The sequence below is a fragment of the Actinomadura kijaniata genome, assembly GCF_014138665.1.
GTDB classification, from domain to species: Bacteria; Actinomycetota; Actinomycetes; order Streptosporangiales; family Streptosporangiaceae; genus Spirillospora; species Spirillospora kijaniata.
Map to the genome: position 1 here is coordinate 1,350,537 of NZ_JACJIA010000001.1, position 56,171 is coordinate 1,406,707.

General features: G+C 73.4%; 56 protein-coding genes (2 of these 56 cut by a window edge). 35 read left to right on the plus strand and 21 right to left on the minus strand.

What is annotated here, in order from left to right; all coding sequences use genetic code 11:
• Positions 1-302, plus strand: the 3' portion of a protein-coding gene (locus tag HNR61_RS06415; RefSeq protein ID WP_182842079.1) for a hypothetical protein. Its footprint begins 241 nt before the window's first position; the window shows 302 of its 543 coding nt (coding positions 242-543); its start codon lies off the left edge, out of view; its stop codon occupies positions 300-302.
• On the opposite strand, the gene HNR61_RS06420 is transcribed toward HNR61_RS06415, so the two are convergent.
• Together HNR61_RS06420 and rpsT are read right to left on the minus strand one after the other, a co-directional pair.
• Positions 247-786 (minus strand): RNA 2'-phosphotransferase, encoded by a 540-nt coding sequence (locus HNR61_RS06420; protein WP_182842080.1) that lies wholly within the window; start codon positions 784-786, stop codon positions 247-249. The two genes, HNR61_RS06415 and HNR61_RS06420, sit on opposite strands and share 56 nt — an antisense overlap.
• A gap of 117 nt (positions 787-903) precedes the next feature.
• Positions 904-1,173 (minus strand): 30S ribosomal protein S20, encoded by a 270-nt coding sequence (rpsT, locus tag HNR61_RS06425; RefSeq protein ID WP_067831335.1) that lies wholly within the window; start codon positions 1,171-1,173, stop codon positions 904-906.
• A 255-nt stretch (positions 1,174-1,428) separates the two neighbouring features.
• On the opposite strand from rpsT, the gene lepA reads away from it, so the two are divergent.
• Together lepA and HNR61_RS06435 are read left to right on the plus strand one after the other, a co-directional pair.
• Positions 1,429-3,267, plus strand: coding sequence for a translation elongation factor 4 (gene lepA / locus HNR61_RS06430; protein WP_182842081.1), 1,839 nt, complete (start codon positions 1,429-1,431; stop codon positions 3,265-3,267).
• Positions 3,268-3,496: 229 nt separating this feature from the next.
• Positions 3,497-4,246, plus strand: a complete 750-nt coding sequence (locus HNR61_RS06435) for a Uma2 family endonuclease (RefSeq protein ID WP_182842082.1) — start codon at positions 3,497-3,499, stop codon at positions 4,244-4,246.
• Positions 4,247-4,296: 50 nt separating this feature from the next.
• Here the strand turns inward: HNR61_RS06435 and HNR61_RS06440 are convergent, their stop codons facing one another.
• Together HNR61_RS06440 and HNR61_RS06445 are read right to left on the minus strand one after the other, a co-directional pair.
• The gene (locus HNR61_RS06440) at positions 4,297-4,788 is read right to left on the minus strand and encodes a DUF4870 domain-containing protein (protein ID WP_182842083.1); all 492 of its coding nucleotides are present in this window, start codon (positions 4,786-4,788) and stop codon (positions 4,297-4,299) included.
• Between the two features lie 109 nt (positions 4,789-4,897).
• The gene (locus tag HNR61_RS06445) at positions 4,898-5,767 is read right to left on the minus strand and encodes a hypothetical protein (RefSeq protein WP_182842084.1); all 870 of its coding nucleotides are present in this window, start codon (positions 5,765-5,767) and stop codon (positions 4,898-4,900) included.
• 200 nt (positions 5,768-5,967) lie between these two features.
• On the opposite strand from HNR61_RS06445, the gene HNR61_RS06450 reads away from it, so the two are divergent.
• From HNR61_RS06450 to HNR61_RS06465, 4 genes are all read left to right on the plus strand, one after another.
• On the plus strand, positions 5,968-6,435 hold the full coding sequence (locus HNR61_RS06450) for a hypothetical protein (RefSeq protein ID WP_182842085.1): 468 nt from the start codon (positions 5,968-5,970) through the stop codon (positions 6,433-6,435).
• A gap of 3 nt (positions 6,436-6,438) precedes the next feature.
• Positions 6,439-7,650, plus strand: coding sequence for a radical SAM family heme chaperone HemW (hemW, locus tag HNR61_RS06455; RefSeq protein WP_182842086.1), 1,212 nt, complete (start codon positions 6,439-6,441; stop codon positions 7,648-7,650).
• Between the two features lie 178 nt (positions 7,651-7,828).
• Entirely contained in the window at positions 7,829-8,518 is a 690-nt protein-coding gene (locus tag HNR61_RS06460) for a hypothetical protein (RefSeq protein ID WP_182842087.1), read from the plus strand.
• A complete protein-coding gene (locus tag HNR61_RS06465; RefSeq protein ID WP_182842088.1) occupies positions 8,515-9,201 on the plus strand; it encodes a hypothetical protein in 687 nt (228 codons plus the stop codon). The genes HNR61_RS06460 and HNR61_RS06465 overlap by 4 nt, the downstream gene beginning before the upstream one ends.
• Positions 9,202-9,226: 25 nt before the next feature.
• Here the strand turns inward: HNR61_RS06465 and HNR61_RS06470 are convergent, their stop codons facing one another.
• Both HNR61_RS06470 and HNR61_RS06475 read right to left on the minus strand, forming a co-directional pair.
• On the minus strand, positions 9,227-9,928 hold the full coding sequence (locus HNR61_RS06470) for a DUF4870 domain-containing protein (protein WP_182842089.1): 702 nt from the start codon (positions 9,926-9,928) through the stop codon (positions 9,227-9,229).
• 30 nt (positions 9,929-9,958) lie between these two features.
• Entirely contained in the window at positions 9,959-10,774 is an 816-nt protein-coding gene (locus HNR61_RS06475; protein ID WP_312897786.1) for a DUF3097 domain-containing protein, read from the minus strand.
• Between the two features lie 163 nt (positions 10,775-10,937).
• Here HNR61_RS06475 and hrcA point away from each other — a divergent pair, with 163 nt between their 5' ends.
• The 3 genes from hrcA to HNR61_RS06490 all read left to right on the plus strand — a co-directional run bounded on the left by hrcA (position 10,938) and on the right by HNR61_RS06490 (position 13,921).
• Positions 10,938-11,951, plus strand: a complete 1,014-nt coding sequence (hrcA, locus tag HNR61_RS06480; RefSeq protein WP_067831309.1) for a heat-inducible transcriptional repressor HrcA — start codon at positions 10,938-10,940, stop codon at positions 11,949-11,951.
• Entirely contained in the window at positions 11,952-13,088 is a 1,137-nt protein-coding gene (gene dnaJ / locus HNR61_RS06485) for a molecular chaperone DnaJ (protein WP_182842091.1), read from the plus strand.
• Between the two features lie 101 nt (positions 13,089-13,189).
• Complete coding sequence (locus tag HNR61_RS06490; RefSeq protein WP_182842092.1) at positions 13,190-13,921, plus strand: 16S rRNA (uracil(1498)-N(3))-methyltransferase; 732 nt, start codon at positions 13,190-13,192, stop codon at positions 13,919-13,921.
• 60 nt (positions 13,922-13,981) lie between these two features.
• Here HNR61_RS06490 and HNR61_RS06495 read toward each other — a convergent pair whose 3' ends face one another.
• Both HNR61_RS06495 and HNR61_RS06500 read right to left on the minus strand, forming a co-directional pair.
• Positions 13,982-14,653 carry a hypothetical protein gene (locus HNR61_RS06495; protein WP_182842093.1) on the minus strand — a complete coding sequence of 224 codons (672 nt, stop codon included), beginning with the start codon at positions 14,651-14,653 and terminating at the stop codon, positions 13,982-13,984.
• A complete protein-coding gene (locus tag HNR61_RS06500) occupies positions 14,650-15,237 on the minus strand; it encodes a SigE family RNA polymerase sigma factor (RefSeq protein ID WP_067831302.1) in 588 nt (195 codons plus the stop codon). The genes HNR61_RS06495 and HNR61_RS06500 overlap by 4 nt, the downstream gene beginning before the upstream one ends.
• Positions 15,238-15,586: 349 nt before the next feature.
• Between HNR61_RS06500 and HNR61_RS06505 the strand changes: the two genes are divergently transcribed.
• The 5 genes from HNR61_RS06505 (at position 15,587) to HNR61_RS06525 (ending at position 19,743) form a co-directional block, all read left to right on the plus strand.
• Positions 15,587-15,943: a histidine triad nucleotide-binding protein gene (locus HNR61_RS06505; RefSeq protein WP_182842094.1), complete on the plus strand. Its 357-nt coding sequence runs from the start codon at positions 15,587-15,589 to the stop codon at positions 15,941-15,943.
• 152 nt (positions 15,944-16,095) lie between these two features.
• On the plus strand, positions 16,096-17,154 hold the full coding sequence (locus HNR61_RS06510; protein WP_182842095.1) for a PhoH family protein: 1,059 nt from the start codon (positions 16,096-16,098) through the stop codon (positions 17,152-17,154).
• Positions 17,155-17,160: 6 nt separating this feature from the next.
• Positions 17,161-17,640 carry an rRNA maturation RNase YbeY gene (gene ybeY / locus HNR61_RS06515; RefSeq protein WP_182842096.1) on the plus strand — a complete coding sequence of 160 codons (480 nt, stop codon included), beginning with the start codon at positions 17,161-17,163 and terminating at the stop codon, positions 17,638-17,640.
• Complete coding sequence (locus HNR61_RS06520; protein WP_182842097.1) at positions 17,637-18,944, plus strand: hemolysin family protein; 1,308 nt, start codon at positions 17,637-17,639, stop codon at positions 18,942-18,944. Before ybeY ends, HNR61_RS06520 begins: the two co-directional genes overlap by 4 nt.
• 85 nt (positions 18,945-19,029) lie before the next feature.
• Positions 19,030-19,743: a hypothetical protein gene (locus tag HNR61_RS06525; RefSeq protein WP_182842098.1), complete on the plus strand. Its 714-nt coding sequence runs from the start codon at positions 19,030-19,032 to the stop codon at positions 19,741-19,743.
• Here the strand turns inward: HNR61_RS06525 and HNR61_RS06530 are convergent, their stop codons facing one another.
• Positions 19,744-20,079 (minus strand): cytidine deaminase-like protein, encoded by a 336-nt coding sequence (locus HNR61_RS06530; protein WP_182842327.1) that lies wholly within the window; start codon positions 20,077-20,079, stop codon positions 19,744-19,746.
• Between the two features lie 108 nt (positions 20,080-20,187).
• Here HNR61_RS06530 and HNR61_RS06535 point away from each other — a divergent pair, with 108 nt between their 5' ends.
• The 3 genes from HNR61_RS06535 to era are packed head-to-tail and all read left to right on the plus strand — an operon-like array spanning position 20,188 to position 26,699.
• Positions 20,188-22,305 carry an MMPL family transporter gene (locus HNR61_RS06535; protein ID WP_182842099.1) on the plus strand — a complete coding sequence of 706 codons (2,118 nt, stop codon included), beginning with the start codon at positions 20,188-20,190 and terminating at the stop codon, positions 22,303-22,305.
• Between the two features lie 48 nt (positions 22,306-22,353).
• Positions 22,354-25,728, plus strand: coding sequence for an ATP-binding protein (locus HNR61_RS06540; protein WP_182842100.1), 3,375 nt, complete (start codon positions 22,354-22,356; stop codon positions 25,726-25,728).
• Positions 25,729-25,775: 47 nt separating this feature from the next.
• On the plus strand, positions 25,776-26,699 hold the full coding sequence (gene era, locus HNR61_RS06545; RefSeq protein WP_182842101.1) for a GTPase Era: 924 nt from the start codon (positions 25,776-25,778) through the stop codon (positions 26,697-26,699).
• On the opposite strand, the gene HNR61_RS06550 is transcribed toward era, so the two are convergent.
• Complete coding sequence (locus tag HNR61_RS06550; RefSeq protein ID WP_182842102.1) at positions 26,644-27,336, minus strand: hypothetical protein; 693 nt, start codon at positions 27,334-27,336, stop codon at positions 26,644-26,646. The genes era and HNR61_RS06550 overlap by 56 nt on opposite strands.
• A 145-nt stretch (positions 27,337-27,481) precedes the next feature.
• Here HNR61_RS06550 and ddaH point away from each other — a divergent pair, with 145 nt between their 5' ends.
• The 7 genes from ddaH (at position 27,482) to HNR61_RS06585 (ending at position 36,601) form a co-directional block, all read left to right on the plus strand.
• Entirely contained in the window at positions 27,482-28,261 is a 780-nt protein-coding gene (ddaH, locus tag HNR61_RS06555; RefSeq protein WP_182842103.1) for a dimethylargininase, read from the plus strand.
• Between the two features lie 332 nt (positions 28,262-28,593).
• Complete coding sequence (gene leuA, locus HNR61_RS06560; protein WP_182842104.1) at positions 28,594-30,306, plus strand: 2-isopropylmalate synthase; 1,713 nt, start codon at positions 28,594-28,596, stop codon at positions 30,304-30,306.
• Positions 30,307-30,478: 172 nt separating this feature from the next.
• Positions 30,479-31,504 carry a LacI family DNA-binding transcriptional regulator gene (locus HNR61_RS06565; RefSeq protein ID WP_182842105.1) on the plus strand — a complete coding sequence of 342 codons (1,026 nt, stop codon included), beginning with the start codon at positions 30,479-30,481 and terminating at the stop codon, positions 31,502-31,504.
• A 196-nt stretch (positions 31,505-31,700) separates the two neighbouring features.
• Entirely contained in the window at positions 31,701-33,065 is a 1,365-nt protein-coding gene (locus HNR61_RS06570) for an ABC transporter substrate-binding protein (RefSeq protein ID WP_182842106.1), read from the plus strand.
• Positions 33,066-33,206: 141 nt separating this feature from the next.
• The gene (locus HNR61_RS06575) at positions 33,207-34,076 is read left to right on the plus strand and encodes a carbohydrate ABC transporter permease (protein WP_182842107.1); all 870 of its coding nucleotides are present in this window, start codon (positions 33,207-33,209) and stop codon (positions 34,074-34,076) included.
• Positions 34,077-34,082: 6 nt separating this feature from the next.
• On the plus strand, positions 34,083-35,000 hold the full coding sequence (locus HNR61_RS06580) for a carbohydrate ABC transporter permease (RefSeq protein ID WP_182842108.1): 918 nt from the start codon (positions 34,083-34,085) through the stop codon (positions 34,998-35,000).
• 41 nt (positions 35,001-35,041) lie between these two features.
• A complete protein-coding gene (locus tag HNR61_RS06585; protein ID WP_182842109.1) occupies positions 35,042-36,601 on the plus strand; it encodes a glycoside hydrolase family 13 protein in 1,560 nt (519 codons plus the stop codon).
• 51 nt (positions 36,602-36,652) lie between these two features.
• Here the strand turns inward: HNR61_RS06585 and HNR61_RS06590 are convergent, their stop codons facing one another.
• Together HNR61_RS06590 and HNR61_RS06595 are read right to left on the minus strand one after the other, a co-directional pair.
• Positions 36,653-36,907 (minus strand): protealysin inhibitor emfourin, encoded by a 255-nt coding sequence (locus tag HNR61_RS06590; protein ID WP_220508915.1) that lies wholly within the window; start codon positions 36,905-36,907, stop codon positions 36,653-36,655.
• Positions 36,908-36,930: 23 nt separating this feature from the next.
• A complete protein-coding gene (locus tag HNR61_RS06595; RefSeq protein WP_182842110.1) occupies positions 36,931-37,956 on the minus strand; it encodes a M4 family metallopeptidase in 1,026 nt (341 codons plus the stop codon).
• 138 nt (positions 37,957-38,094) lie between these two features.
• On the opposite strand from HNR61_RS06595, the gene recO reads away from it, so the two are divergent.
• From recO to HNR61_RS06610, 3 genes are all read left to right on the plus strand, one after another.
• Entirely contained in the window at positions 38,095-38,862 is a 768-nt protein-coding gene (gene recO, locus HNR61_RS06600) for a DNA repair protein RecO (protein ID WP_067817097.1), read from the plus strand.
• Entirely contained in the window at positions 38,859-39,656 is a 798-nt protein-coding gene (locus tag HNR61_RS06605) for an isoprenyl transferase (RefSeq protein ID WP_182842111.1), read from the plus strand. The genes recO and HNR61_RS06605 overlap by 4 nt, the downstream gene beginning before the upstream one ends.
• Positions 39,657-39,787: 131 nt before the next feature.
• Positions 39,788-40,588: a TauD/TfdA dioxygenase family protein gene (locus tag HNR61_RS06610; protein ID WP_182842112.1), complete on the plus strand. Its 801-nt coding sequence runs from the start codon at positions 39,788-39,790 to the stop codon at positions 40,586-40,588.
• 43 nt (positions 40,589-40,631) lie between these two features.
• On the opposite strand, the gene HNR61_RS06615 is transcribed toward HNR61_RS06610, so the two are convergent.
• From HNR61_RS06615 to HNR61_RS06635, 5 genes are all read right to left on the minus strand, one after another.
• Positions 40,632-41,057 (minus strand): OsmC family protein, encoded by a 426-nt coding sequence (locus HNR61_RS06615; RefSeq protein ID WP_067817106.1) that lies wholly within the window; start codon positions 41,055-41,057, stop codon positions 40,632-40,634.
• Positions 41,058-41,124: 67 nt separating this feature from the next.
• On the minus strand, positions 41,125-41,511 hold the full coding sequence (locus HNR61_RS06620; protein ID WP_067817109.1) for a Fur family transcriptional regulator: 387 nt from the start codon (positions 41,509-41,511) through the stop codon (positions 41,125-41,127).
• A gap of 13 nt (positions 41,512-41,524) precedes the next feature.
• Positions 41,525-42,418, minus strand: coding sequence for a metal ABC transporter permease (locus HNR61_RS06625; RefSeq protein ID WP_182842113.1), 894 nt, complete (start codon positions 42,416-42,418; stop codon positions 41,525-41,527).
• A complete protein-coding gene (locus HNR61_RS06630) occupies positions 42,415-43,089 on the minus strand; it encodes a metal ABC transporter ATP-binding protein (RefSeq protein ID WP_182842329.1) in 675 nt (224 codons plus the stop codon). Before HNR61_RS06630 ends, HNR61_RS06625 begins: the two co-directional genes overlap by 4 nt.
• A 20-nt stretch (positions 43,090-43,109) precedes the next feature.
• Complete coding sequence (locus HNR61_RS06635) at positions 43,110-44,093, minus strand: metal ABC transporter substrate-binding protein (RefSeq protein WP_312897787.1); 984 nt, start codon at positions 44,091-44,093, stop codon at positions 43,110-43,112.
• 95 nt (positions 44,094-44,188) lie between these two features.
• On the opposite strand from HNR61_RS06635, the gene HNR61_RS06640 reads away from it, so the two are divergent.
• From HNR61_RS06640 to HNR61_RS06650, 3 genes are all read left to right on the plus strand, one after another.
• On the plus strand, positions 44,189-44,473 hold the full coding sequence (locus tag HNR61_RS06640; RefSeq protein WP_067817121.1) for an antibiotic biosynthesis monooxygenase family protein: 285 nt from the start codon (positions 44,189-44,191) through the stop codon (positions 44,471-44,473).
• A 116-nt stretch (positions 44,474-44,589) separates the two neighbouring features.
• Positions 44,590-45,852 carry a DUF1906 domain-containing protein gene (locus HNR61_RS06645; protein ID WP_182842114.1) on the plus strand — a complete coding sequence of 421 codons (1,263 nt, stop codon included), beginning with the start codon at positions 44,590-44,592 and terminating at the stop codon, positions 45,850-45,852.
• A 226-nt stretch (positions 45,853-46,078) separates the two neighbouring features.
• Complete coding sequence (locus tag HNR61_RS06650; RefSeq protein WP_182842115.1) at positions 46,079-47,467, plus strand: glycine--tRNA ligase; 1,389 nt, start codon at positions 46,079-46,081, stop codon at positions 47,465-47,467.
• A gap of 336 nt (positions 47,468-47,803) precedes the next feature.
• On the opposite strand, the gene HNR61_RS06655 is transcribed toward HNR61_RS06650, so the two are convergent.
• Complete coding sequence (locus tag HNR61_RS06655) at positions 47,804-48,481, minus strand: hypothetical protein (RefSeq protein WP_182842116.1); 678 nt, start codon at positions 48,479-48,481, stop codon at positions 47,804-47,806.
• 234 nt (positions 48,482-48,715) lie between these two features.
• Here HNR61_RS06655 and HNR61_RS06660 point away from each other — a divergent pair, with 234 nt between their 5' ends.
• Positions 48,716-49,162, plus strand: a complete 447-nt coding sequence (locus HNR61_RS06660; RefSeq protein WP_182842117.1) for a hypothetical protein — start codon at positions 48,716-48,718, stop codon at positions 49,160-49,162.
• Positions 49,163-49,237: 75 nt separating this feature from the next.
• Positions 49,238-51,511: a protein translocase subunit SecD gene (gene secD, locus HNR61_RS06665; protein WP_182842118.1), complete on the plus strand. Its 2,274-nt coding sequence runs from the start codon at positions 49,238-49,240 to the stop codon at positions 51,509-51,511.
• Here the strand turns inward: secD and HNR61_RS06670 are convergent.
• Entirely contained in the window at positions 51,429-52,634 is a 1,206-nt protein-coding gene (locus HNR61_RS06670) for a sensor histidine kinase (RefSeq protein ID WP_312897788.1), read from the minus strand. The genes secD and HNR61_RS06670 overlap by 83 nt on opposite strands.
• Positions 52,631-53,296, minus strand: coding sequence for a response regulator transcription factor (locus HNR61_RS06675; RefSeq protein ID WP_067817147.1), 666 nt, complete (start codon positions 53,294-53,296; stop codon positions 52,631-52,633). Before HNR61_RS06675 ends, HNR61_RS06670 begins: the two co-directional genes overlap by 4 nt.
• A gap of 139 nt (positions 53,297-53,435) precedes the next feature.
• On the opposite strand from HNR61_RS06675, the gene HNR61_RS06680 reads away from it, so the two are divergent.
• Complete coding sequence (locus HNR61_RS06680) at positions 53,436-53,954, plus strand: M15 family metallopeptidase (RefSeq protein WP_246441971.1); 519 nt, start codon at positions 53,436-53,438, stop codon at positions 53,952-53,954.
• Positions 53,955-54,265: 311 nt separating this feature from the next.
• On the opposite strand, the gene HNR61_RS06685 is transcribed toward HNR61_RS06680, so the two are convergent.
• A complete protein-coding gene (locus HNR61_RS06685; RefSeq protein WP_182842120.1) occupies positions 54,266-54,697 on the minus strand; it encodes a hypothetical protein in 432 nt (143 codons plus the stop codon).
• A gap of 125 nt (positions 54,698-54,822) precedes the next feature.
• On the opposite strand from HNR61_RS06685, the gene HNR61_RS06690 reads away from it, so the two are divergent.
• Positions 54,823-56,171 carry the 5' portion of a bifunctional metallophosphatase/5'-nucleotidase gene (locus tag HNR61_RS06690; protein WP_182842121.1) on the plus strand. The gene runs 400 nt beyond the window's last position, so 1,349 of the gene's 1,749 nt are visible here — the first part of the coding sequence; it begins with the start codon at positions 54,823-54,825; the stop codon falls past the right edge of the window.

Genomic DNA, 56,171 nt, shown 5'->3' on the forward strand with positions numbered 1-56,171 from the left:
TGGACCACCACGACTTCTACCGCCGCACCGGACTGCCCCGCGGCAACGTGCGGTTCTGCCGCAAACGCGCCGACAAGGCCGTCCACTGCGCCGAACTCGGCATCACCCACATGATCGACGACCGGGCCGACGTCCACCGCGCCCTGGCGGGGACCGTGCCGTACCGCTATCTGTTCGGGCCGCAGGCGGGACCCGCGCCCGAAGGCGTGCGCACCCCGCTGACCTGGGCCGAGACCGAAGAGATGATCAACGCAGATATCCGGGCGGCACCCGCTCCACGAGCCACACGCCGTTCGCGCTGACCCGGAACTCGTGACCGTCGGCGGCCATCGCCGCCGCGTCCACCACCAGCACCACCGGACGCCCCCGGCGCGCGCCCACCCGCCGCGCCGTCTCCGCGTCCGGCGACAGGTGCACCGCGTGCCGCTCCATCCGGCGCAGCCCCTCGCGGCGGATCGCCGCGACCGCGCGCTCGGTCGTCCCGTGGTAGAGCAGCGGCGGCGGGGCGGTCACCGGCAGGTCCAGGTCCACCTGGACCGTGTGCCCCTGGCTGGCGCGGATCCGCCGCCCCGCGGGGTCGAACGCGTACCGCCGCTTGTCGTTGGCCGCCACCACGTGCTCCAGCTCGTCCCGCGTGAACGGGAAGCCGTGCCGCGCCGCGGCCGCCAGCAGCTCGTCCACCTCGGCCCAGCCCTCGGGCGACAGCGTCAGCCCGATCCGCTCCGGCCGGTGGCGCAGATGCTTGGCGAGATATTTGGAGATCTTCACCAGGCGGCGTTCGTCCATGTGGTCGTCCCCGGAGAAAGGCGGCACGGAGGAGGACAGCACGACGAGGCCGTGGTCCCCGAGGGGATCACGGCCTCGTCGAGAGCGTGACGTTCACCCGGCCGCGGCCGGGTGCGGTCACTTGGCCTGGAGTTCGGCGGCGCGCTTGGCGATGGCCGACTTGCGGTTGGCGGCCTGGTTCTTGTGGATGACGCCCTTGCTGGCGGCCTTGTCGAGCTTGCGGGCGGCGTGGCGCTGGGCGGCGATCGCCTCCTCGACGTTGCCAGCGTCAGCGGCCTCGCGGAACTTGCGGATGGCCGTCTTCAGCTCCGACTTGACGGCCTTGTTGCGAAGGCGCGCCTTCTCGTTCTGCTTGTTCCGCTTGATCTGGGACTTGATGTTAGCCACGTCGTAGAGCCTCAGCTTGTAGGTTGCGATCTTCACCTGCCACCGAGGGGTGGACAGGCATCAACGAACGTTGAACGGGGCGGACGGTGCCCCGGGGCACGACGCTACGCCACACGCAGTGGCTCAGCTTACCAATCCCGCGCGCGGGCCCAAAACCAGACGGGCTGCACGGAGCACCGCGCGGAACATGGGACTATGGGATAAGGCAAGATCTGCCAGTTCCCTGCCCACCCGCGAGTTTGCGAACGGACCCCGGTGCCAGCGCCTGAGCCCAACAAGACCGACCCCGCGATCATCCGCAACTTCTGCATCATCGCGCACATCGACCACGGCAAGTCGACGCTCGCCGACCGGATGCTGCAGTTGACGGGGGTCGTCGAGGAGCGCCAGATGCGCGCCCAGTACCTCGACCGCATGGACATCGAGCGCGAGCGCGGCATCACGATCAAGAGCCAGGCGGTCCGCCTCCCCTGGACCGTCGACGGCCGGGAGCACGTCCTCAACCTGATCGACACGCCCGGCCACGTCGACTTCTCCTACGAGGTGTCGCGGTCGCTGGCGGCCTGCGAGGGCGCGGTCCTGCTGGTCGACGCCGCGCAGGGCATCGAGGCGCAGACGCTGGCCAACCTGTACCTGGCGCTCGACGCCGACCTGCACCTCATCCCGGTCCTCAACAAGATCGACCTGCCGGCCGCGCAGCCGGAGAAGTACGCCGAGGAGCTCGCCGGGATCATCGGCTGCGACCCCTCGGACGTGCTGCGGGTCTCCGGCAAGACCGGCGAGGGCGTCGCGGAGCTGCTGGACCGGATCGTGGCGACCGTGCCCGCGCCGGTCGGCGACCCCGACGGCCCGGCCCGCGCGCTGATCTTCGACTCGGTGTACGACACCTACCGGGGCGTGGTCACCTACGTCCGGATCATCGACGGGCACCTGTCGCGCCGCGACAAGAGCCTGATGATGTCCACCGGCTCGGCCCACGACACCCTCGAGGTCGGCGTGATCTCGCCCGAGCCCAAGCCGGTCGGCGGCCTGGGCGTCGGTGAGGTGGGCTACCTGATCACGGGCGTGAAGGACGTGCGGCAGGCGCGCGTTGGTGACACCGTCACCACCTCCGGGCGGCCCGCCGCCGAGCCGCTGGGCGGTTACCAGGACCCGAAGCCGATGGTGTTCTCGGGCCTGTACCCGATGGACGGCGACCAGTACCCCGACCTGCGCGACGCGCTGGACAAGCTGCGGCTGAACGACGCCGCGCTGGTCTACGAGCCGGAGACCTCGGCGGCGCTGGGCTTCGGTTTCCGCTGCGGGTTCCTCGGCCTGCTGCACATGGAGATCGTCCGGGAGCGGCTGGAGCGCGAGTTCAACCTCACGCTGATCTCCACCGCGCCCAACGTGGTCTACAAGGTGGTGATGGAGGACGGCTCCGACCACGTCGTCACCAACCCCAGCGAGTTCCCCGAGGGCAAGGTCGCCACGGTCTTCGAGCCGGTCGTCCGGGCCACCGTCCTCACCCCCTCGGACCACATCGGCGCGATCATGGAGCTGTGCCAGGGCCGCCGCGGCGTGCTGCTGGGCATGGACTACCTGTCGGAGGACCGGGTCGAGATCCGCTACACGCTGCCGCTGGCGGAGATCATCTTCGACTTCTTCGACCAGCTGAAGTCCCGCACCCGCGGCTACGCCTCGCTGGACTACGAGCCCAGCGGCGAGCAGGAGTCCGACCTGGTGAAGGTGGACATCCTGCTCCAGGGCGAGTCGGTGGACGCGTTCAGCCAGATCGTCCACAAGGACAAGGCCCGCGAGTACGGCCTGATGATGACCTCCAAGCTCAAGGAGCTCATCCCCCGGCAGCAGTACGAGGTGCCCATCCAGGCCGCGATCGGCTCGCGCATCATCGCCCGCGAGAACATCCGCGCCATCCGCAAGGACGTCCTCGCCAAGTGCTACGGCGGCGACATCTCCCGTAAGCGCAAGCTGCTGGAGAAGCAGAAGGAGGGCAAGAAGCGGATGAAGACCATCGGACGGGTCGACGTCCCGCAGGAGGCCTTCGTCGCCGCGCTCAACACGGCCGAGCCGGCTGACAAGCCCAAGAAGTAGGCGGTGCTGGGGCGGGCAAGAAGCGGATGCTGTGTCTCTTGCGGACGGGTCGATATCCCGCAGGAGACCTTCGTCGCGGCGCTGAACACGGCCGAGCCGGCCGACAAGCCCAAGAAGTAACGCTTTCGCGGACATCCCCGGGACGCCGTGCGCCCCGGGGATGTCGCGTTTCCCGGGGGATCGCGCAAAGCGGTGGTGACGGGCTGTCCGCGAGAGGAGACTGGGCGTTGTGAATCACACGCTGCTGCACCAGGTCCTGGTCTCGGACCTGGTGGTCCCGATCGGGCTCGCCGAGGAGCCGGGGCAGGAGTCGCTCACCGGGTTCGGCGCCCGGCTGTCGGACGACACCTGGATCCGCTGCGACCTGATGGTCTACCGCGCGGACCAGGCCCGCGGAGACCTCTGGTACGTCCGGGGCGCCCCGCTGCTGGCCGTGGAGGTGGTCTCCGCCGCCTCCCGGATCCGCGACCTGGGGACCAAGAAGGACCTCTACGAGCGGTTCGAGGTGCCCGCGTACTGGGTGGTGGACGTCCGGGACGACGGGCCGCGGGTCCACGTCCACGAACTCGGCGACGACGGTCACTACGGCGAGGGGGTCGTGATCGCCGGGGGCCGGTCGGCCGCCCTGACCCGCCCCTTCCCGATCGAGATCGCCCCCGACAAGATCTTCGACCGGCTGCCCGGCCGCCCCGCCCCCCGAAGGAGTGCCACCGTGTCCGAACGGACCGCCGCCCGCCCCGCGGGCCCCGACCTGCCGGGCAGCGAGGAGCCGATCCTCATCGACGCGTTCGGGCACCGCTGGCCCACCGGCGCGGAGAAGGTCGAGCTGTGGGACGGCTGCCCGGTGTTCTACGGCGAGTGGGACGAACGCGACGTGGAGATCGCCGAACGCACCTACCCCGGCCGCGTCGTGCGCCTGGACCAGCCGCCCGGCGAGCCCGGCACGATGACGATCCTCCCCGGTCCGGCCGGGGACTGACGGGCGCGCCCCGCCGTCCCGCGCGGGACGGCGGGGCGCGGCCCGGGACCTTACTTGATCAAGGGCCAGGCCAGTACCGCGGGCACCTTGCGGAACTCGCCGCGGTTGGCCGCCCGCGCCGCGTAGACCAGGAACACCATGATCGCGGCGGTGAAGACCAGCGGCGCCCACACCAGGGGCGCGAACAGCAGCTGGAGCAGCAGACCCGCCACCCACACCACGAGCGACGCGATGCCCATGTTGAGGCCCTGCGCGGCGTGCCGGCGCACGAACGGCGAGCGCGCCCGTCCCAGGTAGACGACCGCCGGGGCGATCACCGCGACCAGGAACTGGCCCACGTACGCCATCAGCGCCCAGGTCTTCTCCTCGTCGCTGACCGGACCGAAGTGGCCGGGCTGCTGCGCGCCCCGGCCCTGCTGAGGCTGCTGCTGCCAGCCGCCCTGGGGCTGCTGCTGCCAGGCGTTGCCCTGCTGCTGCCAGGGCTGCTGCTGCCAGCCGGGCTGCTGACCGGGGCCGGGCTGCGGGGGAGGCCCGTAGGCCATGGGAGGGTCCTCCGAGTTCCTGCGGTGGCTGTTTGCGAAGTGTACGACTACTTCGACGCGCGCGGGGTTCGCAGGTTCCCGCGCGTCGTGGGGGATCCGCCGGGGGAGGTCACCGCCAGGCGTCCGCCAGCACGTCCGGCAGCCGCAACCCGACCGAGGTGAACCGGCCGCCGCGCTCGTCGGGACCGCCGAGGGTGAGGCCCATGGCGCGCAGGAGGTGGTGTCCGTGCCGGCGCTCGATCTCGTGGCCGAGCCCCTCCAGCAGCGCGACCACGTCGGCGGCGGGCTCGTCCAGCAGGTCGATGCCGTCCAGCCGGAACCGCAGCTCGGGGTTGCCGCCCCAGCCGGCGGGGCGCGTGCCGTGGACCTCGCCGAGGCGTTCCACGCCGTCGCCGCCGACCTGCGTGGACACGTGCAGCGAGCCGCGCCCGACCCGCACGCTGCGGTGGTCGTTCCAGCCGCACAGGAACGACGCGCGCGGCGGCGCGGTCCCGACCTGTCCGGCGACCGCGCCCAGGGTGGCCCAGGCGTCGGCGGCGAGCGTGGAGAACAGCAGGTGGTCGTCGGGCAGCACCGCGCCGCGCCCCGGCTCCAGCGTCACCACGAACGGCCGCACCTCGCCGGGGAACCGCGCCGGGTCCGGGTCGCGCAGCGTGACCAGGCCCTCCCACTCCACCGGGTCGGCCACCGCGAACCAGGTGATCTCGGCCTCCACGCCGAGCTCGGCGAAGGTCCGGTCGGTCAGCTTCCATCCGACCAGTTCGCGCAGGTCCTCGGCGTCCTGGGCCAGCCGCCGCCGCCACCAGGCGGGCGCCTCGTCGCGGCGGCCGCGTCCGCTCCACCGCACGCCCTGTCCCGGCAGCTCCCCGGTCTCCGGCTCGCCGTGCTCGGGGAACAGCGTCCACCGCCAGCCGTCCGGCCCGCCGGTCAGCACCACCCGCACGGGCTTGCGTCCGAAGTTCGCCCCCTGTTTCCGCACCCGGCCGACCCTATCCGCCGCGCCGCCCCCGACGACAGCGGATCTTGTGGCGGGTCGGCCGGAGACGCCCCGGAACGTCCCGGACGCGGCTCGCCGGGACACGCCGGTCGTCCCCGGTCCCGCGCCGGTCTGCCGGTACGGTCGGGGGAGCAGTCGTCTGGACGGGGCACGGGCGCCCCGGGGTATCGGAGGTTCGCAGGGTGACGCACTCCGAGCAGGTTCTCCGTACTCCGCGGGAACGGGAGACGGTGAACGGCGCGGTCCGCGCACTGCGCGCGGCCGCCCCGCTCGGCTGGACGAGGCTCGCCCTGGAGTTCCGCGCCACCGTCGGCATCGACAGCGCCCTGTTCGAGATCACCGGCCCGGACGGGGCCGTGCGCGCCGCCACCCCGCCCGGCCGCGCCGTCGGGAGGATGGACGAGCTGCGGCGGGCGATGTACCGGCGCGGCAAGGGCGCCTGGTTCACCGCCCGGCTGGAGGTCGAGCGGTCCGGCCGCTGGACCGTCGAGTTCGACTACGACGCCGAGCCCGACTTCACGCCCCCGCTGCCCCCGGCCGCCTACGCGCAGGACCTGGACCGGTTCCCGCGCGCCGAGGAGCACATCCCCGGCTGGCTGGGCGACAAGCTGCGCAGGGCCCGAGCATCGGGGAACGCGCGGCAGACTTGAGGGGTGCCCGCGACCCTTCCCGATGGTGACCCCGTACCCGCCGACGGGACGCTGCCCCGCAGCGCCCTGACGGGGCTGGGCGAGCGCCCGTTCGCCTTCTACGTGCACGTGCCGTTCTGCGTGACCCGCTGCGGCTACTGCGACTTCAACACCTACACGGCGACCGAGCTGGGCCCCGGCGCGAGCCGCGACTCCTACGCCGACACCGCCGTCGCCGAGGTCCGCATGGCCCGCCGCGTCCTCGGCGACGCCGACCTGCCCGTCCGCACGGTGTTCGTCGGCGGCGGCACGCCCACGCTGCTGCCGACCGGCGACCTCGGGCGGATCCTGAAGGCGATCGACGCCGAGTTCGGCCTGGCCCCGGACGCCGAGGTCACCACCGAGGCCAACCCCGAGACGGTCGACCGGGCCTACCTGGACGGCCTCCGCGAGGCGGGCTTCACCCGCGTGTCCTACGGCATGCAGAGCGCCCGCGAGCACGTGCTGAGGGTGCTGGAGCGCACCCACACCCCCGGCCGGGTCCCGCAGGTCGTGGAGTGGACCCGGCAGGCGGGCTTCGCGCACGTCAACCTCGACCTGATCTACGGCACCCCCGGCGAGAGCGACGACGACTGGCGCGCCTCCCTGGAGGCGGCCCTGGCCTGCGGCCCCGACCACGTCTCGGCGTACGCGCTGATCGTCGAGGAGGGCACCCGGCTGGCCGCCCAGGTCCGCCGCGGCGAGCTGGCCGCCCCCGACGACGACGCGATGGCCGACCGCTACCTGATGGCCGAGCGGATGCTCAGCGACCACGGCCTGACCTGGTACGAGATCTCCAACTGGGCCGCCTCGCCCGACGCGGCCTGCCACCACAACCTGCTCTACTGGACCGGCGCGGACTGGTGGGGCGTCGGCCCCGGCGCGCACAGCCACGTCGGCGGCACCCGCTGGTGGAACGTCAAGCACCCCGCCGCCTACGCCGCCCGCCTCGCCCAGGGCACCACCCCCGCGCACGCCCGCGAGGTCCTGGACGACGAGGACCGCCGCATCGAACGGATCATGCTGGAGCTCCGGCTGGCCGACGGCTGCCCGGCCGACCTGCTGGACGGGGCCGGGGCCCGCCGCGCCGTCGCCGACGGCCTGCTCGAACGGGCCCCCTACGAGGAGGACGGCCGCGCGGTCCTCACCCTGCGCGGCCGCCTCCTCGCCGACGCGGTCGTCCGCGACCTGACCTGAACCGCGGTGAGCTTTGTTTAACATCGCCGTCACATTTCGCGCCGACCGATGCAATAAAGGTTCGAATTAGTGCCTGGGCACTAGTGGCAGTGGGATTTCTGGTCCTGTTTCCCGGTGGTCGGCCGCTGTTAACCTTCGTCGCGTTCCAGTCGGAAATCGCTCAATGGAGGGCGAAAGCGTGACGCAGATTCTTCGCCGTGGCCTGGCCGTCGCGGCCGGGGCGGTGGTGGCCGGGGCCGTGCTGGCGCCGTTGCCCGCTCATGCGGGTACGGATGTCGAGGCGGCGTCGGCACTGGGCAAGAAGACGTTTTCCTACCCCTACTCGAAGGGGTACTGCTTCTATTCGAAGCCGTTGAAGAAGGCGATGAAGGTCCGGGTGTCGGGGAAGTTGCGTTATGTGCGCAACGCCTACAAGTTCAACCGCGGGATCCGGGTGCGTTTCCATGACCCGACGCTGGTGGAGCCGAAGGTGACATTGGCGACGGCGACCAAGTGCTCCGGCGGCCGGGCCGCCAAGGTCTCCAAGGCCAAGGTCGAGCAGCTCTGGTACGACTGGTCCTGCAAGACCAACGTCTCGGTCTTCGTCGGCCTGCCCTGGCAGGCGGGCGTCGGCGCCACCCGCTCGTGCGGCAAGACCAAGCGCGCGCACCGCTCGACCGGTTACGGCGCGGGTTCGGGCTTCGTCCAGCACAACTCGGGCGCGCCGGCCAAGTGGGGCTGGGGCCGCGACGGCAAGGGCATCAAGAAGGGCGGCAGGATCTGCCTGCACGGCGACGGCGCGGCGACCATCTGGTCCGGCAACCGGTCCGACAGCGTGATCAGGGCGCTCGACGTCTGCGTCCCGGCCTCCTACAAGGGCCTGTCGTGATCCGCCGTGGCCTGGCCGTCGCGGCCGGGGCGGTGGTGGCCGGGGCCGTGCTGGCGCCGTTGCCCGCTCATGCGGGTACGGACGTCGGGGCGGCGTCGGCGCTGGGCAAGAAGGCCTTCTCGTACTCCTACTCGGAGGGGTACTGCTTCTATTCGAAGCCGTTGAAGAAGGCGATGAAGGTCCGGGTGTCGGGGAAGTTGCGTTATGTGCGCAACGCCTACAAGTTCAACCGCGGGATCCGGGTGCGTTTCCATGACCCGACGCTGGTGGAGCCGAAGCTCACGCTGGCGACGGCGACCAAGTGCTCCGGTGGCCGGGCCGCCAAGGTCTCCAAGGCCAGGATCCTCCAGCTCTGGTACGACTGGAACTGCAAGTCCTCGGTCGGCGTCGTCCTCGGCCGGGGCAGCCAGTTCGGCGTCAGCCTGAGCGGCACGCGCTCGTGCGGCAGGACCAAGGTCGCCAGCCGCTCGACCGGCTACGGCGCGGGTTCGGGCTTCGTCCAGCACAACACCGGCGCGCCCGTCGGCTGGAGCTGGGGCCGCGACGGCAAGGGCATCAAGAAGGGCGGCAAGATCTGCGTCCGGGGCGACGCGGGCGCCACCATCTGGACCGGCAACCGGTCGGACACGGTCGTCAAGCCGCTGAAGGTCTGCGTCCCGGCCTCCTACAAGGGCCTGTCGTGACGGCGGGTACCGCCGCTTCCCGGGCTCAGCGGAACATCGGCCAGGCCATGAAGGCCGGGAAGCGGTAGTACTCGCCACGGTTGCCCGCGACCGCCGCCAGGATCAGGTAGACGATCATCGCGATCGCCTGGGCCGCGGTGGTGAGGATCCCGACGAGCAGGAAGATCAGGATGATGTTGACGAACATGTACACCAGCTGAGTGATCGCGAAGTTGAGGCCCTGGGCGCCGTGCCAGCGCAGGAACGGGGACTCGTCCTTCTTGATCAGGTAGACCAGCAGCGGCGCCAGGAACCCCAGCAGGAACTGGCCGAGGTGGCACAGCACCGCCCAGGTGCGGTCATCGGAACCGGCCGGGGCGCCGTACCCGTACTGCTGGCCGTGCTGCTGCCCGTACTGCTGGGCGTGGGGCTGCATCTGGCCGTAGCCGGGGGCCTGCCCGTAACCGGCGTACGGGTCGTAGCCGGACTGGGCGTAGCCCTGCTGCCCGTAGTCCTGCTGCCCGTACCCCGGCGGCGCGTAGGGCTGCTGGCCGTACCCCTGCTGCCCGTACCCCGGTTGCTGGTCGTACCCCTGCTGTCCGTAACCCTGCTGGCCATACCCCTGTTGACCGTAACCCTGCTGGTCGTGGCCCTTGTAGGGCTGCTGTTCCTGGCCGGGCCAGCCATGGCCCTGCTGGCCGGGGGTCGGTGGTTGCTGGTCGGGACGTTCCGGCGGGCCTTGCGACATGGCGGGCTCCTCGGTGGAGCGGACGGTGGCCTAGGGGGCGGTCACGAAGTCGATCAGCTCCTCGACCCGGCCCAGCAGGGCCGGCTCCAGGTCGGCGTAGGTCGTCACCGAGCCCAGGATGCGTTTCCAGGCGGCTCCCACGTCATCCCCCCAGCCGAGTGCGGCGAGCACCCCCTCCTTCCAGGGTACGCCGCGAGGGACGCGTGGCCAGGCGTCGATTCCGACGGCCGACGGCTTGACGGCCTCCCACACGTCGACGAACGGGTGCCCGCACACCAGAACGTGCGGCGACGTCACCCGGGCGGCGATCCGGCTCTCCTTGGAGCCCTCCACCAGGTGGTCCACCAGGACGCCCAGCCTGCGCCCCTCGCCGGGCCCGAACTCCTCGACGATGGCGGGCAGGTCGTCCACGCCCTCCAGGTACTCCACCACCACGCCCTCGACGCGCAGGTCGTGGCCCCAGATCTTCTCGACCAGCTCGGCGTCGTGCACGCCCTCCACGTAGATGCGGCTCTCCTCGGCCACCCGCGCCCGCAGCCCCCGCACCGCGACCGACCCCGACGCCGACCGCGCCGGTCCGGCGGGCGCCGCCGCCGGGCGCACCAGCGTCACCGGCCTGCCGTCGATCAGGAAACCCGCCTTGGCCAGCGGGAACACCCGCCGCTTGCCCAAGCGGTCCTCCAGCGTCACGCCGAACTTGTCGCAGGCGACCACCGCGCCGCAGAACCCGCTGGCGGGGTCCTCCGCCACCAGCCCCGGCTCGGCGGGCACCTCGGGGATCTGACCTTTGCGGGGCAGCCGCCAGTTCCCGCCCAGAACGTCGTTTCCGTAGTCCTTGCTCCGCACAGGCCAGCACATTAACCCGCCGGAACGCCGGGACCCGGAAGATCCTCGTCGCCGGGCGTGGCGGACGCCGCACGGGCGCGGCCCTCCAGAGTGGGCCCGCCGGGTCGTACACTTGGCACTCGAAAGTATGGAGTGCCAGTACGGGGGCAGGGGAGGTGACCACGTGCTCGACGACCGGAAACTCGCGGTCCTCCGCGCGATAGTCGAGGACTACGTCTCCACCAACGAGCCGGTCGGCTCCAAGGCCTTGGTGGACCGGCACAGGCTCGGGGTGTCCTCGGCGACCATCCGCAACGACATGGCGGTGCTGGAGGAGCAGGGCTACATCACCCAGCCGCACACCAGCGCCGGGCGGATCCCGACCGACAAGGGCTACCGGCTGTTCGTGGACCGGCTCTCGACCATCAAGCCGCTGTCGGCGGCCGAGCGCCGCGCCATCGAGACGTTCCTCAGCGGCGCCTACGACCTGGACGACGTCGTCGGACGCACGGTGAAGCTGCTGGCGCAGCTGACCCGCCAGGTCGCGGTCGTGCAGTACCCCTCGCTGACCCGCTCGACCGTGCGCCACGTCGAGCTGGTGCCCGTCGCCGTGAACCGGCTCCTGCTGGTGCTGATCACCAACACCGGCCGGGTCGAGCAGCGGGTGATCGAGACCCCCGGCCCGGTGTCGGAGGAGTCGATCGGGCACCTGCGGGCGCTGCTCAACACGTGCCTGGACGGGTGCGGGCTGAGCGAGGTCCCCACGGCCGTGGCGGAGCTGCCCGAGAAGGTGGGCGCCGACGACCGGCCGGTCGTGGCGTCGGTGCTGAGCGTGCTGCTGGAGACCCTGGTGGAGAAGCACGAGGAGAAGATCGTGTTCGCCGGGGCCGCCAACCTCGCGGCGGTGGACTTCTCCCGCAGCCTGCGCGACGTGCTGGAGGCGCTGGAGGAACAGGTGGTGCTGATGCGCTTGCTCGGTGAGGCCGGAGACTCCTCTAGTGTTACGGTGCGGATCGGCACCGAGAATCCCGACGAGGGACTCCGATCGACCTCGGTGGTCGTCGCCGACTACGGCGTCGGCGACCACACTCTGGCCCGGCTGGGAGTGCTCGGGCCGACACGCATGGACTACCCCGGCACGATGGGAGCGGTACGGGCAGTGGCACGCTACGTGGGACAGATCCTGGCGGGGTCGTAAGTGGCCAACGACTACTACGCGACCCTCGGCGTCGGCCGTGACGCCACGGCCGACGAGATCAAGAAGGCCTACCGGCGGCTGGCGCGCGAACTCCACCCGGACGTCAATCCGGATCCGGAGACCCAGGAGAAGTTCAAGGAGATCACCCAGGCCTACGAGGTGCTCTCCGACCCGCAGAAGCGGGAGATGTACGACCTGGGGGCCGACCCGTTCGCGCGGGGCGGCGCGGGGGCCGGCGGCGGCTTCGGCGGCGCGGGCTTCCCGTTCAGCGACATCATGGACGCCTTCTTCGGCACCGCCACCGCGCGCGGCCCGCGCAGCCGCGCCCGGCGGGGCCGCAACGCCACGCTGCGCGTCGAGCTGGACCTGAACGAGACGGCGTTCGGCACCACGCGCGAGCTGACGATCGACACGGCGGTGCTGTGCGAGACCTGCCACGGCGACGGCACCGCGCCCGGCAGCCACCCCGAGACGTGCGAGACCTGTCACGGGCGCGGCGAGGTCCAGCAGGTGCAGCGGTCGTTCCTCGGCCAGGTCATGACGGCCCGGCCGTGCCCGACCTGCGGCGGCTTCGGCAGCATCATCCGGCACCCGTGCTCGGAGTGCTCCGGCGACGGACGGGTCCGCACCCGCCGCACCGTCAAGGTCAAGATCCCGGCGGGCGTGGAGAACGGCATCCACATCCAGCTCGCCGGGGAGGGCGAGGTCGGCCCCGGCGGCGGCCCGCCCGGCGACCTGTTCCTGGAGATCGTCGAACGGCCGCACCCGATCTTCGAGCGGGAGGGCGACGACCTGCACTGCACCGTCGAGATCCCGATGACGGCCGCCGCGCTCGGCACCACCGTCACCGTGGAGACCCTGGACGGTCCCGAGGACGTCGACATCAAGCCCGGCACCCAGTCCGGCCAGGTGATCACCATGTACGGGCGGGGCGTGCGGCACCTCAACGAGAGCGGCCGCGGCGACCTGCTGATCCACATCAACGTGGAGACGCCGACCAAGCTGGACGAGGAGCAGGAGGAGCTGCTGCGCCGGCTCGCCAAGCTGCGCGGCGAGGAGCGGCCGCCGGGCAAGTTCGCGCCCGGCCACCGCAGCGGCGTGTTCTCGCGTCTCAAGGACGTGTTCAACCAGCACTGAAGAGAGACCGTGGCGGCCTATCACGAAGGCCGCCACGGGACGCCCCCGCCGCGTTGAGGGACCTCCCCCGCGCGGCGGGGTTTTCCGTATGAGGGGGTTTCATGAGTCCGCCGGTGTTCCTGGCCGAGGACGGCCTGCCCGACAGCGGCACGGTGGTCCTGGACGGCCCTGAGGGGCGGCACGCCGCGACCGTGCGGCGGATCGGCCCGGGGGAGCGGGTCGATCTCACCGACGGGGCCGGGACGCTCGCCGAGTGCGTGGTGACGTCCGCCGCCAAGGCGTCGCTCACCCTGGAGGTGCTGTCGCGGCGCGTGGACCCGGCGCCCAGCCCCCGCCTGGTGGTCGTGCAGGCCCTGCCCAAGGGCGACCGGGGCGAGCTGGCCGTGGAGACCATGACCGAGGTGGGCGTCGACGTGATCGTTCCGTGGTCGGCGTCGCGCAGCATCACCCAGTGGCGGCCCGAACGCCGCGACAAGGCGCTCGGCCGCTGGCGCACCGCCGCCCGCGAGGCCGCCAAGCAGGCCCGCCGCAGCCGCTTCCCCGAGGTCGCCGAGCTGGAGTCCACCAGGCAGGTGGCGCGGCGCGTCGCGGCGGCGTCCCGCGCGGTGGTCCTGCACGAGGAGGCCACCGAGCGGCTCAGCGCGCTGGAGCCGCCCGCCGGCGGCGACATCGTGGTGATCGTCGGCCCGGAGGGCGGGATCGCGGACGACGAGATCGCCGCGTTCACCGCGGCGGGCGGACGGACGGCGCTGCTGGGGCCGACCGTGCTGCGCACGTCCACGGCCGGCGTCGCGGCGGCGGCGGTCCTGCTCGCCGCGACCGGCCGCTGGTAGCGGGCAGGCGGCGGCGACCGTCCGCCGGCGGGGGCCGGACGGCGGGAACGGCAGGGGGGATCAGGGGTTGGCGGGGGCGTCCGGCTGCTGGCTGGAGTCCGTCGTCGGGGACTCGCTCGGGGCCGGGGTCGTGGGGTCCGTCGAGGTGGACGGGGTCGGCGTCACCGACGGGGTCGGCGTCGCCGTGGTCGGCGGCGGCGTGGTCGGGCAGGGCGAGCCCGACGGGGAGGCGCCGGTGGGGGAGCCGCCGGTGGCGGAGGTCTGGTCGGCCGGCGTTCCGGAGGTCTCCGCCGGGCCGCACGTGGCGGTGCCCGACGACGAGGGCTGCGACGAGGACGGGGAGCTGGTCGGCACGCCGCTGCCGTCGGTGCCGGAGGAGGAGCTCGGCTGGCCGGGGCCCGACGGGCTCAGCGTGCCCGTGCCGGATCCGCCGGGGTGGCCGGGACCGCCGTCGTCGGAGTGGCCGTTGCCGCTGACGGTCCGTTCGATCAGGCCGATGGTCTCCGGGGCCGAGACCCCGAGACCGGCGATCACCACGGCCGCGCCGACCGCCAGCAGCGGACGGGACCAGGTGGCGGTGAACCACTCCCAGCCGAACCGGCGGCTCCGGCGGTCGGCGATCCGGGTCCGGATGATCTCCAGGCCCTCGGCCGAGGGGCTGACCGTCTCCGCCTCCGCGTTCAGGGCCCGGCGCAGCACCTCGCCGAGCTCGTCGTGGGGGTCGGTGGTCATGAGAACTGCTCCAGGACGTTGCGTAGCGCGGCCATCCCGCGGGCGGTGTGGCTCTTGACCGCCCCCCGGGATATGCCCATGGTCTGGGCGATCTCCGCTTCTGACAAATCGGCGTAGTAGCGCAGGACGAGCGCCTCGCGCTGACGCGCGGGAAGCCGGTGCAGCGCCGCGACCACCGCCGAGCGCTCCAGCTCGCCGATGGCCCCGGCCTCCGCGCTGGGCGCGTCGGGCAGGCCCTTGGGCGCGTACTTCTCCACGACCGCGCGGTGCCGCAGCACCGAACGCGATCGGTTCACCACGGCCTGGCGCAGGTAGGAGAGGGCCTTGTCGGGGTCGCGCAGGCGACGCCACCCGCCGTGCATGGCGACGAACGCGTCCTGGACGACCTCCTCGGCCGTCCCGACGTCACGCACCAGCATGGCGGCGAGTCGCACCAGCGAGCGGTAGTTGGCGCTGTAGAGCGCCGTCACCGCCTGGTCGGCGTCCCAGGCGACGGCCACCGTTCCCGCTGTGCCCCTGGCCACGAGGGTCTCGGTCACGTCAGTTGGACGCGCACCCTCGTCGTCCGGTTTACGAAAGGGCATCTTCTGCTTGCCTCGGTCACCTATCCGCCGCCGTGCCGCCCCCGGGACCGTCCATTCGCATGGTCGCCCCCGGATTCGGCGTGAGTGAACAGGCGGGCCCCGGCCGAGCGACGCCGGTGGCCGAACGGTACGTACGCGCGTCGGGGGGAACGCCTGAATTGCCAACCTTAGCCAGTGAACGGGGCGCATGCGGCCGATCCGGCCCAGATTGATCAGCGCGACCTTACCGGGGGGCGCACCGCGCTGTGAACGTCCTGTCGGGCCGGGACCGGCGGCCGGGCGCGGCCGTCCGGCCGCCCAGACCCGCCCCCGATAGGATCCGCCTCGTCCGTACGCTGGGAGGAGACCGATGACGGCATCGGAGAGCGACTGCCTGTTCTGCAAGATCGTGGCCGGTGAGGTGCCCGCCACGATCGTCCGGGAGTCGGCGGGCGCCGTCGCGTTCCGCGACATCAACCCGCAGGCCCCCACGCACGTGCTGGTGATCCCGCGCGCCCACCACCCGACCGTCGGCGAGCTGGCCGCCGCCGACGCCGAACTGCTGGCCGAGGTGCTGCGCGAGGCGCACCAGGTCGCGGTGGACGAGGGCGTCGCCGGCAACGGCTACCGCGTGGTCTTCAACACCGGGGCGCAGGCGGGCCAGACCGTCTTCCACGTGCACGCGCACGTGCTGGGCGGCCGCGGCCTCAACTGGCCGCCCGGCTGATCCGGGGCCGGCGGATCCGCGGCCCCGCCGGGGCCGCGGCGCGGGAAAATGCGGAGACGGGACGCCGGGGCGGCCCAGTACCATGGAGACGACACACGCTGGACACCCGGAGCAGACAGAAGGCAGGTCGGAGAGGCCGCAAGGCCCGGCTGATGGTCGAATCAACTTCCGCGGGACGCGCTGGAGGCGACGGCGCCAGGTCCCAGATCAAGATCGTGGTGCCGGACGACCACTCGATGGTGGGCCTGCTGGGCTCCCGGGACGAGTTGCTCCACGTCATCGAACGCGCGTTCCACAGCGACATCCACGTGCGCGGCAACGAGATCACCGTGACCGGCCCCGAGGGCGAGAGCGAACTCGTCTCCCGACTGTTCGAGGAGCTCATCGCCCTGCTGAAGCGCGGGACCCAGCTCACCCCTGACGCCGTGGAGCGAAGCCTGGCGATGCTGCGCAACCAGACCGACGAGCGCCCGGCCGAGGTGCTCACCCTCGACATCCTGTCCGGCCGCGGCCGGACCATCCGGCCCAAGACGCTCAACCAGAAGAAGTACGTCGATGCGATCGACGAGCACACGATCGTGTTCGGCATCGGCCCGGCGGGCACCGGCAAGACCTACCTGGCCATGGCCAAGGCGGTCAAGGCGCTCCAGGACAAGCAGGTCAACCGGATCATCCTGACCCGGCCGGCGGTGGAGGCGGGCGAGCGCCTCGGCTTCCTGCCCGGCACCCTGTACGAGAAGATCGACCCGTACCTGCGGCCGCTGTACGACGCGCTGCACGACATGGTCGACCCCGACTCGATCCCGCGCCTGATGGCCGCCGGGACCATCGAGGTCGCCCCGCTGGCGTACATGCGCGGCCGGACCCTGAACGACTCGTTCATCATCCTGGACGAGGCGCAGAACACCTCGCCCGAGCAGATGAAGATGTTCCTGACGCGGCTGGGGTTCGGGTCCAAGGTCGTGGTCACCGGCGACGTCACCCAGGTGGACCTGCCCAACGGGCAGCAGAGCGGCCTGTCGGTGGTCCAGGGCATCCTGGACGGGGTCGACGACATCTTCTTCTGCCGGCTGAACAGCCACGACGTGGTCCGGCACAAGCTGGTGACCGACATCGTGGACGCCTACAACCGCTACGACGCGGAGAAGGTGCCGGAGTTCAAGCAGGGGGGCGCGGGCCGTAACGGTGCGGGCCGCAAGCGGGGGCGTTAGACACACATGAGCATCGAGGTCGTGAACGAGTCGGGCGCCGAGGTCGACGAGGAGAACCTCGCGGCCCTGGCCCGGCACGCGCTGGACGCGTTGCGCGTCAGTCCGCTGGCGGAGCTGTCGCTGCTGCTGGTGGACGAGGAGGCGATGACCGAGCTCCACGTCAGGTGGATGGACGAGCCCGGGCCGACGGACGTGCTGTCGTTCCCCATGGACGAGCTGCGGCCCGGCCAGATGGACGGCGGCGCCGACGAGGACGGCGAGCTGGACCCGGCGCTGCTGGGCGACGTGGTGCTGTGCCCGGCGGTCGCCGAGCGGCAGGCCAAGGAGGCCGGGCACGGCACGCGGGACGAGCTGGAGCTGCTCACCGTGCACGGCATCCTGCACCTGCTCGGCTTCGACCACGCCGAGCCCGAGGAGCACAAGGAGATGTTCGGGCTCCAGGCCGAACTGCTCACGTCCTGGCGGGACGAGCGCGGCCGGTCGTGAGCACGACGCAGTGGTGGCTGCTGGTCATCGCGGTCGCGCTGGTGTTCGCGGCCGGACTGCTGGCGGCGACGGAGGCCGCGCTGGCGCGGGTGTCGCGGGTGCGCGTGGAGGAGCTGGTCCGCGAGGACCGGCGCGGCGCGCGCAGGCTGGCGGCCGTGGTCGCCGACCCGGCCCGCTACCTCAACATGGTGCTGCTGCTGCGGATCAGCTGCGAGCTGGTCGCCACGGTGATCGTGGCGGACCTGTGCATCGGCTGGCTGGACGAGGGCTGGTCGGCGTACGTCACCGCCGCCGCGATCATGATCGTGGTGAGCTATGTCGCGGTCGGCGTCGGACCCCGCACGCTGGGCATCCAGCACGCCGACCGGTTCGCGCTGGCGGGCGCGGGGTTCATCCACCCGGTGACGCGGGTGTTCGGGCCGCTGCCCCGGCTGCTGATCCTGCTGGGCAACGCGCTGACGCCCGGCAAGGGGTTCCGCGAGGGCCCGTTCGCCTCCGAGGCCGAGCTGCGCGACCTGGTGGACCTGGCCGAGCAGCGCAGCCTGATCGAGCCGGACGAGCGCCAGATGATCCACTCGGTGTTCGAGCTGGGCGACACCCTGGTGCGCGAGGTGATGGTGCCGCGCACCGACATCGTGTTCATCGAGCGCCACAAGACGCTGCGGCAGGCGATGTCGCTGGCGCTGCGCAGCGGGTTCTCGCGCATCCCCGTGGTGGGGGAGAACGAGGACGACGTGATCGGCATCGCCTACCTCAAGGACGTGGTGCGCCGCGTCCACGAGCACCGCGAGGGCGAGTCGGTCGAGACGGTCGAGTCGGTGATGCGGACGGCGACCTACGTCCCCGACTCCAAGCCGATCGACGAGCTGCTGCGCGAGATGCAGGCGCGGCAGATCCACCTGGCCATCGTGATCGACGAGTACGGCGGCACCGCCGGGCTGGTCACCATCGAGGACATCCTGGAGGAGATCGTCGGGGAGATCACCGACGAGTACGACGTGGAGATCCCGCCCGTGCAGTGGCTGCGGGAGGCGCGGGAGGCGCGGGTCACCGCGCGGCTGCCGGTGGAGGACCTGGCCGAGCTGTTCGACGTGGAGATCGACGCGGCCGAGGTGGACACCGTCGGCGGGCTGCTGGCGCACGCCCTCGGCCGGGTGCCGATCGCGGGCTCCACGGCCGTGGTCGCGGGCCTGTCGCTGACGGCCGAGAGCATCGCCGGGCGCCGCAACCGGATCGGCACGGTGCTGGCGCGGCGCGTCGAGCTGGACGACATGCCCGTCCACAACGGTGAAACCGCTGTTTGACGGGGCCTACCCGCCCAGACCGCGACGTTAAACGACACCGCCCCCCTGGGAACGATCTTGCGGGTCGAGGATTCGGGGGGACCTCATGACGCGCAGGGCTCGGTGGGCGCTGCCGCTGGTGGCGCTGGGGGCGTCGGCGGCGGTGGCGGGCTGCGGGACGACACGGGCGACGTCGGCGGCGCGGGAACGGCCGGAGGCGGCGATGACCGCCGCGCTGCCGACGGCCCGCGAGGTGCCGAAGGGCTGGCTGCCCGCCGAACGCCAGCGCGTGCTCGAGGGGATCCGCCCCACCGACCCCGACTGCGCGCGGCTGCTGCGGCTGGCCGACGCGGACGGCGACCGGGGGCCGCGCGGCCTGCGGAACGCGCCGCAGGCGCACGCGGTGTACTACCTGCCCGATCCGGGCGCGACCCTGGCCGCGCGCGTCTTCCGGCTGCCGCCGGGCGACGCGGCCGCGCGCCTGGCCGAGGCCCGCGCCGCCATCGCCGGATGCCCCCGGCTGGGCATGGAGGTCGGCGACGACCGCGAGGTGCGGCTGCGGCGGGTCCGGCCGCCCCGCCCCGGGCGCCTGCTCCCCGACCAGGTCGGGGTCCGCTACCTGCACGGCTCGGGCGGGCGGCGGGCCGGGCTGGACGTGCTGGTGGCGCGGGCCGGGGACGACCTGCTGGTGGTGGCGGCCCCCGGCGCGTTCGGCGGGGGCGGCGCGAGGCTCATCGAGCGGGCCGAGGCGCGGGCGCTGCGCAAGCTGCGGGCCGCGCACCGGCGCGGGGCGGCGGCGCCCACGGCCCCGGCCCCGTGATCACGTGAGGGTCGCGCGCAGCGACCCGTCGGGCCCGGCCACGAACACCGGGGCCTTGGCGCCCAGGTCCCGCACCGCCGCGACGTCGGCCTCGGCGGCGGTGTCGCCGGCGGTCACCAGCGCGGCGGCCTCCAGGTCCTCCGCGCCGCTGGAGACGGCCATGGCCACGGCGACCTGGAGCGCCGACAGCTTCAGCGACGGCAGGTCCACACTGGTGGCGGCGTAGGTCCGCCCGGTCTCGTCCCGCACGGCCGCCCCCTCGGCGGCCCCGTTCCGGGCCCGCGACGACCGCGCCAACGTAATGATCTTCTCGTCCTCGGGATTCACGCGTCCCAGCGTAGTGACCCGCGGCGGGGCCGCTCGCGGGCGGTCGCAAGTCGGCGGCAAGTGGGTGGCAAGTCGGTGGCAAGCGGGCGGCAAGGGGCGCGGGCCAGGCTCTCGGGCATGTCCAGATTTCTGTACCGCCTGGGAAGGGCCGCGGCGCTGCGGCCCTGGCGGGTCGTTGTGGCGTGGGTGCTGTTCGTGGGGGCCGCCGCCGGGGTCTCCGTGGTCGCGGGCGGCGCGTTGCAGGACGACTACACGCTGGCCGGGACCGGTTCGCAGCAGGCCACCGACCTGCTGAAGGAACGCTTCCCGGCGCTGTCGGGGGCCGACGCGCGGGTGGTCGTGCGGGCTCGTTCGGGGAAGGTGGACGCGGCGGCGGTGGAGGCCGCGCGCGGGCGGTTGCAGCGATCGCCGCACGTCAGCGGGGTCACCCCGGCCGTGCCGAGCGGGGACGGCGCCACCGCGCTGATCACCGTGCGGTACGACGTCCCCGTCACCGGCCTGTCCACCAAGGAGACCCTCGACCGGCTCCGGGACGCCACGGCCCCGCTGAAGGCCGGGCACGCGGTGGAGTTCGGCGGGCAGGTGCCCGAGAACGTCACCGCGCCCGGCGGCGTCGCCGAGGCCGTCGGGGTCGTCGCGGCGCTGGTGATCCTGCTGCTGGCGTTCGGGTCGGTGGTCGCGGCGGGGCTGCCGCTGGTGGTGGCGCTGGCCGGGCTCGGGGCCGGGGTGTCGGGGATCACGGTGCTGGCGGCGGTCACGAACGTGGCCACCACCGCGCCCACCCTGGCGATCATGGTGGGGCTCGGCGTCGGCATCGACTACGCGCTGTTCATCCTGACCCGGCACCGGGAGGGGCTGGCCGCGGGGCTGGCGGTGCCCGAGGCCGCCGGGCGCGCCGTCGCCACCGCCGGGCAGTCGGTGATCTTCGCCGGGGCCACGGTGCTGCTGGCGCTCAGCGGGCTGGTGGTGTCGCGGATGCCCGCGTTCATGGCGATGGGGTTCGCGACCGGGATCGTGGTCGCGATGACCGTGGCGGCGGCGGTGACGCTGCTGCCCGCCGTGCTGGGGCTGGCCGGCCGGCGGGTGCTGCGGCGGCGGGACCGCCGCGCGGACGCCGTGGTCGTGGTGGACTCGCCGCGGGTGCGCCGGTGGGCCGACCTGGTGGCGCGGCGGCCGTGGGCGTGGCTGCTGGCGGCGCTGCTGCTGATGCTGACGCTGGCCGCGCCCGCGCTGGGGATGCGGACCTGGCCGAGCGACGCCAGCAGCGAGCCGACCTCCAACACGGCCCGGCGCGCCTACGACCTGGTCGCCGAGGCGTACGGGCCGGGGGCCAACGGCCCGCTGCTGGTCGCGGTGGACCTGCGCAGGGTGCCGGCGGACGCGCTGCCGGGGCTCGGGAGCGGGCTGGCGAAGGCGCCGGGGGTCGTCGCGGTGGCCCCGCCGCAGGTGTCGCCGGGACGGGACGCCGCCGTCATCGTCGTCACCCCCGCCTACGGTCCGCAGGACGAGCGGGTGACCGGGCTCGTCGAGGGCATCCGGGAACGGGTCCTGCCCGACGGCGCGGAGATCACCGGGTTCACCGCCGCCTACGTCGACCTCACCCGGCGACTGGAGGACCGCCTCTGGCCGGTGATCGGCGTCGTCGTCGCCACCTCGTTCCTGATGCTGATGGTGGTGTTCCGGTCGCTGCTGGCCCCGTTGAAGGCCGCCGCCATGAACCTGCTGTCGATCGGCGCGGCCTACGGCGTGCTGACGGCGGTGTTCCAGTGGGGGTGGGGCGCGGAGCTGCTGGGGCTGCCGCACAGCGTGCCGGTGTCGAGCTTCATCCTGCTGCTGCTGTTCGCGGTGCTGTTCGGGATCTCGATGGACTACGAGGTGTTCCTGCTGTCGCGGGTCCGCGAGGAGTGGCTGCGCACCGGCGACGCGCGCGGGTCGGTCGCCACCGGGCTGGCCGCGACCGGACGGCTGATCACCAGCGCCGCACTGATCATGGTGGCGGTGTTCCTCGGCTTCGCGCTGGACCCCGGACTGGTGATCAAGCAGATGGGGGTGGGGCTGGCCGTCGCGGTCGCGCTGGACGCCACCGTGGTGCGGATGGTGCTGGTCCCGGCCACGATGGCGCTGCTGGGGCGGGCCAACTGGTGGCTGCCCCGCCCGCTGGCCCGGATCCTGCCCGACGTCGACGTCCACGGGGTCGAGCCCGAGCCCGGCCGCACCGAGCCCGTCCCCGTGTGACGCCCCTCGCGGCGCGGTCGCCGTGCCCCGGTCTACGCTGGCCGGGACATGGCGACCGTGCGGGTGCTGGGCAGCTTCCAGGCGTTGCTGGACGGGGCGGAGGCCGATCTCGGCGGGCCCCGCCAGCGCTGCGTGCTGGCCCGGCTCGTCGTCGCGCGCGGCCGGATGGTCCCCGCCGAGCGCCTCGTGGAGCAGGTGTGGCCGGACGGCCCGCCGCCCCGCGCCGCCGCCGGGCTCCAGGCGTTCGTGTCGCACCTGCGGCGCGCCCTGGAACCGGACCGCCCGCCCCGCGCCCCCGCCCGCGTCCTGGTCACCGACCCGCCCGGCTACGCGCTGCGGCTGCCCGAGCGGGACGTGGACGCCTGGCGGTTCGACGCGCTGGTCGACCGGGCCGCGACCGGCGACCCGGCCGGGGCCCGCCGCGCGGCCGAGGAGGCCCTGGACCTGTGGCGGGGGCCCGCCTACGCCGAGTTCGCCGCCCTGCCGTGGGCGGCGACCGAGGCGTCCCGGCTGGAGGAGCGCCGCCGCCTGGCCGTCGAACGCCGCGCCGAGGCCATGCTGCGCCTGAACGCCGCCGCCGAGGCCGTCCCCGACCTGGAGACGCACGTCGCCGTCGATCCGCTGCGCGAGGAGGCGTGGCGGCTGCTGGCCCTGGCCCTGTACCGCGCGGGCCGCCAGGGCGACGCCCTGGACGCGCTGCGCCGCGCCCGCGCCGCCCTGGCCGAGGAACTCGGCGTGGACCCCGGCCCCGCGCTGCGCCGCCTGGAACACGACATCCTCACCCAGGCCCCGGCCCTGGAGGTGACGGACCTCCGCGCCGAGGCACCGAGCACCCCGTATCGAGCCCCTGCCGCGCCGACCGGGGAACGCGACGCGGAACCGGGCCCGGCGTCGCGTGGCGGGCACCTTCGCGACGTGCGGCCGGGCGCGCCAAGGGGTTCCCTGTTCGTGGGGCGGCGCGCCGAGCTGGAACGCCTCCGGGCGGCGGCCGAGCGCGGCGGCCTCGCGCTGGTCAGCGGTGACGCCGGGATGGGCAAGACCTCGCTGGCCGAACGCCTGGCCGAACGTCTCGCCGCCGAGGGCCGGCGCTGCGCCTGGGGACGCGCCCCCGAGACCGGCGGGGCCCCCGCCGCCTGGCCCTGGGCCGAGCTCCTGCGCGACCTGGCCGCCGACACCCCGCCCGCCGACGACCGGCTCGCCCCGCTGCTGGACGACACGGCCGCCGCCACCGCCGCCACCACGGGCGACGCCACCACCGCCCGCTTCCGGCTGCACCTCGCCGTCGCCGACTACCTGGCCGGGCTCGCCGAGCGCACCCCGCTGCTGCTGGTCCTGGACGACCTGCACTGGGCCGACGACGAGACCCTGGCCCTGCTGGTCCGGGTGCTGGGCCGGGTGCGGGGGCTGCCCGTGCTGGTCGTGGGGACGTTCCGGCACACCGAGGCCCCCGACCGGCTGACCGCCGCGCTGGCCGCGTTCGCCCGGCACGAGCCGACCCGCGTCGCGCTGGACGGGCTGTCGGCGGCCGAGGTCGCCGTGCTGGTCCGCGCGGTGTGCCGCGCCGAGGTCGGGGACGCCGCGCTCGCCGCCATCGCCGAGCGCACCGGCGGCAACCCGTTCTTCGCGCGCGAGACCGCCCGGTTGCTGGACGCCGAGGGCCCGGCGGCCGCGACCGGCGCCGTGCCCGCCGGGGTCGGCGACGTGCTGCGCCGCCGCCTGGCCCGGCTGCCCGAACCCGCCCGCGCCGTGCTGCGCGACGCCGCCGTCGTCGGCCGCGACGCCGACCTGGCCGTGCTGGCCGACCTGTCCGGCGACGAGGACGCCGTGCTCGACGCGGTCGAGGCGGGACTGGCGGCGGGCCTGGTCACCGAGCCCGCGCCGGGCCGGATGCGGTTCGCGCACGCGCTGGTCCGCGACACCCTCTACGCCGACCTGTCGCGGACCCGCCGCGTCCGCCTGCACGGCCGGGTCGCCGCCGCGCTGGAACGCCACCGCCCCGGCGAGGTCGCCGCCCTCGCCCACCACCACCTGGAGGCGGGGACCGACCCGGACCGGGCCGTCCGCTACGCGCGGCTGGCCGCCGAGGCCGCCGAGGGCCGGTTCGCGCACGCCATGGCGGCCGACCTGTACGAACGCGCCGCCGACACGCTGCGCGCGCGGGGCCGGATGGGGGAGGCGCTGGAGATCGAGGCCGCGGCCATCCGCGCCTGCGCCCTGTCCGGGCGGGTCGTGCGGGCCCGCGAGCGGCGGCTGCGCGCCGTCGCCGAGGCCCGCGCCCTGGGCGACCTGACGCTGCTCGCACGGGTGATCGTCGCGTTCGACGTGCCGACGCTGTGGACCAGCCGCAAGTACAACACCGTGGACCACGGGATCGTCGAGGCCGCCGAGGCGGCGCTGGCCGGACCGCCCGGCGCCGACCCCGAGCTGCGCGTCCGCCTGCTGACCTCCGTCGCGATCGAGCTGGAGGGCGAGCCGCACGACCGGGGCCCGCGCGCCGCCGAGGAGGCGGTCGCCGCCGCCCGCGCGCTCGGCCGTCCCCGGCTGCTCGCCGTCGCCCTCAACGGCCTGTTCCTCAACTCCTACCGCTCCGCCGGCGACAACGACCAGCGGCTGCGGATCGCCGAGGAGATGCTCGACCTCGCCACCCGGGACGGCCTGGCCACCTACCGGGTCCTGGCGCACCTGCTGCTCCAGCAGGCCCACGTCACCGGGCTGGACCTGGCCGCCGCCGACGCCCACCGGGCCGAGGGGCTGCGGCTGGCCGACCAGTACGGACTGCCACTGCTGGCCCTGATCGGAAGCTGGTACCGGGCGCTCGGGCACGTCGTCGCGGGCCGGTACGCCGAGGCCGAACGCGCCTACACCGAGATCGCCGGGTCGATCGCCCGGACGGGCGTGTGGGGCAGCGAACGCGGCGTGGAGGCGTTCGGGATCTTCTGCGTGCGGACGTTCCAGGGCCGCGAGGGGGAGATGGCCGACCAGATGCGCTGGGTCCGCGACAACTGGCCGGACGTGGGCGCCGCCGACGACCTGCACGCCCTCGCGCTGGCCGCGCTGGGGCGCCGGGCCGAGGCGCGCGCGGCGGCCGCGGGGGCCGCGCCGGTCCGCCGCGACTACTTCTTCGACCTGGCGATGACGTTCCGGGCACGCCGCGCCGTCGCCCTGGACGACCGGGAGCTGGCCGCCGAGTGCTACACGGCGCTGCTGCCCTACGCCGGGCGGCTGGCGGGCGGCGGCTGCGCGGTCGCCACCATCGGCCCCGTCGCCCAGACCCTCGGCGACGTGGCCGTCTACCTGGGGCGCCCCGGGGAGGCCGCCGAGCACTACGCGACGGCCGAACGCGTCGCCGAGCGGGTCGGCGCGGCCGAGTGGGCGCGGGCCGCCTGCGAGGCCCGCGACGCGCTGGACACCACGGCCGCCTGACCGGCCGCCTGCCGGTCCACCCTCCGGCGTAGGCGACAATTGACGTTGTGACATCGCTGGGAAACACCACACCCGAGGGCTTCCGCTCCGGCTTCGCCTGCTTCATCGGCCGCCCCAACGTGGGCAAGTCCACCCTGATGAACGCCCTGGTCGGCACCAAGGTCGCCATCACCAGCAGCCGGCCGCAGACGACCCGCCGGGCCATCCGGGGCATCGTGCACCGCCCCGACGCCCAGCTCGTGGTCGTCGACACGCCCGGCCTGCACAAGCCGCGCACCCTGCTCGGCGAACGCCTGGACAGCCTGGTCCGCTCCACCCTCACCGAGGTGGACGTGATCGGCTTCTGCGTGCCCGCCGACCAGCCCGTCGGGCCGGGCGACAGGTTCATCGCCCGCGAGCTGGCCAACGTCGGCAGGACCCCGATCGTCGCGATCGTCACCAAGACCGACCTGGCCCCGCCGGAGAAGGTCGCCCAGCAGCTGATGGCGGTGGGGGAGCTCGGCGAGTTCGCCGACATCGTGCCGTGCTCGGCCGCCGACGGCTTCCAGGTGGACCTGGTCGGCGACCTGCTGATCCGGCACCTGCCGGAGGGCCACGCGCTCTATCCCGAGGGCGACCTGACCGACGAGCCCGAGCACGTCCTGGTCGCCGAGCTGATCCGCGAGGCGGCGCTGGAGGGCGTGCGCGACGAGCTGCCGCACTCGATCGCCGTGCTGGTCGACGAGATGGGGCCGCGCGAGGACCGCGAGGACCTCACCGACATCTACGCCCACCTGTACGTGGAGCGGCCCAGCCAGAAGGGCATCATCATCGGCCACAAGGGCTCGCGGCTGCGCGAGGTCGGCCAGAGCGCCCGCAAGCAGATCGAGGCGCTGCTGGGCACCAAGGTCTACCTGGACCTGCGGATCAAGGTGCTCAAGGACTGGCAGCGCGACCCCAAGCAGCTGCGCCGTCTCGGCTTCGACGACTGAGCCGGGCCGCCAGCGGCCGGGCCAGCGCGAACCCGACGACCAGCAGCGCGGCGGCGACCGCCAGGTACCAGCCGTACCCCACGGTGATCCGGTAGCCGATCAGCGGCCCGTCGGCGCCCAGCTCGGCGCGCGCCGAGTCCAGCCGCAGCACGAACAGTCCGCAGGCCAGCAGCGCCAGCCCGCCCGGAACGGCCGTGAGCGCCGCGATCCGCGGGTCGCGGACGGCGATCGACCAGAACGTCATCGCCGCCGCGGTCAGCGCCAGCACCGGCACCACCAGCACCGTCCCGTCCACGTCGATCCCGGCCGCCGAGCCCGCGTCGTGGGTGACCGGGTCGCCGAACGCGCCGAGCACCATCCGGGCGTGCACCCACGGCAGGAACGCCGCCACCAGCAGCGCCGCCGCCGCCACGAGGTTCAGGACGTTCCACGCCGCGTCCGGGAGGCCCGCCCTGCGGCGCGGCTCCTCGGCGGACCCGGGCGGGGAGGGCGAAGTGCCTGGAATGTCCTGAGTGTCCGGTGCGGGGGGCGGTGGCGGGGGAGCGCCCTCCGGGGGCAGGAACTCCGGGCGCGGCCGCCGCTCCGCGTCCGGCCGGTCGCGTCGGTCGGCCGCCTCAGGTCCCAGGTCACCGCTCATGCACCCAGCGTAAGGGGAACGCCCGGCTTGGCCAGGGCGGCCCCGGCGGGGCGTGTTGATCGGTACGTTGGAACGCGACGGGACCGGAGAACGGGCACAACGGCGTGCCGGTCCGCCGCGCGGCGGACCGGCCGGAGGCGAGGCCATGAACACCGCGCTTGTGAACACCGGGCTTGTGAACACCGCGCTCGTACGCGAGCCCGGTCCGCTCCTGGCGGAGGGGACCGTCACCCATGCCGAGCGGCGGCCGGTGGACCTCGACCTGGCCCGGCGGCAGCACGAGGCGTACGTCGCGGCGCTGCGTGCGGCGGGCTGGAACGTCCGGGCGGTGCCGCCCGCCGACGACTGCCCCGACGCGGTGTTCGTCGAGGACACCGTCGTGGTCGGCGGCGACCTGGCGGTCCTGACCCGGCCGGGCGCGGAGCGGCGGCGCGCCGAGGTCGCCGGGACCGAACGCGCCGTGCGCGACCTCGGCCTGCGCGTCGCGACCGTCGAGGCCCCCGGCACCCTGGACGGCGGCGACGTCCTCCAGGCGGGCGACACCGTCTACGTGGGCCGCACCGCCCGCACCAACGAGGAGGGCGTCTGCCGGCTGGCCCACCTGCTGGGCGGGCGCCGCGTGGTCCCGGTCGAGGTCACCGGCTGCCTGCACCTGAAGACGGCGGTGACGGCGCTGCCGGACGGCACCCTGATCGGCGTTCCCGAGTGGGTGGACACCGCCGCGCTGCCCGGCCTGCGGGTCGCGCCCGAGCCGTCGGGCGCGCGCGTGGTGGTGCTCGGCCCCGACCACGTCCTGCTGGCGGCGTCCGCGCCCCGCACCGCCGAGGTCCTGGCCGCCGACGGCCTGCGCGTCACGGTGGTCGACATCAGCGAGTACGAGGCGCTGGACGGCTGCGTCACCTGCCTTTCGGTGCTCGTTCCCTGACCGCTCGTCCCCTGACCGCTCGGCACGGCGGCGTTCCGTGAATCGCCCGCGATACGACGATCGCCGACGAGACGTCTCCGCCCGAAGGAGCGGCCGCCGGCGGTCTGACCTGGGAGATCAACGGTCCGCATACCGGGACAAACGGGAACCGTGTCTCACCATCTGGGACGCGGTTTCCGATTGTCGGATGGGATCTGTTAGCTTGACAGGCGTGTCGCACGGTCTGCTCCTCCTTAGCGGCCGCAGCGGGGGCCTGTAACAGGCCGGCTCCCTCGCTGCGGGACTTCGACGTGCAGTCGGCCGCAAGGTTCGAGCAGAGGGAAATCCACTCCATGTTTCCGCAGCAGCAGCCGTCCGGCATGGCCTTCCAGCGCTACCGCCCGTTCGCGCCCGTCCGGCTGACCGACCGGACCTGGCCGGACAAGGTGATCACCGAGGCCCCCCGATGGTGCGCGGTCGACCTGCGCGACGGCAACCAGGCCCTGATCGACCCGATGGACTCCCACCGCAAGCTCAAGATGTTCGAGCTGCTGGTACGGATGGGCTACAAGGAGATCGAGGTCGGCTTCCCGGCGGCCAGCCAGACCGACTTCGACTTCGTCCGGCAGATCATCGAGGAGGGCCGGATCCCCGACGACGTGGTGATCCAGGTCCTGACCCAGGCCCGGCCCGAGCTGATCGAGCGGACCTTCGAGTCGCTGCGCGGCGCGAAGCAGGCGATCGTCCACCTGTACAACTCGACCTCCACGCTCCAGCGGCGCGTGGTGTTCGGGCAGGACAGGGAGGGCATCACCGCGATCGCCGTCGAGGGCGCCAAGCTGTGCAAGAAGCTGGCCGAGGACATGGGCGACACCCAGGTCTTCTTCGAGTACTCGCCGGAGTCGTTCACCGGCACCGAGCTGGAGTACGCCGTCGAGGTCTGCAACGCCGTCAACGACGTCTGGCAGCCCACCCCCGAGTGGAAGACGATCGTCAACCTGCCCGCCACCGTCGAGATGGCCACCCCCAACGTCTACGCCGACCAGATCGAGTGGATGCACCGCAACCTGGCGTACCGGGACTCGGTGATCCTGTCGATCCACCCGCACAACGACCGGGGCACCGCCGTCGCCGCCGCCGAGCTGGGCTACATGGCCGGGGCCGACCGCATCGAGGGCTGCCTGTTCGGCAACGGCGAGCGCACCGGCAACGTCTGCCTGGTCACCCTGGGCCTGAACCTGTTCACCCAGGGCGTCGACCCGGAGATCGACTTCTCCGACATCGACGAGATCCGCCGCACCGTCGAGTACTGCAACCAGCTGCCCGTCCACGAGCGCCACCCCTACGGCGGCGACCTGGTCTACACCGCGTTCTCCGGCTCCCACCAGGACGCGATCAACAAGGGCTTCGACCACCTGGGGCGGGACGCCGCCGCGGCGGGCGTCCCGGTGGACGGGTTCACCTGGGAGGTCCCGTACCTGCCCATCGACCCCAAGGACGTGGGCCGCTCCTACGAGGCCGTCATCCGGGTCAACAGCCAGTCCGGCAAGGGCGGCGTGGCCTACATCATGAAGACCGAGCACTCCCTGGAGCTGCCGCGCCGCCTGCAGATCGAGTTCTCCCGCGTGGTGCAGGAGCACACCGACGCCGCGGGCGGCGAGGTCACGGCCGAGCGCATGTGGGAGATCTTCCAGGGCGAGTTCCTGGGCAACGGCCCGCGCGTCGGCCTGCTGGCGCACCGCGCGACCTCCCGCGTGGACGAGAAGGACCGGCTGTCCTGCGACGTGCGGGTGGACGGCGAGATCCGCGAGATCGAGGGCGTCGGCAACGGCCCGGTGTCGGCGTTCGAGGCGGCCCTGGCCACCGTGGGCGTCAACGTCCGCGTCCTGGACTACGCCGAGCACGCCCTGAGCGCCGGCGGCGACGCCCGCGCCGCCGCCTACGTCGAGTGCGACGTGGACGGCGAGACCGTGTGGGGCGTCGGCATCGACGGCAACATCGTCACCGCGTCCCTGAAGGCCATGCTGTCGGCCGTCAACCGGGTGGCCCGCCGCACGGCCGCCTGATCCCGAGACATCCGGGTGCGGCCTGCGCGGAGGCCCACCCGGACCAGACCCGGTCACGACGATGCGACCCCGTCGGGTGACCGCTGTCTGGCCCCCGTCCCTGACGATCTCAGGGGCGGGGGCCGACTACTTCGCGCAAGCCGCTTGCGGGATTCCGTCCTATAGTTGCGGCATGACACGTCGACTCGCCGAGGTCGCCCAGAAGGTCGGGGTCAGTGAGGCCACCGTCAGCCGCGTGCTCAACGGACGGCCCGGCGTGTCGGAGGCGACCCGCGCCGCCGTGCTGACGGCCCTGGACGTGCTCGGCTACGAACGCCCCACCCAGCTGCGCGGGGAGCGGGCCCGGCTGGTCGGGCTGGTGCTGCCCGAACTGGGCAATCCGATCTTCCCGGCGCTGGCCGAGGTGGTCGGCGGCGCGCTCGCCCAGCGCGGCTTCACCCCCGTGCTGTGCACGGTGACGCCCGGCGGCCTGTCGGAGGCCGACTACGTGGAGATGCTGTTGCAGCAGCAGGCGTCGGGCGTGGTGTTCGCGGGCGGCCAGTACGCCGAGGCCGACGCCCCGCACGACCACTACCGGCGGCTGCTGGAGGTGCGGCTGCCGGTGGTGCTGGTGAACGCCGGAAGCGAGGAGCTGGACTTCCCCCGGGTCTCCACCGACGACGCGGTGGCGGCCGAGCAGGCGTTCGGGCACCTGGCCTCGCTCGGCCACGAGCGCATCGGCCTGGTGCTCGGCCCGGAGGACCACGTGCCCAGCCGCCGCAAGCTGGAGGCGGCCCGCGCCGCCGCCGCGCGGGCGGGCCTGGACCTGCCCGACGCGTGGGTCAGGCGCAGCCTGTTCTCGCTGGAGGGCGGGCAGGCGGTGACGGCGTCGCTGCTGCGCGACGGGGTGACCGGCATCGTCTGCGGCAGCGACCCGCTGGCGCTCGGGGTGGTCAGGGCGGTGCGGCGGCACGGCATGAGCGTGCCCGAGGACGTGTCGGTGGTGGGCTTCGACGACTCGGCCTTCATGAACTGCGTCAACCCGCCGCTGACCACGGTGCGGCAGCCGATCGAGGCGATCGGCCGCGCGGCGGTGACGCTGCTGACCGGCCAGGTGACGGGCGGCGCCGTGGCGGCCGAGGAACTGCTGTACGAGCCGGAACTGGTGGTGCGGGCCTCGACCGCGCCCGTCCGGACGCGGGCGGGCGACCCGCGCTGACACCGTTTTGCGCCCTCTCATGCTCGGTGTCGAGCATGCCCTGACATGGGATTGTCTACTTCTTGCGCAAATAAATTCATCTCTTGCCCTGTGATGTAGGTCTCTGTATGTTCCTCGCATCGGCCGGGGATCGGCCGACGGGCACGGACAGGCGCTCCCGAGGGGGCGGGCCGCGCCGTTCCAGAGAGGAACACCCATGAGATCCCGGATGGTGGCCACCGCGCTCACCCTGGCCGCCGGCGCCTGTCTCGCCGGCTGCGGCGGGGGCGATCCCGAGGCCAGGCCCGACCAGCCGCTGGCCGGCGACGCCAAGGTGACGATCACGGTGGGCTGCATGCCCGCCAAGAGCCAGACGGCCCAGCGCAGGGAGTGGGACCAGGACGTCGCGGCGTTCCAGCGGCTGCACCCCAACATCACGGTCGTCGGCAAGGACGCCTTCCCCTGCATGGACCCCACCACCTTCCAGGCCAGGCTGGCGGGCGGGGAGACCGAGGACGTCTTCTACGTCTACTTCACCGACGTGCGCGGCGTCGTCGCCAAGGGACGGGCCGCCGACCTGACCCCCTACCTGGGGCACGTCAAGCAGTACCCCCACCTCGACCCGAACGTGACGCGGGTCTTCAAGGACGGCGGGAAGGTCTACGGCCTGCCCCGGCAGAACTACACGATGGGCCTGCTCTACAATCGCGCCCTGTTCCGGCGGGCCGGACTGGACCCCGACGCCCCGCCCCGGACCTGGGCCGAGGTCCGCGAGGCGGCCAGGAAGATCAGCGCGCTCGGCGACGGGATCACCGGATACGCCGAGCTCAGCGCCAGGAACCAGGGCGGCTGGCACTTCACCGCCGCGCTCTACGGCCAGGGCGGCGACGTGGTCGCCCCGGACGGCAGGCGCGCGGCGTTCAACGGCCCGCAGGGCCGGGCGGTGCTCCAGGCGCTGAAGGACATGCGCTGGACCGACGGCTCCATGGGCTCCAAGCAGCTGCTGGTGGACGCCGACATCCAGCGGATGATGGCCTCCGGCAGGCTCGGCATGTACCTGGGCGCCCCCGACAACGCCACCGCGCTGGTCGACCAGTTCAAGGCCCGGTACGAGGACCTCGGCATGGGCCCCCTCCCCGGCGGGTCCGGCACGCTCATGGGCGGCGACGGCTACCTGTTCCATCCGAAGGCGTCACCGGAGAAGATCAAGGCCGGGCTGCTGTGGCTCGACTTCCACGCCCTCACCCCCGGCCAGGGCCAGCTCGGCTACGAACGGGCCAAGGCCAACGGCCGCCCGGTCGGCCTGCCCCAGCCCCGGCTGTTCGGGCGGAACGCCGTCGGGCAGCGGGACCGCGAGCTGCGCGCCCGCTCGGCCAACCTGCCGGTCGGCAACTTCAAGCCCTACGAGGACGCCTCGGCCGCCCTCCCCGGCAAGCTGGAGCCGCCGCGGGCCCAGCAGCTCTACACCCTCCTCGACACCGTCATGTCGGCCGTGCTGACCAGGCGGGACGCCGACATCGACCGGCTCCTGGCCGACGCCGAGAAGAAGGCCAACGCCCTGCTCGCCCGGTCGGCGAACTGACCTCCGCCGCGGGGCGCGGGCCGTGCCGCAGGCACCGAACGCACCGCACGCGCCGGCGCCCCGCCCCGTTCCCCGAGGGGACCCCGATGACCACGACGCGGGCCGCCGCCCGCCCCGCGCGCCCGCCGGGTCAGCCCGCGCGTGCGCCGCGCGGCGCGGCGCAACCTGACCGCCTACGGCTTCCTGAGCGGCGCGCTGATCTGCTTCGCGCTGTTCTCCTGGTATCCGATCGCGCGCGGGGTGCTGCTCAGCTTCCAGCGGACCGACGCCGCCGGCGACACCCGCTGGGTCGGGCTGGACAACCTCCGCACCGTCCTGGCCGACCCGGCGTTCGCCGGCGCCTGGCTCAACACCGCGGTCTTCACGCTGCTGGCGCTGGTGGTCGGCTACGCGGTGCCGTTCGTCGTCGCGCTCGTGCTGAACGAGCTGCGGCACGCCCGCGCCTACCTGCGGTTCGTGGTGTACCTGCCGGTCATGCTGCCGCCCGCGGCGGCGGTCCTGCTGTTCAAGTGGTTCTACGACCCGGGGCCCGGCCTGTTCAACCAGATCCTGCGGGCCGCGCACCTGCCCGGGCTGAGCTGGCTGGACTCGGCCGACACCGCGCTGCTGTCGCTGGTGCTGGTGGCCACCTGGATGAACCTGGGCAGCGGCACGCTGATCTACCTGGCGGCGCTGCAGACCATCCCCGGCGAGCTGTACGAGGCCGCCGAGCTGGACGGGGCCGGGCTGCTGCGCCGGGTCTGGCACGTCACGGTGCCGCAGACCAGGCTGATCCTGCTGGTGATGCTGCTGCTCCAGATCATCGCGACGATGCAGGTGTTCATCGAGCCGTACCTGCTCACCGGCGGCGGACCCGAGGACGCCACCGTCACCGTCGCGTACCTGATGTACCAGTACGCCTTCAACTACGACGACTTCGGCGGGGGAGGGGCGCTCGGGCTGATGCTGATGGTCGTGCTCATGCTCTTCTCCGCCGTCTACCTGCGGGTCTCCCGCCAGGACGCGAGGTAGCACGCGATGACGAACCTTTCGCGGGCCGGGCGCCGGACCCCGGCCGGGCCCCGGCCGCGCACGCTGGTCAACCCGAACGCGCTGCGCACCCGGCGCGGCCGGGCCGTCTACGCGGTCACGCTGCTGACGGTCGTGGTGACCTTCACGTTCGTGTTCGTCTTCCCGCTCTACTGGATGGTCACCGGGGCGATGAAGACGCCGGACGAGCTGGCGCGCACCCCGCCGAGCCCGCTGCCCGGCGGCCTGGACCTGACCGCATACCGGGAGGCGTGGCACCAGCTCGACCTCGGCCTGTACCTGCGCAACACACTCGTCTACGCGCTGGGGGCATGGCTGTTCACGCTGGCGGTCGACGTCACCGCCGCCTACGCGCTGTCGAGGCTGCGGCCGCTGCTGGGCGGGGCGGTGCTCGGCCTGATGCTGGCCACGCTCATGATCCCGCCGATGGTGATCCTGCTGCCCGCCTACCTGACGGTCAAGGACCTGCCGCCGCTCGGCGTCAGCCTGCTCAACACGCCGTGGGCGATCTGGCTGCCGGCCGCCGCCAACGCCTTCAACATCTTCCTGCTCAAACGGTTCTTCGACTCGATCCCCACCGAGCTGCTCCACGCGGCGCAGGTGGACGGCGCGTCCCCGGCCCGGGTGCTGTGGTCGGTGGTGCTGCCGGTGTCGCGGCCCATCGTCGGCGTGGTGTCGATCTTCACGGTGGTGAACGTGTGGCGCGACTTCGCCTGGCCGCTGCTGGTGCTGCCCGACAGCGAGCGCCGCACGGTCAGCACCGCCATCGCCTCCCTGGCGGTGCAGGTGCCGCAGAACGTGCTGATCGCCTCGCTGGTCATCGCGAGCCTGCCGACGGTCGTCGTGTTCCTCGTCTTCCAGCGGCACATCATGGCCGGCCTCACCGCCGGCGGCCTGAAGGGCTGAGCCCACTCCCGACCCACCCCCGTACCGGATGGAGGATCGTCATGAGCAAGCCCGACCACTGGTGGCGGAGCGCCGTGATCTACCAGGTGTACCCGCGCAGCTTCGCCGACGGCGACGGCGACGGGGTCGGCGACCTGGCGGGACTGCGGTCCCGGCTGCCCTACCTGGCCGACCTCGGGGTGGACGCGCTGTGGCTGAACCCCTGGTACCCCTCGCCGATGGCCGACGGCGGCTACGACGTGGCCGACTACCGGGGCGTCGCCGAGGTCTTCGGGACGCTGGCCGAGGCGGAGGCGTTCCTGACCGAGGCCCACGCCGCCGGGCTGCGCGTGATCCTGGACGTGGTGCCCAACCACGGTTCGCACCGGCACCCCTGGTTCGTGCGGGCGCTGGAGGCCGGGCCGGGCTCGCCCGAGCGCGAGCGGTTCTGGTTCCGGCCCGGCCGGGGCGACGCGCCGCCCAACGACTGGCAGTCGATCTTCGGCGGCCCCGCCTGGACCCGGGTGCCCGACGGCGAGTGGTACCTGCACCTGTTCGCCCCCGAGCAGCCGGACTTCAACTGGAACCACCCGGACGTCGCCGCCGAGTTCCACGACGTGCTGCGCTTCTGGTTCGACCGCGGCGCCGACGGCATCCGCGTCGACTCGGCCGCGCTGCTGGTCAAGGACCCCGACGCCGAGCCCGACGGCCACGACCCCTACACCGACCGCGACGGCGTCCACGAGATCTACCGTTCCTGGCGGCGCGTCGCCGACGAGTACGAGGGCCGGATGCTGGTCGGCGAGGTCTGGCTGCCCGACGCCGAGCGCTTCGCCCGCTACCTGCGGCCCGACGAGATGCACACCGCCTTCAACTTCGACTTCCTCACCTGCCCGTGGGAGCCGGCCGCGCTGCGCAAGGTCGTCGAGGGCACGCTCGCCACCCACCTGCCGCTCGGCGCGCCGCCGACCTGGGTGCTGGCCAACCACGACGTGGTGCGCCCGGTCACCCGCTACGGGCGCGCCGACACCTCGTTCGACATCCGGGTCCGGCGGCTCGGCGCGCCCACCGACCTCGCGCTCGGCGCCCGCCGGGCGCGGGCGGCGGCCCTGCTGGCGATGGCGCTGCCCGGGGCCGTCTACGTCTACCAGGGAGAGGAGCTCGGGCTCCCCGAGGTGGAGGACCTGCCGGACGAGCTGCGCCAGGACCCGATCTGGCGCCGGTCGGGCCACACCGACCGGGGGCGCGACGGCTGCCGGGTGCCGCTCCCGTGGTCGGGGGACCGGCCGCCGTTCGGGTTCGGCGACGGCAAGCCCTGGCTGCCGCAGCCGTCCTCCTGGCGCGACCTGACGGTGGAGGCCCAGGGCGCCGACCCCGGCTCGATGCTCACCCTCTACCGGACCGCGCTGCGGCTGCGCCGCGAACTGCTCGGCGACGGGCGGCTGGCCTGGCTGCCCGCCGAGGAGGACGTGCTGGCCTTCACCCGCGACTCCGGCCTGGCCTGCGTGGTCAACCTCGGCGCCGGACCCGCGCCGCTGCCGCCGCACGAGCGGGTGCTGCTGGCCAGCGGGCCGCTGGAAGGGGGCATGCTGCCGCCCGACACCGCCGTCTGGCTGCGCTGACCCCGGCGTCAACGCCCGTCGGGGCGTCCCGCGGACGCCCCGACGGGGAGGTCAGTGCGCCCGGCCGAGCACATGGTGGACCAGCTCCCGCAGCGGCCCGCTCAGCTGGGCCTCGCCGACGACGGTGTGCGCGCCGTCGATGTCGATCTCGTACAGGAACTGGTCGGGTATCCGACCGGGCGGCGGCACGGAACCCAGGTCGACCCGGTCCACCAGCCGGGACAGCAGGGGATCGCGCTCGCTGTCGGACTCGCCGCGCCTCTCGATACCCGCGAAGCCCCCACTGCGGGTCACCGTGACCTTCATGGCCCTGCCTCACCTCCGGATGCTCACACCCGAACGCCTACCCCCGACCACGCGTTCCTCACCGCCGCCGTCTCGGCGCCGTCGGCGCCGTACAGGCGGGTGGCGGCGCCGACCGTGGCGCGGGCGAAACCCTGGAAGCCGATCGTCGGGGTCAGGTCCGCGCCGGTCAACGTGTCATACCAGACCCGCCCGGCCTTCTCCCAGGAGTGACCGCCGATCTCGGTCGCGGCCAGGTGGAACGCGCGGTTGGGGATGCCGGAGTTGATGTGGACGCCGCCGTTGTCGCGGTAGGTGTCCACGTAGTCGTCCATGTGGCCCGGCTGCGGGTCCTTGCCGAGGCGCGGGTCGTCGTAGGCGGTGCCCGGCTCCTTCATCGACCGCAGCGCCACGCCGTTGACGCCCTCGGCCAGCAGCCCCTGCCCGATCAGCCAGTCGGCCTGGTCGGCGGTCTGGCCCAGGTGCCACTGCTTGATCAGCGAGCCGAACACGTCCGACACCGACTCGTTCAGCGCCCCGGACTGCCCGTAGTACTCCAGGTTCGCGGTGTACTGGGTGACGCCGTGCACCAGCTCGTGCCCGGTGACGTCCAGCGGCCCGGTGAACGAGGTGAACAGCACCCCGTCGCCGTCGCCGTACACCATCTGCTCGCCGTTCCAGAACGCGTTGTCGTAGTCGCGGCCGTAGTGCACCGTCGAGATCATCTTCAGGCCGGCACCGTCGATGGAGTTGCGCCGGTAGGCGGCCTCGAAGAAGTCGAAGGTCACCCCCAGCCACTCGTACGCCTGGTCCACGGTCCGGTCGCCGGTGGCCGGGTCGCCCTCGGCGCGCACGGTCCTGCCGGGCAGGGTCTCCCGGTTCTGGGCGTCGTTGATCGTACGGTCGGGGACGAAGTCCTCGGTGGGCGGGGGAGACTCGACCGGCAGCACCCGGCGTTCGGTGCGCTGGGCCGAGGACAGCGCGAGGGTCCGGCGGGCCAGGTCGCGCAGGGCGGGGTCGTCGCCTCGTGCGACGTTCTCCAGCATGTGGGGCGGCACGATGGTGCATCTCATGGCTACGAACTTGCCACCTGGATGTGATTCAGGCCACGGTTTCCCGGGTCCCGGCCCGTCCTCTTCCGGTCACGTTCCGTGACGAGCGGGCGGTTCCCGGCGAACGACCCACCGCCGCGCGTGCGGGAGAATGGACGGGTGACGCTCTACCGGGACGAAGGCATCGTGCTGCGCACCCAGAAGCTGGGGGAGGCCGACCGCATCGTGACGGTGCTGACCCGGCGGCACGGCCGCATCCGCGCCGCCGCCAAGGGGGTCCGCAAGACCAAGTCGCGGTTCGGGGCGCGGCTGGAGCCGTTCACCCATGTGGACCTGCAGTTCTACGAGCGCCGCTCGCTCGACCTGATCACCCAGGCGGAGACGCTGCGGCCCTACGGCGAGTCCCTGGTGACCGACTATCCCCGGTACACGGCGGGCACCGCGATGCTGGAGACCGCCGAGAAGCTCACCAGCGAGGAGGGCGAGCCGGCGCTGCGGCAGTTCCTGCTGCTGGTCGGCGGCCTGCGGACGCTGGCCGAACGCGGCCACGACCCGCGCATGGTGCTGGACGCGTTCCTGCTGCGGTCGCTGTCGGTGGCGGGCTGGGCGCCCGCCCTGGACGAGTGCTGCCGCTGCGGCGAGCGCGGCCAGCTCCGGGGCTTCGCCATCGCGGCCGGGGGAGCGGTGTGCGCCCGCTGCCGCCCGCCCGGCTCGGCCACGCCCGCGCCGCCGACGTTCCAGCTGATGCTGGCGCTGCTGCGCGGCGACTGGGAGTACGCCGACGGGAGCGAGGGACGCCACCGGGTAGAGTGCAGCGGCCTCGTCGCGGCCTACCTGCAATGGCATCTGGAGCACGGGATCCGGTCGCTGCGGCACGTGGAGCGCGGGACCGACGACAGCACGAGCAACGACAGGGAGCCAGTTTGAGAAGGGCCGTTACGCCGCCGGAGCCCCACGGGGACGGCGCGCGTCCCCCCGCGATCCCCGCGGACCTGATCCCGAGGCACGTGGCCATCGTGATGGACGGCAACGGGCGCTGGGCGAAGGAGCGGGGGCTGCCGCGCACCGAGGGCCACAAGATGGGGGAGACCTCCCTCTTCGACGTGATCATGGGCGCGATCGAGCTGGGCATCCCCTACCTGTCGGCCTACGCCTTCTCCACCGAGAACTGGAAGCGCTCGCCCGACGAGGTGCGCTTCCTGATGGGCTTCAACCGCGACGTCATCCGCCGCCGCCGCGACCAGCTGCACGCGATGGGCGTGCGGGTGCGCTGGGCCGGGCGGCGCCCGAAGCTGTGGCGCAGCGTCATCGCCGAGCTGGAGACGGCCGAGGAGATGACCCGGGACAACGACGTGCTGACGCTCCAGTTCTGCGTGAACTACGGCGGCCGGGCCGAGATCGTCGACGCGGCGGCGGCGATCGCCCGCGACGTGCGCGACGGCCGGCTCAACCCCGACAAGATCACCGAGAAGGTGTTCGCGCGCTACCTCGACGAGCCGGGCATCCCCGACGTGGACCTGTTCCTGCGGTCCTCGGGCGAGCAGCGGATCTCCAACTACCTGCTGTGGCAGTCGGCGTACGCGGAGATGGTGTTCCTGGACACGCTGTGGCCCGACTTCGACCGGCGCCACCTGTGGCACGCGTGCGAGATCTACGCCAGCCGCGACCGGCGCTACGGCGGCGCGATGCCGAACCCGGTGGAGCCCGCCCCGGCGTCCTGACCGCGTTCCGGACCCGTTCTGAACTGGGAGGCCGGTGCCCGCGCGCGGGCACCGGCCTCTCTCTCCACCAACACTCTATAATTCCTACTTGTTAAGTTGATTTAATGGCGGGGGCGGCCTACCGTCGGACCATGACACGTGAGGTGTTGGATCCCGTTCACCCCGACGGCGCGCGGCCGTCCTGGCTCGCTCCGCTGACCGGTCGCGTCGGAGCCGAGGCGCGCGGCGTCCACCTGTGTCCCGACCTGGACGAGCAGACCCACGAACGCCTCCACCTCGCCCTGCTGCGGCACAAGGTCCTGTTCTTCCGCGCCCAGCACCACCTGGACGCCGCCGGGCTGGAGGCGTTCGCCCGCCTGCTCGGCGACACCGCCGTCCACCCGGAGCTGGACGACTGGCACACCGACGCCAGCTTCAGCCTGTACCCGCCGAGGTTCGGCATCGCGCACGCCGCAGGGGCGCCCGCGCGCGGCGACGGCCCGCCGCCGGACACGGCGCGGAGCGGCGGCGAGACCGAGTGGGCCAACACCGCCGCCGCCTACGACGACCTGCCCGTCGAGCTGCGCGAGCTGGCCGACCGGCTGTGGGTCGTGCACACCGGGCCCGCCGAGACCGAGCACCCCCTCGTGCGCGTCCATCCCGAGACCGGGGAACGCGCCCTGCTGCTCGGCGGCTTCGGCTGGCGGGTGGCGGGGCTGAGCGAGGAGGCGGACTCGGCGGCGCTGCTGCGGCTGTTCCAGGACCACGTGACCCGCCCGGAGAACACGGTCCGCTGGCGCTGGTCGCCCGGCGACGTGGCGCTGTGGGACAACCGCGCCACCCAGCACCGCGCGGTCGCCGGTCCGGGCGGCCGTCCCCGCCACTCCCGGCACCTCGCGATCGGCGGCGAGACCCCGATCGCGGTGGACGGGCGGCGCAGCGTTCCCCGCTAGAAAAGGGAGAGGGGCGGCCGGCGGCCGCCCCTCCCACGGCGGATCAGGCCAGCGCCGCGTCCAGCGTGATCTTCGTGGCGGCCAGCGCCTTGCTGACCGGGCAGTTCTCCTTGGCGCCCTGCGCGGCCTTCTCGAAGTCGGCCGCCGACAGCCCCGGCACGCTGGCCCGGACGGTCAGGTGGATGCCGGTGATGCCCTCGCCCGGCTGGAACGTCACGTCGGCCTTGGTGTCGACCTTCTCCGGCGGCGTCCCGGCCCCGGCCAGGGCGTGCGACAGCGCCATCGAGTAGCAGGTCGAGTGCGCGGCGGCGATGAGCTCCTCGGGGCTCGTCTTCCCGTTGGCGGCCTCGGCCCGCGCGGGCCAGCTGACCTCGAAGCTGCCGACCCCGGACGAGTCCAGGGACACGGTGCCCTGGCCCTCCATCAGCGAGCCTTCCCAGTGCGCGTTAGCGGTACGTGTCGTAGCCATACCGCCGATTGTTCCCCATGACGAAACGCCCCGACGCGTCGCGGGGCGGTTTTTCCCAGGAAGTGGATCAGTTGTTCCGGCTCGCGCAGTCGCCGCAGGTGCCGAAGACCTCGACGGTGTGGGTGATGTTCACGAAGCCGTGCTCGGCGCCGACCGCGTCGGCCCACTTCTCGACGGCGGGCCCGGCGACCTCCACGGTGCGTCCGCAGCCCCGGCACACCAGGTGGTGGTGGTGCTCCTCGGTCCGGCAGGCGCGGTAGACCTGCTCGCCGTCGTCGGTGCGCAGCACGTCGACCTCACCGGCGTCGCTGAGCGCCTGGAGCGCCCGGTACACCGTGGTGAGGCCGATCTTGGAGCCGTCCGCGCGCAGGTCGGCATAGATCTCCTGCGCGCTGCGGAACCCGTCGCAGCCCGCCAGGGCCTGTCGCACCGCGTTCCGGCGGGCCGTGGTCACTCCAGTACCTCCGTCATCCCCCGAGCACCTCCGCCTCGGCGTCCACCTTCGTGCGCGCCGGCGTCGCACCGGCCCGTCCGAGCGCTCCCCGGGCGGCCCGCCTGCGGCGCAGCGCCGTTCCCCCGACGACCGCGACGGCGAAGACCGCCAGGGCCAGCAGCACGATCGACGGGCCGGGCGGCAGGTCGTACCGGAACGAGCCCGCCAGGCCGGTCACCGCCGACAGTACACCGATCCCCATCGCGAGCATCATCGTGCTCCGGAAACCACGGGTCACCTGCTGCGCCGCCGCCACCGGCACGATCATGAGGGCGCTCACCAGCAGCAGCCCGATCGCCCGCATCGCGATCACCACCGTGACGGCGGCGGTCGCGGCGATCAGCACCGACAGGAACCGCACCGGCAGGCCGGAGGCGCGCGCCACGTCCTCGTCCTGGCTGAGCAGGAACAGCTCGCGGCCGAACACGGCCACGATGCCGAGCACCACGACCGCCAGCCCGACGACCACGTACAGGTCGGTGACGGTGACGCTGCTGATCGAGCCGAACAGGTAGGACTGGAGGCTCGCGCCGCCGCCGCCCTGCGCGTTGGTCAGCAGCACGCCCCCGGCCAGGCCGCCGTAGAACAGCACGGCCAGCGCCACGTCCGCGCCGCTGCGGCTGCGGGCGCGCAGCACCTCGATCGCGACCGCGCCCAGCACCGACACCGCCAGCGCCCCCAGGACGGGGGAGTTGCCGGTGAGCAGGCCGAGGCCGATGCCGGTGAGGGCGATGTGGCCGATGCCGTCGCCGAGCAGCGCCAGCCTGCGCTGCACGATGAACGTGCCCACCGCCGGGGCGGTCAGCCCGATCAGGACCGCCATGACCAGGGCGATCCGCATGAAGTCGTACTGCAGCATCTCGATCACGCGGCGCTCCGGGGGGTGAGGGGGCTCTCCTCGCGCAGGATCCGCCCGTGGTCCAGGTGCACGGTGCGGGTGACGAGCGGCTCCATGGGGCCGAGCTCGTGGGCGACCAGCACGACGGTGCGCCCCCCGGCGACCAGCGTGCCCAGCGTGTCGGCCAGGGCCTCCTGGTTGGCGGCGTCGACCCCGGCGGTCGGCTCGTCCAGCACGAACACGTCGGGCTCGCCCGCCAGCGCGCGGGCGATCAGCACCCGCTGCTGCTGGCCGCCCGACAGCAGGTGCGCGCTCTCGCGCTGCCGGTCGGCGAGGCCGACGGCCGTCAGCGCCCGGTCCACGGCGGCGCGGTCGGCGGCCGAGGAGGGCCGCCACCGCGACTGCCGCGCGACCCGGCCCGACGCGACGACCTCGCGGACCGTGGACGGCACGCCGCCGCCCATCGGAAGCCGCTGCGGCACGTAGCCCACGCGCTTCCAGTCCTTGAACCGCGCGGGCGGCCGGCCGTAGATCTCGGTGCGGCCCTCGCTGAGCGGCAGCAGCCCGAGCAGCGCCCGGATCAGGGTGGACTTGCCCGCGCCGTTGGGGCCGAGCACGGCCAGCACGTCGCCGGTGCGCACGGTCAGGTCGATGCCGCGCAGCACCTCGCGGCCGTCCAGCCGCACGCGGCCGCCGGTCATCGCGAAGGGGAGGGCTTCGGTCACTTGCACTCCAGGGAGGACCGCAGGGTGTCCAGGTTCTTGCGCATCACGGAGAGGTAATCGTCGGAGGACCCCTCCTTGATTCCCTCGACCGGGTCCAGCACCGCCGTCTTCACCCCCGCCTCGCGCGCCAGGGTCTCGGCCACCTTGGGGCTGACCAGGGTCTCGGTGAACACCGTGGTGGCCTTGGCCTCGCGGATCTCGTGGGTCAGCTCGCCCAGCCGCTTGGGGGAGGGCTCGCTGGACGGGTCCACGCCCGCGATCGAGACCTGCTTGAGGCCGTACCGGTCGGCCAGGTAGCCGAACGCCGCGTGCGCGGTGACGATCGTCTTCTGCTCGCAGGTCCCCAGGCCGGTCTTGAACCGGCCGTCCAGGTCGGTGAGCTGCTTGGCGACGTCGGCGGCGCGCGACCGGTAACCGGCGGCGTGGGCGGGGTCCAGGGCGGCCAGCCGCTTGCCGAGGGCGTCGGCGACGGTCGCCATGCGGTTCGGGTCCAGCCAGATGTGCGGGTCGGACTCCTTGCCGCCGCCGTGGTCGTGCTCGTGGCCCTCCGCGCCGTGCTCGTGGGCGTGCTCCTCCTCGGCCGGCGGGGCCAGCGTCTTCACCACGCTCGCGGCGTCCAGGGCCTTGTCGCCCTTGGCGTGCTTGGAGACGGCCTCGTCCACGGCGGGCTGCACCCCCTTGACGTACAGGGTCAGCTTGGCGCGGCCCACGTCGGCGACCTGCCGGGCGGTGAGCTCCTGGTCGTGCGGCTCGGCGCCGGGCTTGGCGAGGGTCTGCACGGCGGCGTCGGCCCCGCCGACCTTCTCGGCGAGCCAGGCCATGGGGTAGAACGACGCGGCCACGCGGATCTTGTCACCGGAGCCGCCGGAACCGCCGGAGCCGCTGCCGCCCGCGTCCCCGCAGGCGGTCAGGCCCGCCAGGGCGAGCACGGAGACGGCGGTCAGCGGGAGGGCGCGCAGGCGCTTTCGGGAGGTCAACACGGTTCAAGTGTGCACGAAAATGAAAATGATTGTCAAAAGCGGGGCGAACCGGGCCCCGGCCCCGTGCCGCCGCCGGGCCTGCCAGGATGGGGCGCATGCTCGCCATCACCCGGTACCGGGTCCCCGCCGACCGCGCCGAGACGTTCGCCGCCGAGATGGACGCCGTGCTGGAGACCCTGGCGGCCAGCCCCGGGTACCGCTCGGGCCGGCTGGCCCGCACCGTCGACGACCCCGACCTGTGGGCCCTGGTCACCGAGTGGGAGGGCGCGGGTTTCTACCGCCGCGCCCTCGGGGTGTACGACGTGCGGCTGCGGTTCATCCCCCTGGCCGCCCTGGCGGTGGACGAGCCGGGCGCCTACGAGGTCGTGGCCTCCCGCTGACCCAGGGCCGGTCAACGCCGGTCAACGCCCGTCAAAGAACCCGCGCGCCTCGTTTCGCCGCGCGCGGCCATGGTCATCACTAGGCCCGTCACGGGATCATGACGGGGGAGATGTCGATGCCGCACGCCGCTCTGCTCGCGGGACTGCTGGGAACGGGGATGGTCGCGACCCTGCTCGCCGAGGCGACGCCGGCCGCCGCCCGCTCCACGCCCGCCCCGCGGATCGTCGAGTACCGGGGCCTGCGCATCCCGGTGCCCGCCGGATGGGAGGTCCACCGGCTCGACCGGGACCCCGACCGCTGCGTCCGCCTCGACCGCAACGCCCTCTACCTGGGCACTCCCGGTGAGCAGCCCGACTGCCCGGCCCGCCTGGTGGGCCGCACCGAGACCCTGCACATCGAGCCGCGGAGCGAGCCGTCGGCGCGGCGCCGCGCCGCCGTCCGCGCCGACCGGCTGGCCCGCCACACCCTGCGGCCCGCCGCGGGCAACGACGTCCGGTTCGCGGTCCCGGAGGCGGGCGTCACGGTCAACGGCTCCTACGGCGACTCGCCGGAGGCGCTGCAGAACGTCATCCGCTCCATCCGCCTCACCGGCTCCTGGCCCGCCGAGCCGCCCGCGGCGTTCCGGCGCGCCGTCCCGCAGCCCGTCCCCGACCTCGCCTGGCGGCCGCCGTCCGGGGCCGGCACCGGCGAGAAGCGCTGGGCGAGGGGCAGGGGGTTCGACACCTGCGCCGCCCCCTCGCTGCGGGCCATGGCCGCCTGGCGGCGCGCCTACGGCATCGCCAACATCTACATCGGCGGCGCGGCGCGCGGCTGCGCCCAGCCCAACCTGACCCGCTCCTGGGTCCGGCAGACCCGGCGCATGGGCTACCGTCTCATCCCCACCTACGTGGGGCTCCAGGCGCCCTGCACGAAGTTCAAGCGGCACCGCTTCACCGCCCGCAACGCCGCGGCCAAGGGCGCCGAGGCCGCCCGCGACGCGGTCCACCGCGCCCGCCTGCTGGGCATCCCGCGCCGTAAGCCGATCTACTTCGACATGGAGGCCTACAACAGCCGCGACGCCTCCTGCCGCAACGCGGTGCTGCGCTTCGTCGACTCCTGGACGCGGGGGCTGCGCGCCCGGCGCTACGTCCCGGGCGTCTACAGCAGCGTGGGCTCGGGCATCGTCGACCTGGGCCGGGCCAGGGGCATCGCCAAGCCCCGCGCGATCTGGTACGCCCGATGGGACGGCGACGACAGCGTCTACGCCGACCCGGCGCTGCCGCCCGAGTGGTGGCCCCCGCACCGCCGCATCAAGCAGTACCGGGGCCCGCACCGCGAACGCCACGGCGGCGTCACCATCAACATCGACAGCAACTCCGTCGACGGACGCGTCTACTGAGCCGCGTCGCCCGGGCCGATGTGACGGGGCGGGGTCGCGCGGATCCGTCGGGTTGTCGTCTGCGACCTCGCCCTGGTGCTCTAAGCTTTTGGGAAAGCGCAGGGAGCGCGGGGGGACCGCGCGCTCCACAGCCGAAACCGGGGATCTCACACTCGCTCAGCCGCCGCGCGCGGCCTCGCGGGCGTACGGACAATCCCGCCGACCGCCAGCCGGATGGAGAATGCTCATGGCACGCCGTTCCGACGTGTTGGACACGATCGTCAACCTCGCCAAGCGGCGGGGCCTGGTCTACCCGTCGAGTGAGATCTACGGTGGCCTGCGGGCCTCCTGGGACTACGGGCCGCTCGGCGTGGAGCTGAAGAACAACGTCAAGCGCCAGTGGTGGAAGTCCATGGTGCAGGGCCGCGACGACGTCGTGGGCCTGGACTCGTGCGTGATCCTCGCCCGCGAGGTGTGGGAGGCGTCCGGCCACGTCCAGGCGTTCGTGGACCCGCTGACCGAGTGCCAGTCCTGCCACAAGCGGTTCCGCGCCGACCACCTCGAAGAGGCCTACGAGGAGAAGCACGGCAGGGCCCCGGCGGGCGGCCTGGCCGACATCACCTGCCCGCACTGCGGCGTCAAGGGCTCGTTCACCGAGCCGCGCATGTTCAACGGCCTGCTCAAGACCTACCTCGGCCCGGTCGAGGACGAGACCGGCCTGGCCTACCTGCGCCCGGAGACCGCGCAGGGCATCTTCATCAACTACCTGAACGTGCAGCAGTCGGCGCGCCGCAAGGTGCCGTTCGGCATCGGCCAGATCGGCAAGTCGTTCCGCAACGAGATCACCCCGGGCAACTTCATCTTCCGGACCCGCGAGTTCGAGCAGATGGAGATGGAGTTCTTCGTCAAGCCCGGCTCCGACGAGGAATGGCACCAGTACTGGATCGACCAGCGCTTCCAGTGGTACACCGACCTCGGCATCCGCAAGGATAACCTGCGGCTGTACGAGCACCCGGCCGAGAAGCTGTCGCACTACTCCAAGCGGACCGTGGACATCGAGTACCGCTTCGACTTCGTCGGCAGCGAGTGGGGCGAGCTGGAGGGCGTCGCCAACCGCACCGACTACGACCTGTCCACGCACGCCAAGGCGTCCGGCACCGACCTGTCGTTCTTCGACCAGGAGGCCGGCGAGCGCTTCGTCCCCTACGTCATCGAGCCCGCGGCCGGGGTGGACCGCTGCACGCTGACGTTCATGATGGACGCCTACGCCGAGGACGAGGCGCCCAACGCCAAGGGCAAGCTGGAGAAGCGCACCGTCATGCGCCTGGACCGCCGCCTGGCCCCGGTCAAGGTCGCGGTGCTGCCGCTGTCGCGCAACGCCGACCTGTCCCCGAAGGCGCGGGACCTGGCCGCCCAGCTGCGCAAGCACTGGAACGTCGACTTCGACGACGCCGGCGCGATCGGCCGCCGCTACCGCCGCCAGGACGAGATCGGCACGCCGTTCTGCGTGACCGTCGACTTCGACACCCTGGAGGACGACGCGGTGACCGTGCGCGAGCGCGACACCATGAGCCAGGAGCGCATCTCGCTCAGCCAGGTCGAGTCCTTCCTGGCCGCGCAGCTGATCGGCTGCTGACCTCCCCGAGGACCGCGACGGCGGGCCGCCCCCGGACGCGGGGCGGCCCGTCCGCCTTTCCGGCCCCGTCATGACCGGGAAGCGGATCATCCCGATGCGGACGGAGGGCGCGGAGACGACCAGGCCTGGTCGCGCCGATCCCGTCCTCATCGCCGACCACGCGCAGGCCGCCGCGCCCGCGGACCATCCGGGCGCGCCGCAGTCTCTGCCGCCGTCCGACGGCCTCCCCACCGGGCCGAGCGTCCGCACGCCGCCGCGGGGCGCTGTCGCGCGGGTGAGCGAACGGGCCGCCCCCGGACGCGGGGGCGGCCCGTCGGTCCACGGGAGGCCGTTCCGTCACGAGCCCGTGACGTAGAGGGTCTGGTTGAACGTGCCCGGGGCGGTCTCGCCCTGGAGCGTGTAGGTCGCGGTCACCGTCGCGGTGGAGGGGCACAGGAAGCTGCCGCCGCTCTGCCGGGCGACGGTGGCGTTGTTCACGCCGACCTGGGCCTGGGCGACCGAGGTGACGGGGCGGTTCGGGTTGTCGGGGTTGTAACCGTTGGCGACCAGGTTGCCGCCGTAGTAGCAGGTGATGCCGCCCAGGATGCTGGCGACGGCCCGCACGCGGAAGTTGGCGATGGTGACGACGGCGTCCCGGCCGCCGGTGTGCGCGGCGTCGTAGACGACGCCGCCACCGCTCCAGGGCAGGTTCTGGGTGGTCACCGTGACGCTTCCGGTGTCGCCGGGGCAGGCGGGGCCGGGGTCGTTGGTGAACGCCGCCTGGGTGATCGTCATGCCGGTGCCGTCGGAGTTGACGGACCCGGTCATGGTGGAGCGGTTGCAGGAGCCGCCGCCCAGGGAGGTGGACACCGTCGCGTTGCCGAGCAGGGAGGCGCGGACGTTGCCCGCGTAGGGGTCGGCGGTGGCCGAGCCCTTGCGGATCGTGGTGGTGGCGGCGGAGGCGGGGGGAGCGACCAGGGCGACGGTGGCCAGGGCCACGGCGGACGCCAGGACGGACTGTCTGATACGTGCCACCTTGTACTCCTTTGTGGAGATTTGCGGGGGGTTACCCGAAAGTAATTCGGCTTTGTGATCCAGGCAACACGGGGGAGGCGGGGCGGCACTGGCCGGATGGGGACACGTTCGTGGGCCGGGGTTGCCAGGGCGGCCGAGAGGGCACGGGAGGGGACTCGCCGCTCCCGCGCCACAAGATCATCGATGTGGGGTAGCGTGGCGGTGACCGTCCGGCCGCCGAGGGGAGTGAGGCACATGCCCGGCTCCCGTGCGCGCCCGCCCCACCCCGAGGAGCGGGGCCGGCTGGCGCGGCTGCTGCTGGTGGCCCTGGGACTGCTGGGCTTCATGGTCGTCCCGGCGGCCGGCGCGACCGCCCCGGCGGCCTCCGGCGTGCGCGTCGGGCCCGCGCAGGCGGGCGCCGGGAACGCCGCCCGCGTCCGTTCCTCCCGCCCCCGCGCCCACCATCACCGCGCCCACCGTCACCGCACCGACCACCACCGCGCGGAGATCACCGTCGCGGTGCTGCGGCACCTGGTGGCCGCCCCGTGCTGCGGCCAGGACCAGGCGACCCCGCCGCCCGCGACGGAGCCGCGCCCGGACCGGGCGGTGCGCCTCGCCGCGGCCGACCGCCCCGGCGCGGTCCGCTCCGTCGCCCGCGTCCCGTCACGGAGCCGCGCTCCGCCCGCCTCCCACCGGATCTGAGCCCCTTTTCCCGATCCGACCGGCGGACCGGCGGCCCGCGCCGCCCCGCCGGTGCTCCCTGTGGAGGTTCCTCTCTTGACTCGCGCCAACCTGGTGCGGGTGGTCCTGGCGTTCGCCGTGCTCGCCGGATCGCTCTACTTCGCCCTGTCCCAACCCGCCCGCCTGGGCCTCGACCTGCGCGGCGGCACCCAGATCGTCCTGGAGACCAAGGACGCCCCGAACGTCAAGGCCGACCGCGAGTCCACCGACCGCGCCAAGGAGGTCCTGGAACGCCGGGTCAACGCGCTCGGCGTCGCCGAGTCCTCGATGACCCGCTCCGGCGAGCGGCGGATCATCGTCGAGCTGCCCGACGTGCAGGACCCGACGCAGGCCGCCGGCGCCCTCGGCCGGACCGCGCAGCTGACCGCGCACCCGGTCCGGCCCGACCCCACGGCCAAGCCCGCCAAGGGGGAGCAGGCGCTCCCCGACGAGCAGGGCCAGCCCGTCCTGCTCGGCCCGCCCGTGCTGACCGGCGACGGCGTCGAATCGGCGTCCGCGCAGTTCGACGCCCAGGGCGGCACCGGCTGGTCGGTCAACATCAAGTTCCGCGGCGACGGCGGCCGGGCCTGGGAGAAGGTCACCGCCGAGGCCGCCTGCAAGTCCGGCCACGACCGCCGGGTGGCGTTCGTGCTGGACGGCAAGGTGATCTCCTCGCCGTCGGTCACCGAGCAGGTCGCCTGCGGCGTCGGCATCACCGGCGGCGCCACCCAGATCACCGGCAGCTTCGGCCCCGAGGAGGTCAAGGAGCTGTCGGCGCTGATCCAGGGCGGCTCGCTGCCGGTCCCGGTGCAGATCATCGAGCAGCGGGTGGTCGGCCCCACCCTGGGCGCCGAGGCCATCGAGGCCAGCGCCTGGGCGGCGGTCATCGGCGTGATCCTCACCGGCCTGTTCATCATCTTCGTCTACCGGCTGGCCGGGTTCCTGGCCACCATCGCCCTGGCCTGCTACGCGCTGATCTCCTACGCGGCGCTGGTGGCGATGGGCGCGACGCTCACCCTGCCGGGCCTGGCGGGCTTCGTGCTGGCCATCGGCATGGCGATCGACGCGAACGTGCTGGCGTTCGAACGCGCCCGGGAGGAGTACGCCCACGCCCCCAAGCGCGGCCTGGGCAGCGCCCTGACCACCGGCTTCACCAAGGCGTGGTCGGCGATCGCCGACTCCAACATCACGACCCTGCTGGCGGGCGGCCTGCTGTTCTTCCTGGCCTCCGGGCCGGTGAAGGGCTTCGGTGTCACGCTGGCGATCGGCGTGCTGGGCTCGCTGGTGTCGGCGATGCTGCTCAGCCGCGTCCTCACCGAGGCGGTCCTGTCCCGCCGCGTGGTCGAGCGCCATCCGGCGCTGTCGGGCCTGAACGGCGTCGGCCGCGTCCGCCGCTTGCTGGACCGCCGCCGCCCGGACCTGATGAAGCGCCGCGCCCTGTGGCTGTCGATCTCCGGGGTGGCCGTCCTCCTCGCCATCACCGGCATCTTCGCGCGCGGCCTGAACTTCGGCGTGGAGTTCACCGGCGGCCGCCTGGTCGAGTACTCCACCTCCAAGCCGGTCGACATCGACACCGCCCGCGAGGCCGTCGTCAAGGCGGGCTTCCCCCGCGCGGTGGTGCAGGCGTCCGGCAAGGACGACATCTCGGTGCGCACCGAGAAGCTCGACAACGCCGAGGTCACCAAGATCCAGAACGCGCTCGCCGAGCGGGGCGGCCCGACCACCAAGGAACGCGACGAGCTGATCGGTCCCAGCCTCGGCGACGAGCTGCGCACCAAGGCCCTGATCGCGCTGGCCGTCGCCCTGCTGGTCCAGCTCGCCTACCTGGCGTTCCGGTTCCGCTGGACGTTCGGCGCGGGCGCGGTGGTGGCGATGTTCCACGACGTGGCCCTCGTCACCGGGGTGTTCGCCTGGCTCGGGAAGCCGATCGACGGCGTCTTCCTGGCCGCGCTGCTGACGGTGATCGGCTACTCGGTGAACGACTCGGTCGTGGTCTTCGACCGCATCCGCGAGCTGTGGGGCGAGCGCCGCGACGCGCCGTTCGCCGAGGTCGCGAACCTGGGCGCGCTCCAGACGGTGCCCCGCACGGTCAACACCGGCATGGGCGCGGTGTTCATCCTGGCCGCGCTGGCGATCCTGGGTGGCGACTCGCTGACCGACTTCGCGATCGCCCTGCTGATCGGCATCGGGGTGGGGACCTACTCCAGCGTCTTCACCGCGACGCCGCTGGCGGTCTTCTTCGAGCGCTTCACGAAGGCCCCCGCCCCGCACGCGAAGAAGCTCCAGCGCCCGGCCCGCCGCGACCCGCACGACTCGGGCGCGGTGATCTGACCCCGTCCCTCCGGGGCCGCGCGGACGCGGCCCCGGAGGGCAGGGTCACCGTCACGGTGAGCCCGCCGCCCGGCTCGGGCGCCAGGTCGAGCCGTCCCCCGTGCGCGTCGACGACGGCGGCGGCCAGGGGGAGCCCGAGGCCGTGGCCGCGCCGTGCCGGGTCGGGGTCGGCGGTGCGGCCCCGCGCCCGGAAGAACGGCTCGGTCAGCGCGCCGACCAGGTCCGCCGGGACCACGGGTCCGGTGTTGCGCACCACCAGGCGGGACCCGCCGTCCCCGGTCCCGGTCCGCACCGACGCCGACCCGCCCTCGGGGAGGTTGTGCCGCAGGGCGTTGCGCAGGAGGTTGGCCGCCATCAGGACCAGCAGGGCCCCGTCGCCGGCGACGGGCGCCGGAGCGAGGTCGGCCGCCAGCGTCACGCCCAGGGCGGCGGCCTCCTCCCGCACCTCGTGCAGCGCGCGGGCCGTGGTCCGGGCCAGGTCCTCCGGCGCGGACGCCACCGGCGCGTCGCCGATGGCCGACAGACGCAGCAGCGCGTCGACGACCTCGACGCCGCGCTCGTTGGTCTCGCGCAGCCGCCGCAGCAGCCGCGCGTGGTCCTGGCCGCCGGGATCGGCGATCGCCACGTCCAGCATCGTGCGGGTGACCGACAGCGGGGTGCGCAGCTCGTGCGAGGCGTTGGCGGCGAACCGGCGCTGCCGTTCGAACGACGCCTGGAGCCGGTCCAGCATCAGGTCGAAGGTGTCGGACAGGTCGGTGAACTCGTCCCGCCGCCCGGTGAGCCCGATCCGGTGGTCGAGGGATCCCTCGGCGGCCCGCCGGGCCGCCCGGTTGATCTCCTGGAGGGGCCGCAGCACCCGGCCCGCGACGAACCAGCCGCCGCCCAGCCCGATCACGGCCAGCAGCGCCAGCGCCCAGCCCGAGGCCGTCAGCAGCGTGTCCAGGATCTCCTCGCGCGACGGCGCCCACCGGGTCTCCCGGGGGTTGGCGGGCGCCAGCGGGTAGTTGGGGACGTACCGCATGCCCACGTAGACCACCGCCATGGTGACCGCCCCGGCGCACACCAGGAACAGCGCGTAGCTCAGCGTCAGCCGCAGCCGCGCCGTCAGCCGGAACCCGCTCACCGGTCCGCCTCCAGCCGGTAGCCGACGCCCGGCACGGTGTGGATCACCGGGGGGTCGCCCAGCCGGGCGCGCAGCGCCGAGATCGTGATGCGCACGGCGTTGGTGAACGGGTCGGCGTTCTCGTCCCAGGCCCGCTCCAGCAGCGTCTCGGCGCTGACCACGCCGCCCCCGGCGGCCACCAGCACCTCCAGCACGGCGAACTGCTTGCGCGCCAGCGCCACGTACCGCCCGTCCCGGTACACCTCGCGCCGGAACGGGTCGAGCCGGATCCCGGCGTGCTCCAGCACCGGCGGCGCGCCGTGGGCGGGCCGCCGCGCCAGCGACCGCAGCCGCACCACCAGCTCGGGCAGCTCGAACGGCTTGGTCAGGTAGTCGTCGGCCCCGATCTCGAACCCGGCGACCTTGGCGGCCAGGTCGCCCGCCGCCGTCAGCATGATCACCCGGCAGCCGAGCCCGCGCCCCACGATCCACCGGCACACGTCGTCGCCGTGCACGCCGGGGATGTCGCGGTCGAGCACCACCACGTCGTAGTCGTGGACGGCCAGCCGTTCCAGCGCCGCGTGGCCGTCCCCGGCGATGTCGGCGGCGATGGCCTCCAGGCGCAGCCCGGCCTGCACGGCCTCGGCCAGATAAGGCTCGTCCTCGACGACGAGAACCCGCATGAATCCCCCCGATCGGTCCGGGACCCATGGTAGACGGCGGCGTATATCGAAAACGTATGCGAAAAGGAATACGCTCTCGCAACGCGCTTTCGGGTGGATTGGCGGCATGTTCGCTCACCGCATTACCGCCATCGCCGCCATGACCCTCCTGGGAGTGTCACTCACCCTCACGGCCTGCGCGGACGGCCCCGCGTCCCTGGCCGATGCGCCCGCCCCGAAAGGGGACGGGCGCATTTCCGACGCGCGCGGGATCTCCCCCTTCGACACCGGCCATCCGGCCATTCGCAACCTGGATCAGGATCTTCTGCGGGCGGTGCGGAAGGCCGCCGACAAAGCGAGGCGACAGGGCGTCGAAATGTTCGTGACCTCCGGCTGGCGGAGCGTGGAGTACCAGCGGAGCCTCCAGGAACGGGCGGTGGCTCGGTACGGCAGCCGCGAGCAGGCCGAGCGCTTCGTGCTGTCCCCCGAGAAGTCGGCCCACGTGAGGGGCGAGGCCGTCGACATCGGCCCGACCGACGCCGACGACTGGCTCATCCGCAACGGCGCGGAGTTCGGCCTGTGCCAGATCTACGCCAACGAGATGTGGCACTTCGAGCTGGCCACCAGGCCCGGCGGCGAGTGCCCGCCCCCGAAGCCCGACGCCAGCGCGGCCCACTGACCCGGACGGCCGGAAGACGGTTCAACCCGCCACCAGGGACGTCCGCAGCCGCCCGGTGACGCAGCGGACGGAGAAACGTTCCCGCTGGTACGTCCAGTTGGACTCCCCGGGGGACGTGTACCGTTCCGGTGGGCGGGAAGTCGTACAGCTCCAGCTCGTCGGCGTACCGGCTGGCGCCGAGCCGGTCGTCGAACAGGTCGTCGCAGAGCCGGTCGACGTGGCGTGTCGCCTCCTCGTCCGGGTAGCCCCCGTGGGCAGCGGCACCCTGCCGACGGCCTCGCCGTGGTGGGGCCGGTCGCAGGGCAGCACGGTCACCAGGTTGGTGGCCGCCTCGCGGAGAGCCCGACGAAGCAGTCGCCGGGCCGCAGGAACGGGGCGAGGGTCCTGCCACCGCCCGCGGAGACCCGGCCGGAGGCGTCGCGTCGCGGGCCGGACAGCTCGCCCAGCGCGACGATCGTGATCACCCCGACCGCGAACAGCCACGCCGTGGCCGCCGCGAGCCCGCCGGTCGCCAGGGCCCGGCCGCGTTCGCCGCGGCGGCCGATCTGGACGAGGGCGGCGATGCCGAAGCCCACCGTGACGATCGCGAACCGGTTGAGCCGGGGACGCCCGGCCGGGGACGGCGTGGGCACCTCGGACGGTGCGGTGGGCGGCGCGGGCGCCGCGGGGGCGTCCGGGGCGGCCCAGGCGAGGGGCTCGTCCGGCCCGGAGGGGGCGGAAGGCGAGGTCACGAGGCGCGACATCAGCGATCCACGGCGACAAAACGGTCACGGTCGCCGGCCACCTGTCATCTCGCGCTCATCCACCGGTCGTCCGGCGGCCATCCGATGATGATCACCTGCTTCCGGAGCGACGGGAGATCATGCGGATGGGACGACGCGCGGCGGCCGCGGTCACGGCGGCGGTCGTGACCGCCGGGACCTGCGGGACGGCGACGGCGGCGGTCGAGCCGGTGGACGTGCAACTGCTGGCCATCACCGACTTCCACGGCTATCTCCGGGCCCACGACGACGGCAACGGGCAGGTGAGGCTGCCCGACGGGACCGTGCTCAAGGTCGGCGGGGCCGCCTACAACGCCGCGCACCTCAAGCGGCTGCGGGCGGGCAAGCGCAACTCGATCACGTTCTCGGCCGGGGACAGCTTCAGCGGCTGGCCGTTCGAGGTGGACGCCTTCCAGGACGAGCCCACCATCGAGGTCCTCAACGCGTTCGGCCTGCGCTTCTCGGCCGTGGGCAACCACGAGCTGGACGTCTCGCCGGAGTTCCTGAAGGACCACATGGGCCGGGGGCGCTGCTTCGGCCGGGTGGACGTGGACAGCTGCTTCACCGACTCCACGGGGCGGCGGTTCCGCGGGGCGCGGTTCCCCTTCCTCAGCGCCAACATCGTGGGCGCGCGGACCGGACGCCCGATCCTGCGGCCCTACACCGTCGAGTGGGCGCGGGGGAGCGGCGGCCGCCGGATCCCCGTCGGGTTCATCAACCTCACCGTCACCGACACCCCGGCCGGCAGCACCTCCTACCAGCCGGGCCTGAGGGCGCTGCCGCTGGTGGAGACGGCCGCGCGGTACGCCGCCGAGCTGCGCCGCAAGGGCGTGCGGGCGATCGTCGCCAACGTCCACGAGGGCGGCCAGGCCGACGGCGCGGGTTTCAACGGCTGCCACAAGCCCTCCGGCCCGGTGATCGACTTCGCGCGGGCCGCCTCGCCCGACATCGACGCGATCGTCACCGGGCACTGGCACGCGGGCTTCAACTGCTCGATCCCCGACCCCGCCGGCCGGCCCCGGCCGGTCGTCGAGGGCCTCAACCACGGGCGGCTGATCAGCGAGATCGGCCTGCGGCTCGACCCGCGCACCGGCGAGGTGCTCCGGGACCGCACCACCGCCGTCAACCACCCCGTCACCCGCGACCTCGCCCCCGACCCCGAGGTCGGCAGGATCGTCTCCTACTGGAAGGCCCGCGGGGAACGGCGCGCCGCCGAGCCGCTCGCCCGGCAGACCGGGGATCTCACCCGGACCCCCAACGCCCACGGCGAGAGCGCCCTCGGCGACCTGGCCGCCGACGTGCAGCACTGGACCGCCGCCCGCACCCGGCGGGGCCGCGCCGACCTCGCCCTGGTGGCGACCCGGCCGCACAAGGGGTCGACGGCGCTGGCCCGGGACCTGCCGTTCGCGAAGGGGAACGCGGCGGGCGACGCCGACGGGGTGATCACCTTCGGGGA

Excerpts from the sequence above, each read along its gene's own strand:
- HNR61_RS06525 (WP_182842098.1), top strand. The coding sequence starts at position 19,030 with ATGACGCGCAGGGCTCGGTGGGCGCTGCCGCTGGTGGCGCTGGGGGCG.
- leuA (WP_182842104.1), top strand. The coding sequence starts at position 28,594 with ATGTTTCCGCAGCAGCAGCCGTCCGGCATGGCCTTCCAGCGCTACCGC.
- HNR61_RS06495 (WP_182842093.1), bottom strand. The coding sequence starts at position 14,653 with ATGACCACCGACCCCCACGACGAGCTCGGCGAGGTGCTGCGCCGGGCC.
- HNR61_RS06645 (WP_182842114.1), top strand. The coding sequence starts at position 44,590 with ATGCCGCACGCCGCTCTGCTCGCGGGACTGCTGGGAACGGGGATGGTC.
- HNR61_RS06660 (WP_182842117.1), top strand. The coding sequence starts at position 48,716 with ATGCCCGGCTCCCGTGCGCGCCCGCCCCACCCCGAGGAGCGGGGCCGG.
- HNR61_RS06510 (WP_182842095.1), top strand. The coding sequence starts at position 16,096 with ATGGTCGAATCAACTTCCGCGGGACGCGCTGGAGGCGACGGCGCCAGG.
- HNR61_RS06565 (WP_182842105.1), top strand. The coding sequence starts at position 30,479 with ATGACACGTCGACTCGCCGAGGTCGCCCAGAAGGTCGGGGTCAGTGAG.
- HNR61_RS06540 (WP_182842100.1), top strand. The coding sequence starts at position 22,354 with ATGGCGACCGTGCGGGTGCTGGGCAGCTTCCAGGCGTTGCTGGACGGG.
- HNR61_RS06630 (WP_182842329.1), bottom strand. The coding sequence starts at position 43,089 with ATGACCGGCGGCCGCGTGCGGCTGGACGGCCGCGAGGTGCTGCGCGGC.
- HNR61_RS06615 (WP_067817106.1), bottom strand. The coding sequence starts at position 41,057 with ATGGCTACGACACGTACCGCTAACGCGCACTGGGAAGGCTCGCTGATG.
- HNR61_RS06440 (WP_182842083.1), bottom strand. The coding sequence starts at position 4,788 with ATGGCCTACGGGCCTCCCCCGCAGCCCGGCCCCGGTCAGCAGCCCGGC.
- HNR61_RS06675 (WP_067817147.1), bottom strand. The coding sequence starts at position 53,296 with ATGCGGGTTCTCGTCGTCGAGGACGAGCCTTATCTGGCCGAGGCCGTG.
- HNR61_RS06505 (WP_182842094.1), top strand. The coding sequence starts at position 15,587 with ATGACGGCATCGGAGAGCGACTGCCTGTTCTGCAAGATCGTGGCCGGT.
- HNR61_RS06580 (WP_182842108.1), top strand. The coding sequence starts at position 34,083 with ATGACGAACCTTTCGCGGGCCGGGCGCCGGACCCCGGCCGGGCCCCGG.
- HNR61_RS06590 (WP_220508915.1), bottom strand. The coding sequence starts at position 36,907 with ATGAAGGTCACGGTGACCCGCAGTGGGGGCTTCGCGGGTATCGAGAGG.
- HNR61_RS06650 (WP_182842115.1), top strand. The coding sequence starts at position 46,079 with ATGGCACGCCGTTCCGACGTGTTGGACACGATCGTCAACCTCGCCAAG.
- HNR61_RS06585 (WP_182842109.1), top strand. The coding sequence starts at position 35,042 with ATGAGCAAGCCCGACCACTGGTGGCGGAGCGCCGTGATCTACCAGGTG.
- ddaH (WP_182842103.1), top strand. The coding sequence starts at position 27,482 with ATGAACACCGCGCTTGTGAACACCGGGCTTGTGAACACCGCGCTCGTA.
- HNR61_RS06610 (WP_182842112.1), top strand. The coding sequence starts at position 39,788 with ATGACACGTGAGGTGTTGGATCCCGTTCACCCCGACGGCGCGCGGCCG.
- HNR61_RS06420 (WP_182842080.1), bottom strand. The coding sequence starts at position 786 with ATGGACGAACGCCGCCTGGTGAAGATCTCCAAATATCTCGCCAAGCAT.
- HNR61_RS06490 (WP_182842092.1), top strand. The coding sequence starts at position 13,190 with ATGAGTCCGCCGGTGTTCCTGGCCGAGGACGGCCTGCCCGACAGCGGC.
- HNR61_RS06470 (WP_182842089.1), bottom strand. The coding sequence starts at position 9,928 with ATGTCGCAAGGCCCGCCGGAACGTCCCGACCAGCAACCACCGACCCCC.
- HNR61_RS06680 (WP_246441971.1), top strand. The coding sequence starts at position 53,436 with ATGACCCTCCTGGGAGTGTCACTCACCCTCACGGCCTGCGCGGACGGC.
- HNR61_RS06570 (WP_182842106.1), top strand. The coding sequence starts at position 31,701 with ATGAGATCCCGGATGGTGGCCACCGCGCTCACCCTGGCCGCCGGCGCC.
- HNR61_RS06685 (WP_182842120.1), bottom strand. The coding sequence starts at position 54,697 with ATGTCGCGCCTCGTGACCTCGCCTTCCGCCCCCTCCGGGCCGGACGAG.
- HNR61_RS06550 (WP_182842102.1), bottom strand. The coding sequence starts at position 27,336 with ATGAGCGGTGACCTGGGACCTGAGGCGGCCGACCGACGCGACCGGCCG.
- HNR61_RS06595 (WP_182842110.1), bottom strand. The coding sequence starts at position 37,956 with ATGAGATGCACCATCGTGCCGCCCCACATGCTGGAGAACGTCGCACGA.
- HNR61_RS06640 (WP_067817121.1), top strand. The coding sequence starts at position 44,189 with ATGCTCGCCATCACCCGGTACCGGGTCCCCGCCGACCGCGCCGAGACG.
- HNR61_RS06500 (WP_067831302.1), bottom strand. The coding sequence starts at position 15,237 with ATGCCCTTTCGTAAACCGGACGACGAGGGTGCGCGTCCAACTGACGTG.
- HNR61_RS06535 (WP_182842099.1), top strand. The coding sequence starts at position 20,188 with ATGTCCAGATTTCTGTACCGCCTGGGAAGGGCCGCGGCGCTGCGGCCC.
- ybeY (WP_182842096.1), top strand. The coding sequence starts at position 17,161 with ATGAGCATCGAGGTCGTGAACGAGTCGGGCGCCGAGGTCGACGAGGAG.